The 57233-nt window shown below is 66.1% G+C and carries 57 protein-coding genes (1 of these 57 cut by a window edge); 10 read left to right on the top strand and 47 right to left on the bottom strand.

From position 1 onward, the window contains the following. Positions 1-5, bottom strand: partial view of a hypothetical protein gene (locus tag CZ674_RS05520; RefSeq protein WP_086991528.1) — the beginning only. The gene continues 478 nt to the left of window position 1, outside the view; only the first 5 of its 483 coding nucleotides appear in the window; it begins with the start codon at positions 3-5; its stop codon lies beyond the left edge, outside the window. A 25-nt stretch (positions 6-30) separates the two neighbouring features. On the opposite strand from CZ674_RS05520, the gene CZ674_RS05515 reads away from it, so the two are divergent. Beyond that, positions 31-573, top strand: coding sequence for a hypothetical protein (locus CZ674_RS05515; protein WP_086991527.1), 543 nt, complete (start codon positions 31-33; stop codon positions 571-573). Here CZ674_RS05515 and CZ674_RS05510 read toward each other — a convergent pair. From CZ674_RS05510 to CZ674_RS05450, 13 genes are all read right to left on the bottom strand, one after another. After that, positions 570-1349, bottom strand: a complete 780-nt coding sequence (locus CZ674_RS05510) for an EI24 domain-containing protein (protein ID WP_086991526.1) — start codon at positions 1347-1349, stop codon at positions 570-572. The two genes, CZ674_RS05515 and CZ674_RS05510, sit on opposite strands and share 4 nt — an antisense overlap. Continuing rightward, positions 1342-2136, bottom strand: a complete 795-nt coding sequence (locus CZ674_RS05505; RefSeq protein WP_234988450.1) for a sulfite exporter TauE/SafE family protein — start codon at positions 2134-2136, stop codon at positions 1342-1344. Before CZ674_RS05505 ends, CZ674_RS05510 begins: the two co-directional genes overlap by 8 nt. Beyond that, positions 2133-2825 carry a transcriptional regulator FtsR gene (gene ftsR, locus CZ674_RS05500; RefSeq protein ID WP_086991525.1) on the bottom strand — a complete coding sequence of 231 codons (693 nt, stop codon included), beginning with the start codon at positions 2823-2825 and terminating at the stop codon, positions 2133-2135. The genes CZ674_RS05505 and ftsR overlap by 4 nt, the downstream gene beginning before the upstream one ends. Continuing rightward, complete coding sequence (locus tag CZ674_RS05495; protein ID WP_086991524.1) at positions 2822-3265, bottom strand: FHA domain-containing protein; 444 nt, start codon at positions 3263-3265, stop codon at positions 2822-2824. Before CZ674_RS05495 ends, ftsR begins: the two co-directional genes overlap by 4 nt. Before the next feature lie 78 nt (positions 3266-3343). Next, on the bottom strand, positions 3344-3658 hold the full coding sequence (locus CZ674_RS05490) for an AzlD domain-containing protein (protein ID WP_086991523.1): 315 nt from the start codon (positions 3656-3658) through the stop codon (positions 3344-3346). Continuing rightward, positions 3655-4353 carry an AzlC family ABC transporter permease gene (locus tag CZ674_RS05485; RefSeq protein WP_086991522.1) on the bottom strand — a complete coding sequence of 233 codons (699 nt, stop codon included), beginning with the start codon at positions 4351-4353 and terminating at the stop codon, positions 3655-3657. Before CZ674_RS05485 ends, CZ674_RS05490 begins: the two co-directional genes overlap by 4 nt. Positions 4354-4379: 26 nt before the next feature. Next, positions 4380-5558, bottom strand: a complete 1179-nt coding sequence (locus CZ674_RS05480) for an acetyl-CoA C-acyltransferase (protein ID WP_086991521.1) — start codon at positions 5556-5558, stop codon at positions 4380-4382. Positions 5559-5588: 30 nt separating this feature from the next. Continuing rightward, complete coding sequence (locus CZ674_RS05475; protein ID WP_234988449.1) at positions 5589-6374, bottom strand: DUF3097 family protein; 786 nt, start codon at positions 6372-6374, stop codon at positions 5589-5591. A gap of 52 nt (positions 6375-6426) precedes the next feature. Further along, entirely contained in the window at positions 6427-6705 is a 279-nt protein-coding gene (locus tag CZ674_RS05470) for a GlsB/YeaQ/YmgE family stress response membrane protein (RefSeq protein ID WP_086991519.1), read from the bottom strand. 111 nt (positions 6706-6816) lie between these two features. After that, complete coding sequence (gatB, locus tag CZ674_RS05465; protein ID WP_200810045.1) at positions 6817-8328, bottom strand: Asp-tRNA(Asn)/Glu-tRNA(Gln) amidotransferase subunit GatB; 1512 nt, start codon at positions 8326-8328, stop codon at positions 6817-6819. Continuing rightward, positions 8325-9848 (bottom strand): Asp-tRNA(Asn)/Glu-tRNA(Gln) amidotransferase subunit GatA, encoded by a 1524-nt coding sequence (gatA, locus tag CZ674_RS05460; RefSeq protein WP_086991518.1) that lies wholly within the window; start codon positions 9846-9848, stop codon positions 8325-8327. The genes gatB and gatA overlap by 4 nt, the downstream gene beginning before the upstream one ends. Next, on the bottom strand, positions 9848-10147 hold the full coding sequence (gene gatC, locus CZ674_RS05455) for an Asp-tRNA(Asn)/Glu-tRNA(Gln) amidotransferase subunit GatC (RefSeq protein ID WP_086991517.1): 300 nt from the start codon (positions 10145-10147) through the stop codon (positions 9848-9850). Before gatC ends, gatA begins: the two co-directional genes overlap by 1 nt. A 5-nt stretch (positions 10148-10152) precedes the next feature. Continuing rightward, the gene (locus CZ674_RS05450; RefSeq protein ID WP_086991516.1) at positions 10153-11208 is read right to left on the bottom strand and encodes a YdcF family protein; all 1056 of its coding nucleotides are present in this window, start codon (positions 11206-11208) and stop codon (positions 10153-10155) included. A gap of 59 nt (positions 11209-11267) precedes the next feature. On the opposite strand from CZ674_RS05450, the gene CZ674_RS05445 reads away from it, so the two are divergent. Next, entirely contained in the window at positions 11268-12254 is a 987-nt protein-coding gene (locus CZ674_RS05445; RefSeq protein WP_086991515.1) for an LLM class flavin-dependent oxidoreductase, read from the top strand. Between the two features lie 13 nt (positions 12255-12267). Here the strand turns inward: CZ674_RS05445 and CZ674_RS05440 are convergent, their stop codons facing one another. Genes CZ674_RS05440 through CZ674_RS05425 form a run of 4 tightly spaced genes read right to left on the bottom strand, consistent with a single transcriptional unit; the run spans position 12268 to position 17951 of the window. Then, complete coding sequence (locus tag CZ674_RS05440) at positions 12268-13362, bottom strand: AAA family ATPase (RefSeq protein WP_086991514.1); 1095 nt, start codon at positions 13360-13362, stop codon at positions 12268-12270. After that, a complete protein-coding gene (gene ligA / locus CZ674_RS05435; protein WP_086991513.1) occupies positions 13359-15674 on the bottom strand; it encodes an NAD-dependent DNA ligase LigA in 2316 nt (771 codons plus the stop codon). Before ligA ends, CZ674_RS05440 begins: the two co-directional genes overlap by 4 nt. Positions 15675-15686: 12 nt before the next feature. Next, positions 15687-16796, bottom strand: a complete 1110-nt coding sequence (gene mnmA / locus CZ674_RS05430) for a tRNA 2-thiouridine(34) synthase MnmA (RefSeq protein ID WP_086991512.1) — start codon at positions 16794-16796, stop codon at positions 15687-15689. A 27-nt stretch (positions 16797-16823) separates the two neighbouring features. Next, positions 16824-17951: a cysteine desulfurase family protein gene (locus CZ674_RS05425; protein ID WP_086991511.1), complete on the bottom strand. Its 1128-nt coding sequence runs from the start codon at positions 17949-17951 to the stop codon at positions 16824-16826. 19 nt (positions 17952-17970) lie between these two features. Between CZ674_RS05425 and CZ674_RS05420 the strand changes: the two genes are divergently transcribed. After that, positions 17971-20088: a glycogen debranching protein gene (locus CZ674_RS05420; RefSeq protein ID WP_234988447.1), complete on the top strand. Its 2118-nt coding sequence runs from the start codon at positions 17971-17973 to the stop codon at positions 20086-20088. On the opposite strand, the gene glgP is transcribed toward CZ674_RS05420, so the two are convergent. Continuing rightward, the gene (glgP, locus tag CZ674_RS05415) at positions 20089-22629 is read right to left on the bottom strand and encodes an alpha-glucan family phosphorylase (RefSeq protein ID WP_086991510.1); all 2541 of its coding nucleotides are present in this window, start codon (positions 22627-22629) and stop codon (positions 20089-20091) included. It abuts the gene before it with no gap. 58 nt (positions 22630-22687) lie between these two features. Between glgP and CZ674_RS05410 the strand changes: the two genes are divergently transcribed. Together CZ674_RS05410 and glgB are read left to right on the top strand one after the other, a co-directional pair. Beyond that, the gene (locus CZ674_RS05410; RefSeq protein WP_234988446.1) at positions 22688-24682 is read left to right on the top strand and encodes an alpha-1,4-glucan--maltose-1-phosphate maltosyltransferase; all 1995 of its coding nucleotides are present in this window, start codon (positions 22688-22690) and stop codon (positions 24680-24682) included. Then, complete coding sequence (glgB, locus tag CZ674_RS05405; RefSeq protein WP_086991509.1) at positions 24669-26813, top strand: 1,4-alpha-glucan branching protein GlgB; 2145 nt, start codon at positions 24669-24671, stop codon at positions 26811-26813. The genes CZ674_RS05410 and glgB overlap by 14 nt, the downstream gene beginning before the upstream one ends. Here glgB and CZ674_RS05400 read toward each other — a convergent pair. Genes CZ674_RS05400 through CZ674_RS05390 form a run of 3 tightly spaced genes read right to left on the bottom strand, consistent with a single transcriptional unit; the run spans position 26807 to position 29617 of the window. Beyond that, positions 26807-27721 (bottom strand): tetratricopeptide repeat protein, encoded by a 915-nt coding sequence (locus CZ674_RS05400; RefSeq protein WP_086991508.1) that lies wholly within the window; start codon positions 27719-27721, stop codon positions 26807-26809. The two genes, glgB and CZ674_RS05400, sit on opposite strands and share 7 nt — an antisense overlap. Beyond that, entirely contained in the window at positions 27721-28809 is a 1089-nt protein-coding gene (locus tag CZ674_RS05395; protein WP_086991507.1) for a hypothetical protein, read from the bottom strand. The genes CZ674_RS05400 and CZ674_RS05395 overlap by 1 nt, the downstream gene beginning before the upstream one ends. Continuing rightward, positions 28802-29617, bottom strand: coding sequence for a hypothetical protein (locus CZ674_RS05390; protein WP_143244655.1), 816 nt, complete (start codon positions 29615-29617; stop codon positions 28802-28804). Before CZ674_RS05390 ends, CZ674_RS05395 begins: the two co-directional genes overlap by 8 nt. A gap of 169 nt (positions 29618-29786) precedes the next feature. Between CZ674_RS05390 and CZ674_RS05385 the strand changes: the two genes are divergently transcribed. Then, positions 29787-30854: an AI-2E family transporter gene (locus CZ674_RS05385; RefSeq protein ID WP_086991505.1), complete on the top strand. Its 1068-nt coding sequence runs from the start codon at positions 29787-29789 to the stop codon at positions 30852-30854. A gap of 320 nt (positions 30855-31174) precedes the next feature. Here the strand turns inward: CZ674_RS05385 and CZ674_RS05375 are convergent, their stop codons facing one another. From CZ674_RS05375 to rpsB, 7 genes are all read right to left on the bottom strand, one after another. Next, entirely contained in the window at positions 31175-31804 is a 630-nt protein-coding gene (locus CZ674_RS05375; RefSeq protein ID WP_086991503.1) for an aggregation-promoting factor C-terminal-like domain-containing protein, read from the bottom strand. Positions 31805-31860: 56 nt separating this feature from the next. Continuing rightward, on the bottom strand, positions 31861-32412 hold the full coding sequence (locus tag CZ674_RS05370) for a DivIVA domain-containing protein (protein ID WP_159456911.1): 552 nt from the start codon (positions 32410-32412) through the stop codon (positions 31861-31863). A gap of 43 nt (positions 32413-32455) precedes the next feature. Next, the gene (locus CZ674_RS05365; RefSeq protein WP_234988444.1) at positions 32456-33376 is read right to left on the bottom strand and encodes a phosphatidate cytidylyltransferase; all 921 of its coding nucleotides are present in this window, start codon (positions 33374-33376) and stop codon (positions 32456-32458) included. Positions 33377-33395: 19 nt separating this feature from the next. Further along, positions 33396-33950, bottom strand: coding sequence for a ribosome recycling factor (frr, locus tag CZ674_RS05360; RefSeq protein WP_086991501.1), 555 nt, complete (start codon positions 33948-33950; stop codon positions 33396-33398). Between the two features lie 25 nt (positions 33951-33975). Then, positions 33976-34704, bottom strand: coding sequence for a UMP kinase (gene pyrH / locus CZ674_RS05355; RefSeq protein ID WP_086991500.1), 729 nt, complete (start codon positions 34702-34704; stop codon positions 33976-33978). Positions 34705-34798: 94 nt separating this feature from the next. Next, on the bottom strand, positions 34799-35626 hold the full coding sequence (tsf, locus tag CZ674_RS05350) for a translation elongation factor Ts (protein WP_086991499.1): 828 nt from the start codon (positions 35624-35626) through the stop codon (positions 34799-34801). 48 nt (positions 35627-35674) lie between these two features. Beyond that, positions 35675-36577, bottom strand: coding sequence for a 30S ribosomal protein S2 (gene rpsB / locus CZ674_RS05345; protein WP_086991498.1), 903 nt, complete (start codon positions 36575-36577; stop codon positions 35675-35677). Between the two features lie 295 nt (positions 36578-36872). On the opposite strand from rpsB, the gene CZ674_RS14150 reads away from it, so the two are divergent. After that, on the top strand, positions 36873-37514 hold the full coding sequence (locus CZ674_RS14150) for a murein hydrolase activator EnvC family protein (protein ID WP_159456910.1): 642 nt from the start codon (positions 36873-36875) through the stop codon (positions 37512-37514). On the opposite strand, the gene CZ674_RS05335 is transcribed toward CZ674_RS14150, so the two are convergent. The 8 genes from CZ674_RS05335 to CZ674_RS05300 all read right to left on the bottom strand — a co-directional run bounded on the left by CZ674_RS05335 (position 37399) and on the right by CZ674_RS05300 (position 46902). After that, positions 37399-38289 (bottom strand): tyrosine recombinase XerC, encoded by an 891-nt coding sequence (locus CZ674_RS05335; protein ID WP_086991497.1) that lies wholly within the window; start codon positions 38287-38289, stop codon positions 37399-37401. The two genes, CZ674_RS14150 and CZ674_RS05335, sit on opposite strands and share 116 nt — an antisense overlap. Continuing rightward, complete coding sequence (locus tag CZ674_RS05330) at positions 38286-39194, bottom strand: metallophosphoesterase family protein (protein ID WP_086991496.1); 909 nt, start codon at positions 39192-39194, stop codon at positions 38286-38288. The genes CZ674_RS05335 and CZ674_RS05330 overlap by 4 nt, the downstream gene beginning before the upstream one ends. 25 nt (positions 39195-39219) lie before the next feature. Continuing rightward, on the bottom strand, positions 39220-40458 hold the full coding sequence (gene dprA, locus CZ674_RS05325) for a DNA-processing protein DprA (protein ID WP_086991495.1): 1239 nt from the start codon (positions 40456-40458) through the stop codon (positions 39220-39222). Further along, complete coding sequence (locus CZ674_RS05320) at positions 40455-41975, bottom strand: YifB family Mg chelatase-like AAA ATPase (protein WP_086991494.1); 1521 nt, start codon at positions 41973-41975, stop codon at positions 40455-40457. The genes dprA and CZ674_RS05320 overlap by 4 nt, the downstream gene beginning before the upstream one ends. After that, the gene (locus tag CZ674_RS05315; protein ID WP_086991493.1) at positions 41972-42325 is read right to left on the bottom strand and encodes a YraN family protein; all 354 of its coding nucleotides are present in this window, start codon (positions 42323-42325) and stop codon (positions 41972-41974) included. The genes CZ674_RS05320 and CZ674_RS05315 overlap by 4 nt, the downstream gene beginning before the upstream one ends. A gap of 86 nt (positions 42326-42411) precedes the next feature. Beyond that, positions 42412-42735, bottom strand: a complete 324-nt coding sequence (locus CZ674_RS05310) for a DUF2469 domain-containing protein (protein WP_086991492.1) — start codon at positions 42733-42735, stop codon at positions 42412-42414. Positions 42736-42792: 57 nt separating this feature from the next. Continuing rightward, positions 42793-43380, bottom strand: a complete 588-nt coding sequence (locus CZ674_RS05305; protein WP_086991491.1) for a hypothetical protein — start codon at positions 43378-43380, stop codon at positions 42793-42795. 90 nt (positions 43381-43470) lie between these two features. After that, positions 43471-46902, bottom strand: coding sequence for a BTAD domain-containing putative transcriptional regulator (locus CZ674_RS05300; RefSeq protein WP_143244654.1), 3432 nt, complete (start codon positions 46900-46902; stop codon positions 43471-43473). 202 nt (positions 46903-47104) lie between these two features. Here CZ674_RS05300 and CZ674_RS05295 point away from each other — a divergent pair, with 202 nt between their 5' ends. Continuing rightward, a complete protein-coding gene (locus CZ674_RS05295) occupies positions 47105-47635 on the top strand; it encodes a hypothetical protein (RefSeq protein WP_086991489.1) in 531 nt (176 codons plus the stop codon). Between the two features lie 12 nt (positions 47636-47647). On the opposite strand, the gene CZ674_RS05290 is transcribed toward CZ674_RS05295, so the two are convergent. The 8 genes from CZ674_RS05290 to rpsP all read right to left on the bottom strand — a co-directional run bounded on the left by CZ674_RS05290 (position 47648) and on the right by rpsP (position 52142). Next, positions 47648-48271, bottom strand: coding sequence for a ribonuclease HII (locus tag CZ674_RS05290; protein ID WP_234988442.1), 624 nt, complete (start codon positions 48269-48271; stop codon positions 47648-47650). After that, positions 48268-49005 (bottom strand): signal peptidase I, encoded by a 738-nt coding sequence (lepB, locus tag CZ674_RS05285; RefSeq protein WP_234988440.1) that lies wholly within the window; start codon positions 49003-49005, stop codon positions 48268-48270. Before lepB ends, CZ674_RS05290 begins: the two co-directional genes overlap by 4 nt. A gap of 87 nt (positions 49006-49092) precedes the next feature. After that, on the bottom strand, positions 49093-49440 hold the full coding sequence (gene rplS, locus CZ674_RS05280) for a 50S ribosomal protein L19 (RefSeq protein WP_086991776.1): 348 nt from the start codon (positions 49438-49440) through the stop codon (positions 49093-49095). A 113-nt stretch (positions 49441-49553) separates the two neighbouring features. Then, positions 49554-50147 (bottom strand): hypothetical protein, encoded by a 594-nt coding sequence (locus tag CZ674_RS05275; protein ID WP_086991487.1) that lies wholly within the window; start codon positions 50145-50147, stop codon positions 49554-49556. A gap of 10 nt (positions 50148-50157) precedes the next feature. After that, entirely contained in the window at positions 50158-50883 is a 726-nt protein-coding gene (trmD, locus tag CZ674_RS05270) for a tRNA (guanosine(37)-N1)-methyltransferase TrmD (protein ID WP_086991486.1), read from the bottom strand. A 5-nt stretch (positions 50884-50888) separates the two neighbouring features. Next, entirely contained in the window at positions 50889-51419 is a 531-nt protein-coding gene (gene rimM, locus CZ674_RS05265; RefSeq protein ID WP_327078615.1) for a ribosome maturation factor RimM, read from the bottom strand. 22 nt (positions 51420-51441) lie between these two features. After that, the gene (locus tag CZ674_RS05260; protein ID WP_086991484.1) at positions 51442-51678 is read right to left on the bottom strand and encodes an RNA-binding protein; all 237 of its coding nucleotides are present in this window, start codon (positions 51676-51678) and stop codon (positions 51442-51444) included. Positions 51679-51680: 2 nt separating this feature from the next. Continuing rightward, positions 51681-52142 (bottom strand): 30S ribosomal protein S16, encoded by a 462-nt coding sequence (gene rpsP, locus CZ674_RS05255; protein WP_086991483.1) that lies wholly within the window; start codon positions 52140-52142, stop codon positions 51681-51683. A 208-nt stretch (positions 52143-52350) separates the two neighbouring features. Here rpsP and CZ674_RS05250 point away from each other — a divergent pair, with 208 nt between their 5' ends. Beyond that, positions 52351-53442: a carboxylate-amine ligase gene (locus tag CZ674_RS05250; RefSeq protein ID WP_159456909.1), complete on the top strand. Its 1092-nt coding sequence runs from the start codon at positions 52351-52353 to the stop codon at positions 53440-53442. Between the two features lies 1 nt (position 53443). Here CZ674_RS05250 and ffh read toward each other — a convergent pair whose 3' ends face one another. Further along, entirely contained in the window at positions 53444-55027 is a 1584-nt protein-coding gene (ffh, locus tag CZ674_RS05245) for a signal recognition particle protein (RefSeq protein WP_086991481.1), read from the bottom strand. A 66-nt stretch (positions 55028-55093) separates the two neighbouring features. On the opposite strand from ffh, the gene CZ674_RS05240 reads away from it, so the two are divergent. Continuing rightward, the gene (locus CZ674_RS05240) at positions 55094-56251 is read left to right on the top strand and encodes a class I adenylate-forming enzyme family protein (RefSeq protein ID WP_143244653.1); all 1158 of its coding nucleotides are present in this window, start codon (positions 55094-55096) and stop codon (positions 56249-56251) included. A 22-nt stretch (positions 56252-56273) separates the two neighbouring features. Here the strand turns inward: CZ674_RS05240 and ftsY are convergent, their stop codons facing one another. Further along, on the bottom strand, positions 56274-57143 hold the full coding sequence (ftsY, locus tag CZ674_RS05235; protein ID WP_086991479.1) for a signal recognition particle-docking protein FtsY: 870 nt from the start codon (positions 57141-57143) through the stop codon (positions 56274-56276). Between the last annotated feature and the right edge of the window lie 90 nt (positions 57144-57233).

Below are 57233 nucleotides of genomic sequence, written 5' to 3'. Positions count from 1 at the left end.
GCCATACCCGTCAGCCTATAGGCTTCCAGTGTGGATTCTCCTCTTCTGGTCAAGGCCGTCGACACAGCCGCTCGAGCCTTCGACGGATGCACAGACAGACAGGGTGCGCCGTACATCGCCCACGCCATCAGGGTCATGCACGATGTGACCGGCGATGATGCAAAGGCAGTGGCCCTGCTCCACGACGCGCTCGAGTGGGGCAATCTCACCTGGGACGAGCTGGTGAACAAGGGGTTTCCGCGCCGAGTGCTCGGCGCGATCGACGCCCTCACCGACCGGGACGACGAGACGCTCAGCGAGCATGTCGCGCGCATCCGTGCCAATCCACTGGCGCTGCAGATCAAACTCGCCGACATCCGCGACAATTCGCTGAACTGGCGCATGGCACAGCTCGATACAACGACCCGTTCTGATCTGATGGGCAAATACCGCGACACAGCCGAGCTGCTCGGCACGACGCTCGCTGCCATACGCAAGCGCGCCCCCGAACTCGACAGGCTCGCACGCCGACGAGAGCCTCACACGGTGCCGGGCTCGATCACCGACACCGGCCCCATGCGCAAGCAGCTTTAGCCGATCGGCTCGCCTCGCAGTTCACGGGTCAGCAGAGTCGCTCCCGCTGAGGCCGCTGGCATCGCGATCACCGCGACCAGGGGAATCAGGAAGAGCAGGTACGCAGCGACTCCGAAGCCCATCGTCTTGGCGCGTGAGCCGGCCAACAGCCTGCGGCGCGTGCCGACTGTCTCGTCGCGGGCGTCCATCGGTGTGGCTGTGAGTTCGAGCGCCAGCGCTCTGCCGCCAGCGAGGGCGCCGAACACCGCTCCGAGCACTCCCCCGACGAACGGGATCAGCGAGATGAGAAACACCGCCAGCGATATCGGCAGCGCGATCAGCAGCAGTCTGACCGCGTCGGCGATCGCCTTGCCGAATGATGCCAAGGCAGACCGCTCGACGGCGGGCTCTGCAACGCCCAGCTCTTTGTCGACCGCAGCGGAGATGGCGTCGTAGACGGGTGCGCCGATGGCGAGGGAGAGCGCCGAGAAGCTGAGTACGAACAGCACCGTTGCACCGGCAACAAGCATTGCGGCCACCAGCACGCGGAACGCCGTGATGAGCCAGTCGTCCCAGCCGCTGACGAACGGCGTCATCCATTCGACCAGGGCATTCAGGTTGAACAGCAGCGCGATCATCAGGCCGAGGAACACCGCGCCGACGACCAGCGGCGGCACGGCGCCGAGCGCGGTGAGCCCCGGATGCCGCACGAGCCAGCGCAGGCCGCGCCACATGAAGCTCACGCCGCGAAAGAACTCTCCAGCGGCTGATCTGCTCTTGCCGACGATCTCACTCACCGATGTCCTTTCGACGGATGCGCTGCACTTCGGAGCCCACGAGCTGCAGCAGGATCACGCCCAGGAATGCAGCCAGCAGCCAGTTCGCGACCTGGGGGTCGAGGGCCTGGGCGATCCATGTTCCGAGCACGGTGGTGAAGCATGCCGTGATGCCGAGCAGCATGCCCGCCCTCATGTCGACATTGCCGCGGCGGAGATTGCCGATGGTTCCCGAGACCGCTGTCGGAATCATCATCGCGAGCGACGTGCCCTTGGCCACCAGGTCGGTGAAGCCGAACAGCAGCATCAGCACCGAGACGACGATGACGCCCCCGCCGATGCCGAGCAGCCCCGACAGCACCCCCGTCACGAGGCCGACGCCGGCGAATGCGAACGCAGCGCCGACTGTGAGGGTGAACGACTGCTCGCGTGAGGGAATGCTCGTAACCAGCTCGAACACCACCAGCAGCAGGAAGGCGATAAAGAGCCACCGCACGATCGGTGTGGGCAGGCGCTCGAGCAGCCACGTGCCGAGCTGGGCGCCGACCACTGCCCCGACCGCGAGCAGCGCGGCTGCGGCGAGGTCGACGTTGCCCTGTGATCCGTATGAGACGACGCCGACGATCGCCATGGGCGCTATCGCCGCAAGCGACGTGCCTGAGATGCGCTTTCGCGACATGGTCGTGAGCATGGCGAGGGCGGGAACCATGATGACCCCGCCGCCGACGCCGAAGAGGCCCGAGAAGACTCCGGTGGCGATGCCTGTGAGAATGAGCGGCAGCGCACGAGCGCGTGCTGCCTCAGTCACTGCGAGAGGGTGCCGAGGGCGTTCTGCGTGAGGACGTCGCGAATCGACTGGATGTGACCAGCCAGCTCAGCGGCCGCAGTCTGTGCGTTGCTCTTGGCGTTGGCGGAGCGCTTGCCCGCGATCGGCTTGACGGCCTGCTCGATGAGCGCTGCCTCGCGCGCGGCTGCAGAGTGCATGCCGCGGAGGTGACGGGGCTCGATGCCGAATCCGGCCAGCTCTACGAGTGCCTTCACGATCGCGACCGTGCGATCGGTGTAGGGCTCGCCGCTGGTGATGATCTGCGCCTGCTGCGCATCGAGCACGAGGCGCCTCGAAGCGCCCGTCTCTTCGAGCAGCTCGGCTCGTGTGAGCCTGCGCTCGGTCGAGAGGATGCTGGGGCCTGACAGCTCGACGTTGCCGCCGGGAAGCTGCGGCTGACGACCCTCGTCGACGTCGTCGAGGTACGTGCGGATGACCTTGAGTGGCAGATAGTGGTCGCGCTGCAGCGTCAGAATCGTGCGGATGCGCTCGACGTGCTCGCTCGAGAACTTGCGGTAGCCGCTCTGCGTGCGCTCTGGCGTCACGAGCCCCTGGTCTTCGAGAAATCGCACCTTCGATGGAGAGAGGTCGACGAATTCGGACGAGAGCCGCTGCAGGACCTGTCCGATCGAGAGCAGGCCCGAAGTCTGCCGTGCGGGCTTTGCGCTCATGCCGACGACACCGCATCCGCGCGCGATGCGTAGAACGTGAGGCGGTACTTGCCGACCTGCACCTCGGCACCGTCGACGAGGCTTTCGCGCTCGATGCGCTCGCCGTCGAAGTAGGTGCCGTTGAGCGACCCGAGGTCACGGACCTCGAACGATGTGCCGGTGCGCAGGAACTCTGCGTGCTTGCGGCTCACCGTGACGTCGTCGAGGAAGATGTCTGCATCGGGGTGACGGCCCGCAACGGTCGTCTCGCGGTCGAGCAGGAAGCGGGCGCCGGCGTTGGGGCCGCGGCGCACGATCAGCAGAGCCGAGCCACTGGGAAGCGCCGACACTGCCTCGACTTCGTCGGGGCGAGCACCGTCGATCATCGCCGAAAGCTGCGCGCGGTAGTCGTCTTTGAACGACTGCGTGCTCTCTGGGTTCTGGCGAGGTTCTTCTGGCATTGCATCTCCTGCTCACGGGCATACAGCTGAAGGGTAAGCCTAAGCGATAGTAGCCGGATTTGGCCACATCACGACAGCCTACCCCGCCAACCCGAGTGCACGCAGTGCCGCAGCTGTGAGCGCGGCAGCGATGATCACGACGATGAACGGCACCTTCGCCCAGAACATGAGCATGGCCACAGCCATCGCCGGAACACGCGCGTCGACCACGATCAACTCGCCCTGTCCGAGCGTCTGCACGGCTGCCAGCGCCGCAAGCAGGCTGATCGTCGTCAGCTCGAGCACCCTTGATCGCCGCTCCCCGGCGAACCACGCAGCGGGCACCGAATAGCCCGCGAGCTTGAGCGCGAGCACGATGATGCTCGCCAGCAGCACGGTGTGCCAGAGGGTCATGCTGCCTCCTTGACGGGCGTCTTCTTAGATTTCGTGCCGAGCCAGTTCGTGGTGCCGACGACGAGTGCGACCACGACGGAGAGCAGGATGGGCACACCGGCAGGCAGCACCGGCACCAGTGCCGTGGCGAGCACCGCAGATGCCACGCCCACTGCCACTGCCTGGCGGTTTTTCAGGCGGGGCCACAGGAGCCCGATGAACGCCGCGGCAGCTGCCGCATCGAGCCCGTACGTGCGGACGTCACCGAGCAGGTCGCCGACGAGGGCGCCGATCAGTGTTGTGGCATTCCACCCGACGAAGACTCCGACGCCCGTGACCCAGAAACCCAGCCTGCGCATCCGTGCGTCTGCAGACGACAGTGCGACCGCGGTCGACTCGTCGATCGTCAGGTGCGCCATGACCGGCATGACGGCCCTGCGCGGCCGAAGCTCGGTGTTCAGCGAGATCCCGTACAGGGTGTTGCGCACACCGAGCACTGCCGAGGTCGCAACGGCAGCGGCCGCGCCGCCTCCTGCTGCGATGACGCCGAGCAGGGCGAACTGCGAGCCGCCCGAGAACATCAGCAGCGACAGCACCATCGTCTGCATGAGGTCGAGTCCCGATGCGATTGCGAGCGCGCCGAACGAGACCCCGTACAGGGCTGTTGCGCCTGCCACCGAGAGGCTTTTGCGCCAGACGGCAGAAGACGTGTTCACACAGTGATACTACGGGAGGAGACCCGTCAGACGGCCTCGATCACCAAGCCGGTTCCCTGGCCTCCGCCGCCGCAGATCCCGGTTGCGCCGAGGGTGCCCGAGCCGAGCTCGGTGACGCGGCGCGCAAGGTGGCCGATGATGCGTGCGCCCGAGGCTCCCAGGGGGTGGCCGAGCGCGATTGCGCCGCCGTTGGCGTTGACGATCTCGGGGTCGATGCCCAGCTGCTTCGTCGACACGATGCCCACTGCCGCGAAGGCCTCATTGATCTCAACGGCCTTCAGCTCGCTGACCTCGCGGCCGGCACGCGTGAGCGCGGCCTCGATTGCGTCTGCGGGCTGCGTGTGCAGCGAGACGTCTGCTCCGGCGACCAGCGACGTCGAGAGGATGCGAGCAAGGGGCTGCAGCCCGTGCTCAGCGACGAACGCATCGGATGCGATCACAATGGCTGCTGCGCCGTCGCTGATCTGTGACGCGTTGCCCGCTGTGATCGTGCCGCCGGTGCTGAACGCGGGGCGCAGCTGCCCGAGTGCCTCGGCAGTCACGCCTTCGCGGCCGCCGTCATCGGCAGAGACTGTCTTGGCGCGCTTGCCGCGACCCACTTCGATGGGCGCGATCTCGTCCTCGAAGACTCCGCTGGCCTGTGCCTTCTCGTGGCGCTGGAAGCTGTTCGCAGCGAACTCGTCCTGCTCTTCGCGGGTGAGGCTGTAGCGCTCGTTGTAGCCCTCGGTGCTGGCTCCCATCGGGGTCTTCTCGAACGCGTCGGTGAGACCATCGAACTGCATCGTGTCGACCAGCGCGGCGTCGCCGAACTTGGCGCCTGCGCGAACAGAGGCGGCGTGGGGTGCAAGCGTCATCGACTCCTGGCCGACCACGAGCACGACGTCAGCCTCGCCCAGCTGCACGAGCCTGTGTGCGGCGGCCACTGCCTCGCTGCCCGAAAGGCACACTCCGTTGACTCCAAGCGAGGGTGTCGTCATGGGCACGCCCGCAGCGACTGCGGTCTGGCGGGCGGGGTTCTGTCCGGCGCCGCCCGTCAGCACCTGACCGACCAGCACCTGCTGCACCTGCTCGGGCGCGACTCCCGACTTCTCGAGCGCTGCTCGTCCGGCGTGGCCTCCGAGCTGAGTCGCGGGCACTGAGCCGAGCTGGCCCAGGAACTTGGCGAACGGTGTGCGTGCGTAGCCGACGATGAGGCTCTCGGTCATGGTGCTCCCTTGCTTGTGACTGCCTCGACTCTACCGCTCGCCGTGCACCGTCACGAAGTCGATGAGCTCTTCGACGCGACCCAGCAGCGCGGGCTCGAGATCGTTCCAGGAGCGCACGCGAGCGAGCATCGCCTGCCACGCCTTCGCAACGTCCTCCTGCGTGCCATGCGGCAGGCCGAGGCGCTTGAGCGTGCCATGCTTGAAGTCCTCGCCCCTGGGCACATCCGGCCACGCCCTGATGCCGAGCGACTGCGGCTTGATGGCCTGCCAGATGTCGATGTACGGATGCCCGACCACGTGCACGAAGCGTCCTGCGGGAGTGCGCGCCACCTGGTCGGCGATGCGCGACTCCTTCGAGCCGGGCACCAGGTGGTCGACGAGCACCCCGAGTCGGCGCTCTGCCGTCGGTGCGAAGTCGGCGACGATGTCTGTCAGGTCGTCGATGCCGCCCAGATACTCGACCACCACGCCCTCGACGCGGAGGTCGTGGCCCCAGACCTTCTCGACGAGTTCGGCGTCATGGCGGCCCTCGACGAAGATGCGCGACGGCAGCGCTGTGCGCGCTCGAGCATCGGCTGCGGCACGGGACCCGGATGCGCTGCGGCTGCGGTCGTCGCGCGCTGCGGTCGCGGGTCGCGACTGGGACGCCTTGACCAGCTCGATCTCGACGCCCTCGAAGTACAGCCCACGCCCATACGGGAATCTGCGCACCTTGCCGCGTCGGTCTTCGAGGCCGACGGAGTCGGATGCGACATCGACGATCTCGCCGACGTAGCCGTCACCGTGCTCGAGCACCAGCCCCCGGACAGCAGACACGCGCTCCGGCTTTCGCGGAGCGCGTGCTGCTGGGGAATCCCACTCGATCAAGTCAGTCCCGTGAACCGGACTTCTTGCGGCCGAAGATCAGGCCCCAGATGAGCAGGACGATGATCGCGCCACCGACTGCGAGGACCCAGGTCCAGATGCTGAAGACGCCGTCGCCAGAAACACCGATCATAGAGCCGATCCAGCCGCCGAGCAGTGCGCCAACCACACCGAGCAGCAGAGTGACGAAGAATCCGCCTCCCTGTTTACCCGGAAGAATCAGCTTTGCAAGTGCTCCTGCAGCTAGGCCAATGACAATCCATCCAATAAAGCTGAGGTCCATGCTGTTCCCTCCTTATATTGTCCGGGACGGGTTGCGTTCCGGAGAGCTTGATCGCTCATAGGAATAGAATGCCACGGATCCTGCAACCTGAACCAATTCGCAGGAAGCCTTTCAATTGGAAGCCCGAGCAAGTACAATCTCACGAACTCTGCCCGCGTCAGCCTGCCCGCGCATCGCCTTCATGACAGCGCCGATGACAGCGCCGGCGGCCTGGACCTTGCCGTCTCGGATCTTCTGCAGCACATCCGGCTGTGCCGCAAGCGCCTCGTCGACCGCTGCGATCAGCGCGCCGTCGTCGCTCACGACCGCAAGCTCGCGCTTGTCGACCACTTCACTGGGTGACCCCTCGCCCTCGATGACGCCTGCGAGCGCCTCACGTGCCAGGCGGTCGTTCAGCGTGCCCTCGTCGATCAGCTTCGTCAACTCGGCGACGTGCTCTGCGCTCACGAGTGTCGATGCATCGACACCGCGCTCGTTGGCGACTCGGCTCAGCTCGCCCGTCCACCACTTGCGTGCGGATGCCGGCGTTGCCCCGGCCGCGATCGTCTGCTCGACAGTGTCGACGAGGCCGCCGTTCGCGATGTCCTGGAACTCGAGGTCAGTGAAGCCCCACTCCTCCTTGAGGCGCCTGCGACGTGCCACGGGCTGCTCTGGCAGCTGTGCGCGAAGCTCCTCGACGAGCTCGCGTGCCGGCGTGAGCGGCAGCATGTCGGGCTCGGGGAAGTAGCGGTAGTCGTCAGCGTCTGACTTGGGGCGACCGGCGCTCGTGCGCCCAGTGTCTTCGTGCCAGTGCCGGGTCTCCTGCTTGATCGTGCCGCCGTCTGCGAGGATCTGCGCCTGGCGCTGGATCTCGTAGCGGATGGCACGCTCGGCGCTGCGAAGAGAGTTGACGTTCTTCGTCTCGGTTCGGGTGCCGAAGGTGGTCGACCCCTTCGGCATGAGCGAGATGTTCGCGTCGCACCGCAGGTTGCCGCGCTCCATCTTCGCCTCCGAGATGCCGAGGCCGCGGACGATGTCGCGAATCGTGGCGACATATGCCTTCGCATACTCCGGGGCGTCGACGCCCGCGCCGACGATCGTGCGGGTGACGATCTCGACCAGCGGCACACCCGCACGGTTGTAGTCGACCATGGAGTACTCGGCACCCTGGATGCGACCGGTCGAGCCGCCGACGTGCGTCAGCTTTCCGGCGTCTTCCTCGATGTGCGCCCGCTCGATGGGGATGTCGATCAGACGACCGTCGCTGAGCTCGATCTGCACGCTGCCGTCGAAGGCGATCGGCTCGTCGAACTGCGAGATCTGGTAGTTCTTGGGCAGATCCGGGTAGTAGTAGTTCTTTCGCGCGAACCTCGATGATTCTGCGATCTCGCATCCGAGTGCGAGACCCAGCGAGATTGCGGATCGGACTGCGGCGCGGTTGGGCACCGGCATCGATCCCGGCAGGCCGAGATCGAGCGGCGTGATCAGCGTGTTCGGTGCGGCGTCCTCGAACTCGGGGTTGGCCGGGTTCGGGCTCGCCGAGAACATCTTCGTGCGCGTGTTGAGCTCGACGTGCACCTCGAAGCCGAGCACAGGGTCGAACAGCTCGAGGGCCTTGTCGAAGTCCATCAGCTTGTCTTTCATCGGGCACCTCCATCGCTCAGTGCTTCGAGTCGGCTGTTCTGCAGGGCAAGCGGCCCCGCCCATCCGCCGTTCAGTCGTGATTCGATCGCCGCACCGAAGCGGTACAGGCGCTCGTCTTCGAACATGGGCGCCATCAGCTGCAGACCTGTCGGGAGACCGTCTGCGCCGAGGCCCATGGGAATCGACATGCCGGGTGTTCCGGCAAGGTTCGCGGGGATTGTCGTGATGTCGTTGACGTACATCGCCAGCGGATCGTCGATCTTCTCGCCGAGCTTGAACGCCGTCGTCGGCGCTGCCGGACTGATGAGCACGTCGACTTTCTGGAATGCCTCTTCGAGGTCGCGCTGGATGAGCGTGCGGACCTTCTGCGCGCTGCCGTAGTAAGCGTCGTAGTAGCCGGCCGACAGAGCATACGTGCCGAGGATGATGCGGCGCTTGACCTCTGGGCCGAATCCGGCTTCGCGAGATGCTGCCATGACCTGTTCGACCGTCTGGCCGGGCTCTTCGACCCGGAGTCCGTAGCGGACGGAGTCGAAGCGAGCCAGGTTGCTCGACGCCTCAGCCGGGAGGATCAGGTAGTAGGCGGCGACGGCGTACTTGAAGCTGGGCGCCGAGATCTCGGTGACCTCGCCGCCGGCCGCCTCGATGACCGCGACTGCGTCTTTGAACCGCGCCTGCACATCCGCCGAGATGCCGTCGGCGTCGAGCTCCTTGACGACGCCGAAGCGCACGCCGGTGAGGTCTGCGCCATCGGCGCCCTCGCGGGCCGCGGCTGCGAAGGACGGCCACTCTCGCTCGAGGCTCGTCGCATCGTGCGGGTCGTGGCCGCCGATGACATCGTGCACGAGCGCTGCATCGAGCACCGTGCGCGAGACGGGGCCGACCTGATCGAGGCTCGAGGCCAGCGCGATCGCGCCGTATCGACTGACACCGCCATAGGTCGGCTTGACGCCGACTGTTCCGGTGACCGCTGCGGGCTGCCGGATCGAGCCGCCGGTGTCACTGCCGAGGGCGATCGGTGCTTCGAGGGCCGCGACGGCAGCTGCAGAGCCGCCTCCGGAGCCGCCCGGAATCCGATTGAGATCCCAGGGGTTCTTCGTCGGGCCGAATGCCGAGTGCTCGGTTGACGAGCCCATGGCGAATTCGTCCATGTTCGTCTTGCCGAGCGCGATGAGGCCAGCCTGCTTCAGACGCGCGACGACGGTTGCGTCGTACGGCGGGACCCAGCCCTCGAGCATGCGCGAGCCGCTCGTCGACGGCATGCCCTTGGTCGTGAGCACGTCTTTGATGGCGATGGGAACACCCGCGAGCTCATGCAGCTGCTCGCCGGCAGCGCGACGCTCGTCGATCTGCTTGGCAGCGGCAAGCGCCTCGTCGTTGACGTGCAGGAAGGCGTTGATGCTTCCTTCGACCGCTTCGATGCGCTCGAGGTGCGCCTTCGTGGCCTCTTCGCTCGAGACTTCGCGCGAAGCGAGCTTCTCTGAGAGCTCGGCGGCGCTCAGGCTGATGATCGATGTCACTACTGCTCCTCCCCCAGAATCGCGCTGACGCGGAACCTCTCGCCGTCGTGCGCGGGTGCACCGCGGAAGACGTCTTCGAGCGAGAGCGTCTCGCCCGGCACGTCGTCGCGCATGACGTCGCTCAGCGGCACCGGGTGCGACGTGGCGGGCACGTCGTCGCCGGCGACCTCGCTCACGGTCGCGATCGCGTCGACGATCTGCGACAGCTCGCCAGTCAGCTGCGTGACTTCTTCTTCTGTGAGGGCAATTCTGGCCAGCATCGCAAGATGCTCGACCGACTCGCGGGTGATGTCAGACATGATTCCTATCCTACGAGGCTGAGGAGGGCGGTGAGAGCAGGCATGAGCGTCACGAGCAGCGTCGTGATCGACAGGAACGGGCGGGCGGTCAGCACCGCTGCGACTTCGCGGATGCGCGCTGACTGCCGGTAGGCGGGATGCCCTGCAGCAGAGACCGCAATGCCCCGCAGGCCCGTGTGGCGCATTGCGTCTGCGGCGCGAGGCACGTGGTAGTCGCTGGTGACGATCGCGACGCCGTGGTTCTTCGAGCGGTCTGATGAGAGCACGTCTCGGTCGGTCAGCAGCTTGCGCGCATTGACGAGGTTCTCTTCTGTCGAGGTCGAGTGCTCTTCGAGCAGAATGCGATCGCGGTCGAAGCCCTGCCGCTCGGCATAGTCGGCCATGGAGCTGGCCTCTGTGACCGGCTCGTCGGCGCCCTGGCCGCCGCACATCACCACTGGCGTCTCGGGCGGGAGTTCAGCCGCAGTCTCGAGCGCCGTGTCGATGCGCCGCGCGAGGAGTCTGGTCGGGGTGCCGTCCTCTTTGATGCCGGCGCCGAGCACCAGAACTGCGCGCAGCTCGTGCTCCTCGCGTCGCTTCGGGGTGCGGTAGAGGCGTCGCTGCACGGTCTCCCACCACCACAGGGTGATCAGCGTCATGGCCGGAACGAGCAGGGGCGCCATCACGCACAGCATGATCGTGCCGAGCACCGGAACGACGCCGTAGAACACGACGTGCAGCCAGACGATGGCCGCGGCAAGGACCAGGCCCAGGCATCCGGCGAGGAACTTGAAGAGATGGCGCGTGCGAGCGCCGGGGATGCTGGTGAAGACTGCCACAAGGCCGAGTGCGAGCAGCGCGAGTGCGACCGACCCTGCCTCGACCATCGCGGTCAGGAACCAGGCGTCGGGATCAGGCTGCGGCGCAATGAGCTGCAGCACCCCCATCAGGAGGCTCGCCAGCAGCAGCAGAGCTCCCCAGGTGATCAGGTGCGGCGCACCGATCCGCCGGGTGTCCTGCTGGATCAGCCAGATGCCGCCGAACACGAGCATGAGGGCGAGCACAATCAGCGGCAGAATCACTGCAGCATTCTCTCACGGGCAGCGGGAAGAGAATCGCCATCGCTGCGGTTGGCTTCGGTATGAAGCTTTCGATACTCGACCTTGCGCCCGTTGATCCTGATGTCTCGTATGCGGAGGCCTTCGCAGACTCCGTGACGCTGGCGCAGCAGGCCGAGCTTCACCCGTTCGAGCGCATCTGGTACGCCGAGCACCACAACATGCGCTCCATCGCATCGAGCGCGACGAGCGTGCTGATCGCCCACATCGCGGCCAACACCAAGAGGATCCGCCTCGGCGCCGGCGGCGTCATGCTGCCGAACCACGCCCCGATCGTCATCGCCGAGCAGTTCGGCACGCTCGCCTCCATCCACCCCGATCGCATCGACCTCGGGCTCGGCCGTGCACCCGGCACCGACCAGCGCACGCTGCTTGCACTGCGCCGCGACGCCAGCTCGAGCGAGCGCTTTCCGTCAGACGTCGTCGAGCTGCGCCGCCTGCTCGCTGGCGAACAGCCGATGATGGGCGTCGAAGCGGTGCCGCACGCACCCACGCCTCCCCCGCTGTACATCCTCGGATCCTCGCTGTTCGGTGCCAGCCTGGCAGCCCAACTCGGACTGCCCTACGCATTCGCCTCGCACTTCGCACCCGACGCGATGCAACAGGCGCTTGCCGCCTACCGCAGCCAGTTCGAGCCGTCCGATGCCCTGCAGGAGCCCTACGCGATCGTCGGATCGAACGTCGTGGCCGCTGAGTCGAACGACGTCGCCGGCGAGATGCAGCGGTCGGTCATGCGCGGTCGCGTCAAGTCATTCCTCCTCCGCGGACAGCCGATCCAGTCGTCGATCACCGAAGACGAGCTGGATGCGCTGGTCGACTCCCCGCAGGGTCGCGGCATCACCAACATGATGCGAGTGAGCGCTGTCGGCGACGGCGATGCTGTGCGCTCCAGCCTCGAGCGCCTGCAGGCCGAGACCGATGCAGACGAGATCATGCTCGCCTTCCACGGCCGCAACGCAGCCGAGCGGCTTGCCGGCATGCAGCTGACGGCCGGAGCCATGTTCTCCTAGCGGCTGCATGGCCTCAGCGTTTGGGCCACGCCCACACTGGCTGGTCGAGGCGTCCTTCGCGCCCGGCGACCGTGGTCCGCGCAGCCGACTTCCTCAGCTCGACCGAAGCACCGCCCAGAAGCCTGGTGAGGTCGGCGTGGTGTGTCACCACAATCGTCTGAGTGCGCTCGCTGGTCTGGGTGATCAGGCGTGCGAGAGCAGGCATCAGACTCGAGTGCAGGCTGCGCTCGGGCTCGTTGAGCACCAGCAGCCCTGGGCTCTCGACCGAGGTGAGCGCAGCCACCAGCAGCAGAAACTGGAGGGTGCCGTCAGAGAGCTCGCCCGCGGTCATCACACGGGCCAAGCCCGATTGGCGAAGGCCCGCGACCAGGCCGGATGCATCACCCTGGATCTCGAGCGTCGATCCCTTGAACGCATGGTGCACCGCTGCCAGCGCGATCTCGGCCTCGCCGCCGTTCTCGATCGTCGTCTGCAGCACCGCAGCCAGGTTGGCCCCGTCGTCGTCAAGCCTGAACGACCTCGTGGCCACCTGAGGCCTGCGGGCCGGGGCGTTCGCGTCGGTTCTGAAGGCATCGTGGAACCGCCACGACCGCAGCTCCCTGCGAACCGCTCCGGCCTCGGGCACGGACTCGTTGCCTGCCTGCTCGTCGAGCACCGACTGCCACGCGGGCATGTTCTGCTGCAGCCGCACCCCATCGGCCTTGACCAGGCCTCGACGACGCTCCAGCAGGGTCGTGGCAGGGCGGAGCACATCGCCGGCGAAGATGTGCTCCTGCTTGATCTCGGGGTCATGCCGAAACATCGAGTCCCCGACCTGCGGCAGACCGATGTCGATCGCGTACCCGATGCTGTCGCTGGCGAAGCCAAGACGAAGCGAGACCGGCGACGGCTGGGGCCCTTCTCCGGCGAACCGCACCGAGCCGAGGCCGCCCGACCGTGCCAGGCTGCTGATCATCCTGCCCTGGCCGCAGTCCGCAAGCAGCTGCAGCGACCGATACAGGTTCGACTTGCCCGTGCCGTTGGCTCCGGTCACCACAGTGAGACGCTCGAGCCCGAGCACGAGCGAGCTGATCGACCGGTATCCCTCGACGGCCAGCGTCTGCATCATGCGAGCGCGTCCGGCCCTTCGGTGACGAGCACGGCGAACTGGGCCGCATCGAGCACTCGGACCCCGAGCTCCTCCGCTTTGGCAAGCTTCGATCCTGCCCCCGGGCCGGCTGCGACGAAGTCGGTCTTCTTCGAGACGCTGGAGGCTGCCTTGCCGCCGGCCGCGATGATCGCCTCCTTGGCGCCATCGCGGGTGAACCCGTCGAGTGTTCCTGTGGCAACGACCGTCAAGCCCGTCAGCACGCCTTCGGCCTGCACGACAGCCCCGGGACCCGGGTGATCCGGCGTCGCGAACCGCACACCCGCATCCCGCCACGCCTGCACGATCTCTCGATGCCAGTCGACGGCCAGCCAGTCGACGACCGCTTCGGCGATGATGGGTCCGACGCCCTCGACCTGAGCAAGCGCCTCGGTCTCGGCGCTCTCGATGGCCTCGAGTGATCCGAACCAGTCGGCGAGCGCGCGTGCGGCGACCGGGCCGACGTGACGGATGTTGAGCGCAACGATCTGACGCCACAGCTCCTTCGTCTTGGCGCGCTCGAGCTCTGCCAGCAGCATCTCGGCCTGCGACGACGGCAGCACCTCGCGATGGTCCTTCTTGATGCCTGCCTTGCGTCGTTCTGTGGCCGACATGCCTTCTGCGCCCGGCGGATACACGAGCCGCACCTTCTGGAACGGGCGGCGAAGAACCGGCTGCCCCTCGTCGTCGACGCGCTGCTCACCGGTCTCGGCGTCGCGCACGTAGACCTCGATCGGCACGAGCTCGTCGATCGTCAGGCTGAAGAGCCGTGCCTCAGTCACGAGGGGCGGATGCTCGGGCACGGTGGGCTGCGTCAGTGCGGCGGCCGTCACCTCGCCGAGGGCCTCGATGTCGAGACCGCCCCGCGAGCCGATGTGCTCGACGCGGCCGCGCACCTGTGCGGGGCATGACTCGGCGTTGGGGCAGCGCAGGTCGATGTCGCCCTCTTTCATCGCTCGCAGCGTCGCACCGCACTCGGGGCACTCGGCGGGCATGACGAACTCGCGCTCGCTGCCGTCACGCAGGTCGGCGACCGGACCCAGCACCTCGGGAATCACGTCGCCGGCCTTGCGCAGCACGACGGTGTCGCCGATCAGCACGCCCTTCAGCTTCACGACGTCCTGGTTGTGCAGCGTCGCCTGGCGCACGATCGAGCCTGCGACATGCACGGGCTCCATGATCGCGTAGGGCGTCGCACGACCGGTTCTGCCCACGCCCACGGCGATGTCGAGGAGCTTGGTGTGCACCTCCTCGGGCGGGTACTTGTACGCGATCGCCCAGCGCGGCGCGCGGGATGTGGTGCCGAGCTCGCTCTGCGAGGCGAAGTCGTTGACCTTCACGACCACACCGTCGATGTCGTAGGCGACATCGCGCTTGTCGGTCGCATAGGCCTTGATGAACTCCTCGACCTGCTCGACCGAGCTGACCACGCGCGAGCGATCGCTCGTCGGCAGGCCCCATGACGCCAGGAGGTCGTAGACGTCGCTCTGCGTCGTCACGCTCGGCTCCCATGCCCCGATGCCGTGCACGAGCAGCTGCAGGCTCGTCAGGCGGGCGAGCCCTGCCTCGTGGTCGAGACCCGTCTTCTGGTCGAGCTGCTGCCGCAGCCCTCCCGCCGCCGCATTGCGCGGGTTGGCGAGCGACGGAAAGCGCCGGGTTGCCGCCTCAGTCGCTCGCTCGCCGCCGCCTCGCTCTTCGATGTATCGTTCTCGAAGCGACAGCTGCAGGGTGTTGAGCGCGTCGAACCCCGCCCGCGGCAGGTGGATCTCGCCGCGCACTTCGACGACGGCCGGAAGGTCGTCGCCCTCGAGGCGCTGCGGGATCGCGGGGATGCGGCGAACATTGACGGTGACGTCTTCGCCGATGCGTCCGTCGCCGCGGGTCGCGGCCGAGACGAGCTCGCCGTCTTCGTAGTGCAGGGAGATCGCGAGACCGTCGATCTTCAGCTCGCACAGCCAGTCGACCCCCCCGGCCGCGGCATCGGTCTTCTGCAGCCAGGCATTCATCTCGTCGATGCTGAAGACGTTGTCGAGCGAGAGCATGCGCTCGGCGTGCTCGAGCGGAGCGAAGCCGCGCGAGACCTGCCCTCCGACGGTCTGAGTCGGCGAATCCTGTGTTGCGAGCTCGGGGTGCTCGCGTTCGATCTCGCCGAGCTCGTTCAGGAGGGCGTCGAACTCGCCGTCGCTCACCTCTGGCGCGTCGAGCTCGTGGTACCGCTCCCTGTGGTGCTCGATCTGCTCAGCAAGCTCTGCGGCACGGGCGCGGGCGGCTTCGAAATCGCTCATGCGACCCATTATCGCCGAGGATCAGACTGCGACGGCCTCGGGCTCGAGACGCTCGGTGCGATCCATCGTGACCTGTCCGAGCACGCGCGTGCCCGCATAGACGACGGCGGACTGCCCGGTGGCAACGCCGACCAGCGGATGCTCGGGTCGGATGACGAGCTCGCCGTCGACCAGCTGCGCGAACGCGTCGACTGGCTCAGCGTGCGCACGGATCTGCACCTGCACATCCATGCCCTCGTCGATCTGCGCCGGCTTGCGGCCCGCCCACGACATGCGAGTGCCGGCGACGAGGGTCACCTGCAGCGACTCCTTGGGGCCGACGACGACCTCGCGCACCTTGGGCCTGATCTCGAGCACGAACCGTGGCTTGCCGTCAGGGGCGGGCGTACCGATGTGCAGACCACGGCGCTGGCCGACGGTGTAGCCGTGTGCGCCTTCGTGCGAGCCGATCGATTCGCCGGACTGGTCGACGATGTCGCCGGGGGCCTCGCCCAGCTTGTCGTTGAGGTAGCCGCGGGTGTCGCCGTCGGGAATGAAGCAGATGTCGTGGCTGTCTGGCTTGCGGGCCAGCGCGAAGCCGCGCTGCTCGGCCTCCTGGCGCACGAGCTCTTTCGATGGCGTGTCTGCGAGCGGAAACCAGCAGTGCTCGAGCTGCTGCTCGTTGAGCACGCCCAGCACATACGACTGGTCCTTCGCCTCGTCGGATGCGCGGTGCAGCTCGATGCCGTCGGCCCCGTTCTCGACACGGGCATAGTGCCCGGTCACAACCTTGTCGAAGCCGAGGTCCATGGCGCGGTCGAGCAGCGCCTCGAACTTGATCTTCTCGTTGCAGCGCAGGCACGGGTTGGGGGTGCGGCCCTCGGCGTACTCAGACAGGAAGTCGTCGATGACGTCTGCCTGGAATCGCTCGGAGAAGTCCCACACGTAATACGGGATGTCGAGTGCGGTCGAGACACGGCGGGCGTCCATCGAGTCTTCGATCGTGCAGCAGCCTCGTGCGCCGGTTCGCAGGGTTCCGGGCATGCGCGAGAGTGCAAGATGCACACCGACCACTTCGTGACCTGCGTCGACCGCGCGCGCGGCTGCCACCGCGGAGTCGACTCCACCGCTCATCGCTGCAAGAACACGCATGTGACAAGCGTAACAACCGCGTGCAACCTAGCGGCTTCGCCGTGCCCGGGCGATGGTCTCGGGAAGCACCGCGATGAGGCGCTCGACGTCGTCGTCCGTCGTGGTCCAGCCCATCGAGAGCCGCAGCGGCGCACCATTGGCACCCATCGCCGTCACGACGTGCGACTCCTGCACGACGCCTGCCGTGCAGGCCGAGCCGTTCGAGGTCGCCAGGTCTCGCTCGTCGAGCAGGAAGGTGAGCGCCTCGGCACTTGCCCCCTCGACCGTGAAGTGCACGACGTTCGGCATGCTGATCTCAGCCGACCCGGTGACCCTCACGCCGTCGAGGCCCGCAAGCGTGCCGCGAAGCCGATCCGACCATCCGCGCAGCTGCGACGACGCAGCGTCGAGTTCGGCCACCGCCTCTTCGAGTGCCGCAGCGAACCCGACGGCGGCGGCGACATCGCCGGTTCCTGAGCGCAGCCCTCGCTGCTGGCCTCCGCCGTGGGCAAGCGGAGTGACGGATGCGCTGCGGGCGACCAGCAGGGCCCCGACGCCGACCGGCCCGCCGACCTTGTGTGCGGCAATCGACAGAAACGAGGCGCCGATGGCAGCGAAATCGACCGGCACATGGCCGAGCGCCGCCACCGCATCGACGTGCAGCGTGGCGCCCGCCTCACGGGCGGCATTGCTGATGGCTTCGATCGGCTGCAGCACGCCCGTCTCGTTGTTGGCCAGCGAGACGGTTGCGGCAGTGTTGTCGCCCGCGCTGATCGCCGCGCGAAACGCGTCGGCATCGGTGACCGACGACGCGTCACAGGGCACGAAGCCGACGGCTGCTCCGCGCTTCTCGAGCCACTCGAGCGCGTCGAGGGTGGCGTGGTGCTCGATCGCCGCAGCGACGAACCTCGTCGCCGGAGTCTGCATCCACTGGCCCTTCAGCGCCAGGTTGATCGATTCGGTGCCGCCGGACGTGAAGACGACCTCGGTCGGATGCGCGCCTGTGCAGTGCGCGATGCGCTCGCGGGCGTCTTCGAGCAGCGCCGAAGCGCGCTGCCCGGCCCGGTGCGTCGAGGCGGGGTTGGCGAGCGGCCCGAGCGAGAGCATCGCCTCGCGCGCAGAGGCACGCAGCGGAGATGTGGCTGCGTGATCGAAGTACCCGGCAAACGACTGCATCGCATCTACGATAGTTGCCGTGAGAGAACTCGGCATGCACCCGTCTGATGGCGGAAGGACTCTGTCGGTCTGGAGCGGCAGCGCCACCGGCATGGAGCTTCGGCTCTTCGACCCGAGCGACCCCGACTGGCTCATCGACCGGGTGCCGATGGAGCGCGACGACGACGGCGTCTGGACCGTGGAGTCTGATCGCCTCGACATCGGCGTGCCCTACGCGCTGGGCGTCTCAGGCCCCGAGGGGCCGCAGCATCGCTTCGAGCCGGAGCGCAACGCTCTCGCGCCCTATGCGAAGGGCATCGTGCGCACGCGCCGCGGCGAGTACCGGGCGACCGTCATCGACCGCTCGTTCGACTGGGCTGGTGTCTCGCGCCCCGAGATCGCACTGGATCGAGAAGTCGTCTACGAAGTGCATGCCAAGGGCTTCTCGAAGCTGAACCACGCGATTCCGGCACATCTGCGCGGCACCTACGCCGGCCTCGCCCACCCCGAGTCGATCGCGTATCTGCAGAGCCTCGGCGTGACGACGGTGCAGCTGCTGCCCGTGCACCAGTTCGTCTCGGAGCAGCGACTGCTGCGCCAGGGACGCGTCAACTACTGGGGCTACAACACACTCGGCTTCTTCACGCCGCACAACCTCTACGCTTCCCGCGATGCGCAGTTCGACACGACCGGCGGCGTGCTGCGCGAGTTCAAGGGCATGGTGCGCCTGCTGCACGAAGCGGGCATCAAGGTCTATCTCGATGTCGTCTACAACCACACCAGCGAAGAGGGCATCGGCGGGCACGCCACGAGCCTGAGGCTGATCGACAACGCGAACTACTACCGGCAGACCGATGACGGACAGTACATCGACACCACCGGCGTCGGCAACACCGTCAACACCGCGACTCCTGCCGCTGAGCAGCTGGTGATCGACTCGTTGCGCTACTGGGCGAATGAGGTGCAGATCGACGGCTTCCGGTTCGACCTCGCCGCCTCGCTCGGCCGTGATGCCGCCCACGAGTTCACCCCTGAGCACCCACTGCTGCAGCGAATCGCCGACGACGACCAGCTCTCTGGCATCCGCATGATCGCCGAGCCATGGGACGTCGGGATGGGCGGCTGGCAGACCGGCAGCTTCCCCGAGGGCTTCTCTGAGTGGAACGACCGATATCGCGACACGCTTCGCGACTTCTGGCTCACCGACTCGCGAGAGCTAGACCACGGCCGCACCGCGAACACCAGCACCGGAGCATTCGCCCACGCTGTCTCGGGCAGCGCCGGAGTCTTCTCGGCAGACCGCGGGCCCCTCGCCCAGGTCAGCTTCGTGACGGCCCATGACGGATTCACGCTCGCAGACCTCGCATCCTTCGACGCGAAGCACAACGAGGGCAACGGCGAGCAGAACGCCGACGGCAGCGACAACAACCGCTCGTACAATCACGGCGCCGAGGGGCAGACCGACGACGAGCACATACGCTTCCGGCGACGCAAGGCGATGCGCAACCTCATGGCTTCGATGCTGACGTCTGCCGGCATCCCGATGCTGACCGCCGGCGATGAGTGGGGCCGCACGCAGCGAGGCAACAACAACGCCTACAACCAGGACTCAGCGCTCACGTGGCTGCTGTGGGATCGCAAGGAGTGGCAGCAGCAGATGCTCGAGAGCACGAAGCGGCTGCTCGCCATCCGTCGCGCATCCGCCGCCCTGCGACCGATCGAGTTCGGCGAAGAGGGCAAGCAGCTGGCGCATTCCAGCCAGATCATCTGGTGCGATGCCTCCGGCGAGCACATGTCGCAGGAGCGCTGGGAGGATCACGGCGACCGAACCGTGCAGTACCTCGTGTCGAGCACGCCGATCGACGAGCCCTTCGCTCGCACACTCGTGATCACGCACGCGGATGCGCACGATCGCGATGTCACGCTGCCTTCCGGAGACGGGATGACCGAGTTCGCGCTGGTCTTCGACTCTGCGCTCGACGTGCATGAAGACGCGGTCCGGCTGCCCGGCGAGACCGTGCAGATGACCGAGATGAGCGTGCACATCTATGAGGTCCGGCACGCACCCGATGTCACGCGAAAGGCCGACGCGGTCAATGACCGCACCGACTCGCCTCCGTCGCCGCCCGCGCCGACTCCGTTCGGCACCGTCGGCTGACTACGCCTCGGCGTAGGCGACCAGGCCGAGCTCGGCTGCGCTGGCCAGACCCTCGTGCGAGGGAACAGCCCGAACCGTGTACCCGTATGTTCCGGCTTCGCGCAGGTCGACACTCGCCGAGAACACCGTCTCGCCTCCAGCGTCGTCTGCATCCGGGCGCAGCTCGACCACGCGAGCCACGCTGATGTCGCCTTCCTCGCTCACCGGCCCGGCGATCAGCTCGAGTCGCAGGTCGCTCGACCGCAGCGACCCGAGCTGCACTCTGACTCGAACGCCGATCGCATCGCCGACAGCCGGAACCCGGTCGACTCCCCCGGCCTCGATGCGCCCGATCGAGAGCGAGCTCCAGTCGCGCATGACGCGCTGGCGCCAGTCTGTGAGCTGGCGAGCGAGCTTCGCGCTATCGGCAGACGCCGCACGCACGGCCTTCGCGGCCGGAACGTAGAGCTGCTCGACGTACTCGGCCAGCATCCGCTCTGCCGAGAGCTCGCCGCTCATCGAGCTCAGCGTGTGCCGCACGCGGTCGAGCCAGGCACGAGGAATGCCCGCGCCGTCACGCTCGTAGAACAGCGGCGCGACCTCGTGCTCGAGCAGCTCGTACAAGGCCGCTGCCTCGAGATCGTCGCGCTCCTGCGGGTTCAGGTGCGCACTTGCCGACGGAATTGCCCATCCGTTCTGCCCGTCGAAGTACTCGTCCCACCAGCCGTCGAGGATCGAGAGGTTCAGCACGCCGTTGAGCGCCGCCTTCATGCCGCTCGTGCCGCACGCCTCCATCGGCCGCAGGGGGTTGTTGAGCCACACGTCGCAGCCGGGATACAGCGTCTTCGCCATCGCGATGTCGTAGTTCTCGAGAAAGACGATGCGACCGCGCACCTCGGGGTCGTCCGCAAATTGCACCACGCGCTGGATGAGCGCCTTGCCCTCGTCGTCGGCCGGGTGAGACTTGCCCGCGATCACGATCTGCATCGGCCGCTCGGGGTCAGTCAGCAGCCGCTTCAGCCGCTCTGGATCGTGCAGCATCAGCGTCAGCCGCTTGTAGGTCGCCCCGCGCCTTGCGAATCCGATCGTGAGCGCATCCGGGTCGAGCACCGAACCTGCCCACGCTGGAGCCACGCCGTCATTGCGCTCGTGCCGGCGAACCGTGCGCATGCGCGCCTCTTCGACCAGGTGCCGGCGCATGGTGCCGCGCACAGCCCACAGCGTGTCATCAGAGAGGGACTCGGATGCCCAGTCGGCCTGCGAGGCGTCTTCGGCTCCCAGCACCTCGGCGGCCAGCTGCTTCATCGGCACGGCAGTCCAGGTCGGAGCGTGCACGCCGTTGGTGACAGAGGCAATGGGCACCTCGTCGGCGTCGAAGCCGCTCCAGAGGTCTGCGAACATGCCGCGCGCGACACTGCCGTGCAGCTTCGAGACGCCGTTGGCGCGCTGCGCAAGCGAGAAGCCCAGGTGCGCCATGTTGAACATCGACTCGTCGGACTCAGCGCCGAGTGTGAGCACCTGGTCTGCGCTGACCCCCGGGGTGAGATCTGCCGAGAAGTGCTCGCGCACCATGTCGACGGCGAATCTGTCGATTCCGGCAGGCACCGGCGTGTGCACCGTGAACACCGTGCCAGCCCTGACCAGCGTCACGGCTTCGTCGAAGGTCATGCCCTGCGCGATCAGCCTCGAGACGCGCTCGACGCCCAGGAACCCGGCGTGCCCCTCATTCGAGTGGAACACCTCGGGCATCGTCGACCCGGTGATGTCGGCGTGCTTCTGCAGGGCCCGCACGCCGCCGATGCCCAGCAGCAGCTCTTGGCGAAGCCTGTGCTCGCCGGCGCCTCCGTAGAGGCGGTCGGTCACATGCCGCAGATCTGCGTCATTCTCGCGGATGTTCGAGTCGAGCAGCAGCAGCGGCACCCGTCCGACAGTCGCTTGCCAGATGCGTGCGCGCAGAGATCTGCCGTCGGGCATGGCCAGCACGATCTGCGCCATGCGGCCGTCGTGCTCGCGCAGGATCGTCAGCGGCAGGGCGTCGGGGTCGTGCACCGGATACTGCTCGTTCTGCCAGCCGTCACGCGAGATCCGCTGCTGGAAGTAGCCGTTCTGATAGAACAGGCCGACGCCGACCACAGGAATCCCCATGTCGCTCGCGGTCTTCAGGTGATCGCCGGCGAGGATGCCGAGGCCGCCCGAGTACTGCGGCAGTGCGCTGGTGATGCCGAACTCGGGCGAGAAGTAGCCGATTCCCGTCGGAGGCCGATCGAGCGACTGATACCACCTGGCCTGGGCGAGATAGTCGTCGAGGTCGCGCGACAGCGCATCAACGCGTGCGACGAACTCGGGGTCGTCGGCGAGCTCTTCGAGTCGCTCGGTGCCGATCCAGCCCAGCAGCTGCACCGGGTCGTGACCGGTCTCGCGCCAGCCTTCGACCGAGAGGTCGCGGAACAGCTCGCGCGTGGGCTGGTGCCACGACCATCGGAGGTTCGTGGCAAGCGTCTCGAGAGACGCCAGTCGTTCGGGAAGCGTGGTGCGGACGGTGAGTTTGCGGATCGCCTTCACGGTGCAAGCCTAGGCGAAACACGTGCTCATCGGCATCCGTCCCGGTAGCGTTGAGTCCGTGGACGCTTCACTGCATGCTCATACCGGCCGGATCCCCATCGACGACCTGACGCCGAGCGTGCCTGGGGGCCGCTTTCCGGCCAAGGCCGTCGTCTCAGAAGTCGTGCCGTTCGAGGCCACGGTCTTCAGAGAAGGGCACGACGCACTCGGCGTCGAGCTGTCGCTGACCTCGCCTTCTGGTGCGGTCAGCAAGCACCGCATGACGCTGGTGGCGCCGGGAACAGACAGATTCCGCGTCGACGTCCAGGTGCGCGAGACGGGCCTCTGGACCTGGAGGGTCATCGCCTTCAGCGACGAGTGGGCCACCTGGATGCACAATGCCGAGATCAAGATCGGTGCCGGCATCGACGTCGAGCTCATGTTCGAGACCGGGGCGCGGCTGCTCGAGCGAGCCCGTGCCGATGCTGCATCGATCGCCGCGCTGCGAGACCAGACCGCCTCCCCCGCCGACCGCTGGGCACTCGTGAGCAGCGACCGCGTGCAGGAGCAGGCAGCTGCGAACCCGCCGATCGATCTCGAGACCGAATCCGAGACGCAGCGGCTCCTGGTGGAGCGCACCCGCGCCGGGGTCGGCGCCTGGTACGAGTTCTTCCCGAGGTCAGAAGGCGCTGTCAAGACCAATGCGGGCTGGCAGTCAGGCACGTTCGCCACTGCGGCGGAGCGCCTTCCTGCCGTCAAGGCCATGGGCTTCGACGTCGTGTATCTGCCGCCGATTCATCCCATCGGACGCACGAATCGCAAGGGGCCGAACAACACCCTGCACGCCGCATCCGGAGACCCGGGCAGCCCATGGGCGATCGGTGCTGCAGAGGGCGGCCACGACGCCGTGCACCCCGACCTCGGCACAGAAGACGACTTCGCGCGCTTCGTGCAAGCGGCAGAGGCGCTGGGCCTCGAGATCGCACTCGACCTCGCGTTGCAGGCATCGCCTGACCACCCGTGGGTCAGACAGCACCCGGAATGGTTCACGACACTGCCAGACGGCACGATCGCGTACGCCGAGAATCCGCCGAAGAAGTACCAGGACATCTATCCGATCAACTTCGACAACGCTCCCGAGTCGCTTGCCGCTGAGGTGCTGCGCATCGTCGAGAAGTGGATCGCGCTGGGTGTGCAGATCTTCAGGGTCGACAATCCGCACACCAAGCCGGTCTGGTTCTGGGAGTGGCTCATTCGCGAAGTGACGGCCAAGCACCCCCACGTGGTCTTCCTGGCCGAGGCATTCACGCGCCCGGCGATGATGCAGACACTCGGCAAGGTCGGGTTCCAGCAGTCGTACACCTACTTCACGTGGCGCAACACGAAGGAGGAGCTCGAGCAGTACCTCCAGGAGGTCTCGGGTCGCCAGGCCGACTGGTTCCGGCCGAACTTCTGGGTGAACACGCCCGACATCCTCACGGAGTACCTGCAGTTCGGCGGCCGCGCCGCGTACAAGATCCGTGCGGCAGTCGCCGCGACTGCGTCGCCCTCATGGGGCATGTATGCGGGCTACGAGCTCATGGAGAATGTCGCGAGGCCGGGCTCTGAAGAGAACATCGACAACGAGAAGTACGAGTACAAGCAGCGCGACTGGGCGGGGGTCGAGGGCACAGACGCAACACTTGCCCCCTACATCACCAGGCTCGGACGCATCCGTGCCGCGCATCCGTCGATCGCACAGCTGCGCTCCACTGTCGTGCACGACTCCGACGATGACGCGATCCTCGTCTACTCGAAGCACATCGAGGGGCGCTTCACCGAGAGCGGGCTCGACGACACGATCATCGTGGTCGCCAACGTCGACCCACACTCGGGGCGCCAGACGACCATTCACCTCGACATGCACGCGCTCGGAATGGCCGATGCAGACCGATTCATCGCCCACGATCTCATCACGGGCGAGCGCTGGGAGTGGGGCCGCGACAACTTCGTGCTGCTCGACGCCTACAGAGAGCCTGTGCACATCGTGCACGTTCTTCCGATCACGACTGGAGCACCCGATGCACGCAGCTGACCTCGAGCGCCTGGCAGCCGGTGCCGACCCGGAGCCGCACGCGTTCCTCGGCGCCCATGAGCTCGGACGCGAGACTGCTGTTCGCGCTGTGCGGCATCTGGCCGAATCCGTCAGCGTTCTCGACGAGGCCGGAGACAGCCATGTCGCCGAGCACCTCGGTCACGGGGTCTGGCAGGCGCTGCTGCCGGCTCGCCCGAAGAGCTACCGCGTGCTCACGGTCTACTCCGACGGAAGCACCTGGGAGGCCGACGACCCGTATCGGTTCACGCCGGCTGTCGGCGAGCTCGCACTGCACCTCTGGCGCGAGGGGCGTCTTGAGGAGGCGTGGAACGAGCTGGGAGCACGCGTGCTCGAGCACGAGGGCGTGGCCGGCACGCGGTTCACCGTGTGGGCGCCCAACGCCCATGCTGTTCGCGTCAAGGGTTCGTTCAACGACTGGAACGGCGTGCTGCATCCGATGCGCACGATGGGTTCGAGCGGCGTCTGGGAGCTCTTCGTGCCCGCTGTTGCCGCAGGCACGCTCTACAAGTTCGAGCTGCTCACTGACGAGGGCTGGACAGATCGGGCCGACCCCTTCGCCAGGCGAACCGAGGTGCCGCCCTCGACAGCGTCGGTCGTCGACGAATCGGCACACGAATGGGGCGACGACGAGTGGATGCGCGGCCGCGCAGCGACAAACCCGCACGAGTCTGCGATGTCGGTGTACGAGGTGCACCTCGGCTCGTGGCGCGAGGGACTCGGCTACGCGACGATCGCCGACGAGCTGATCGCGCATCTCGACGAGACCGGCTTCACGCACGTCGAGTTCATGCCGCTTGCCGAGCACCCGTACGGGCCGTCGTGGGGCTACCAGGTGACCGGCTACTACGCGCCGACGGCCAGATGGGGCTCGCCCGACGAGCTGAAGGAGCTGATCGACCGGCTGCACCGGGCTGGCTACGGCGTGCTGCTCGACTGGGTCCCCGCGCATTTTCCGAAGGATGCTTGGGCACTTGCACGCTTCGACGGCACGCACCTGTTCGAGCACCCGGATCCGAACCGCGGCGAGCACCCCGACTGGGGAACCCTGATCTTCGACTACGGCCGGCGCGAAGTCCGCAACTTCCTCGTCGCCAACGCCCTGTACTGGCTCGAGGAGTTTCACATCGACGGCCTGCGCGTCGACGCCGTCGCATCCATGCTGTACCTCGACTACTCACGCGAAGACGGCCAGTGGACCCCGAACCAGCACGGCGGCCGCGAGAACCTCGAGGCCATCGACTTCCTCAAGGAGGCCACTGCGACGGCCTACCGTCGCAACCCCGGCTCCATCATGATCGCGGAGGAGTCGACGTCGTTCCCCGGCGTCACCCATCCCACCTCAGGCGGCGGGCTCGGGTTCGGCGCAAAGTGGAACATGGGATGGATGCACGACTCGCTGCAGTACATGGAGCGCGACCCCATGCACAGGTCGCACCACCACGGTGAGATCACGTTCTCGTTCCTCTACGCGTTCAGCGAGAACTACATGCTGCCGATCAGCCACGACGAGGTCGTGCACGGCAAGGGGTCGCTGGTCTCGAAGATGCCCGGCGACCACTGGCAGAAGCTCGCGAACACCCGCGGCTACCTGACATTCATGTGGGCGCACCCCGGCAAGCAGCTGCTCTTCATGGGCCAGGAGTTCGGGCAGATGAGCGAATGGAGCGAGGCACGCGGACTGGACTGGTGGATGCTCGATCAGCCTTCGCACGCAGGGCTGCAGAGACTCGTCGCCTCGCTGAACCGCATCTACCGCGACACTCCGGCGCTCTGGGCACGCGACAACGATCCAGGCGGGTTCTCTTGGATCGACGGCGGCAACGTCAGCGACAGCCTGATCGCGTTCATCCGTCACGACCACGACGGAGGGTCTGTCGCCTGCGTGCACAACTTCTCAGGCGTGCCCATCGAGGGCTACCGGCTGCGCCTGCCGCATGCGGGCACTTGGCTCGAGCTGCTCAACTCGGACGCCGAGGAGTTCGGCGGATCCGGCGTCGGCAATCTCGGCCGCGTCGAAGCGATCGAAGGCGACCACGGCGCCGTTGCGACCATCCGCGTCCCGCCCTTCGGCGGGCTGATGCTCAAGCCGGCTGCACCGGCCGATCAGTAGAGCAGCAGCGTCAGGCGACGGCGGGCGGCGTTGACGCGAGCGTCGTCGTTGCCGACGATCTCGAACAGCTCGAGGAGGCGTGAGCGAACTGCGTCCTTCTGGTCGCCGGCGCCCGGGAAGAGGTCGAGCAGCCTGCCGAATGCATCGTCGACATGGCCGCCTGACAGATCGAGGTCTGCCACCAGCATCTGCTTCTCGAGGTCGTCAGGAGCGGCAGCGCCTTCCGCGCGGATGTCGTCGAGGGACTTGCCCTGCAGCCGCTGCAGCAGCCTCACCTGAGCTCGGCCCGCTGATGCGTCGGAGTCGCCCGGGTTCTCCTGCAGCGCCTTGTCATAGGCCTGGCCGGCGGCATCGAAGTCTCCTGCCTGCAGCGCGTCGTAGGCCTTCTGGTGCAGCGGAGGAAGCGGCTTCTCCGTCTCTTCCTCGCTCTGCTCGACGTGGGCGTCATCAGTCGGAAGGCGACCGGTGATGCCCTCCTGAGCGGCGATCTGCAGCACCTGGTCGAACACGGCCTTGATCTGCTCCTTGGGCTGATCGCCGGCGAAGAGCGGAGCCGGACGGCCACCGATCAGCGCAACGACGGTCGGAACGCTCTGCGCCTGAAACGCCTGCTGCAGCTGCGGGTTGCTGTCGGCGTCGACCTTGGCCAGCACGAGCTGACCGGCGTACGACTCGACGAGCTCTTCGAGCACCGGAGAGAGCTGCTGCGACTGCACCGCACGAGCAGACCAGAGGTCGACGATCACCGGAACGCGCGTCGACAGCTCGACCACCTGCTGGAAGTCAGCCTCGGTGGCGTCGATCACCAGCTTCGAGCGTGTGCCCGATGCGCCCTGCTCAGGCTTTGGCTTGCCAAGGCCCGAGAGGTCGACTGCTCCTGCGATTCCCGAAGGAAGCTGTTCACTCATCAACCGATCTCCTCTGCTTTCACGATTGCCGCGTTGTATCCGAGCATCTCGATCTGACCAGGCTCCTCGCCATCGCGAGGCGCCGGCGGAACATAGACGAGCACCTGGTACTCGTCGACGCGCCTGATGTCGGATTCGATCTTCTCCTCGCCTCCGAGCAGCGCTCGCATGCCGCTGCGCGAATCCGAGAGGGTCACCGAGACGCCGTCTTCTGTGAGCTCGAACTCCGTGCTCTCAGTGAACGAGCCGGCCACAAGTGCGCCGCCGTCCTTCGTGCTGAAGGAGATCACAGGAGAGCTGCCCCTGTCATTCGAGAATTCGAAGTCGATCAGCTCGAAGTCCTTGTTGTCGACGTAGTTCTTCTGCTTGTGCTCGTAGCCCAGGCCTTCGCGAAGCTCATCGGGCTCAGCAGCGAAGGCGCCGTAATGATCCGCCTTCTCCCCCGTCGTCATGATGTCTGCATATGCGCCCGGAACCTGACTCGGAGGCAGCATCGTCAGGCTGGAGTCACCCGCGATCACGGGTGCTCCGACCTGGCTGGCGGCAAGCTCCGGCAGCTGGATGCCCACCTGGAGATACACCTGGTAGACCAGCTTGAAGTCACTGCGAGCGCTCACCTGCTCGAAGATCAGCGCCTGAGGCACCTGGCTCTCGTCCTGCCATCCGACAACCGCGAGCACGTGACGCGGCCATGACTCGTTCTGCTGCGGCAGCACGAGCTGCACTTCGCCGTCGGGGATGCCGCTGGCCGGCTCGACGCTGTCGTCTTCAGCGAGCGCCTCGTAATTGGCGCCGCGCGTCTCGAGCACGCTGCCGCCGACACGAGCCTCGAGCACAGAGGTGTCGCGCTCCTCATCGGCCTGCGCGATGGTGGCACGCGTCTCTTCGAGGACACGCTCGAACTGGCTCACGGTGATCGACGGCTTGGGAAGCGTCTCTTCGAGTGTCGAAGGAGACGGTGATGCTCCGGGGCTCGCCGAAGGCTCTTCCTCGCTGCTCGGCCAGTACTCGGGGCCGCACGCGACGAGCGAGACTGAGAGCAGCACCGCAGAGGTCGCGACGACCAGGGAACGGAATCGCTTACGCATTCTCATCGTCCTCCTTGTTCTTGCTGTCGTCTGTTGTCTCGGAGCTCTGTGCGTCTTCAGGGGCGGAAGGTTCGGCTTCGGGTGCGGGGGGTTCGTCAGCGGATGCGGACTCCGGCGAAGGCTCGGGCTCAGCACCGCGGATGGCGAGCGGAGCCTTGCCCTTCGCAATGGCTCGGCGATCGGAGCGTGTGAGCTCCTTGGCCGTGGCTCGCTGCGGGCCTCGCTTGCGGCGGTGGTTGGCCAGGCCGAGAGCCAGGAACAGCACGGCGAAGAACAGCAGCACGAAGCCTGCCGTGATGAATGGGCCGAACAGCGGGTACTTGGCCGCGTTGGGCCAGATGACCTGGACGTCGCTCGGTGCGGCGGAGACGCCGTCGCCGATGACGAGGACCGATGTTCCGTTCGGCAGATCCATCGGGATCTCGAGCGAGCCCTCGCCCTCGTGGAAGTCCTGCCAGAGGTCGTTCTCGAACGATTCGGGGAGCTCAGCCGAACCCTCCTCCACGACTTCGGTGCTGACCTCAGCACCCGACTGCGCGGTGGCAACCGTGTAGGGGGTCTCGCCGAGCCAGCCGACGAGATCGTGCGTCCGGCCGACGATCACAGTGATCGGGCCGTCGCTCTCGACCTGCAGCGTCTCGGCGCCCTCGTGGTATGTCAGCACAGAGGTGTCGACCAGCAGCGCAGGCGTGGTCACCTGCTCTTCAACCTGCTGCACGAGGGTGTCAGGCGGCGACCAGATGGTGCGCTGCGCAATGCCCAGTGCGAAGAACGCAATTGCCAGCACAAGGCTGATTGCAGAAAGCACGTATCGCAAAAGTCTCCATATCCCTTCAACGGTGGCAAGCCGGGCGCGGAAACCCCGAGCCGCGGCACGCCACGCGTCCAGCTTGCAGTGTTCCAGGGTACCGTAGGGTGTCAATCCGCGACCACCTGCGGCCGCGACTCATCGTCAGTTCACAATGTTGGGAACCCGCGTGAAGATCAAGAATGCGTTCCAGATCGGCTTGCTCGGCGGCCTCGGTGTGCTGCTGGCGATTGTCATCGGCACCGCAGTTCTGCAGATCCAGACGATTCTCCTGTACGCGTTCGCAGCGATCTTCATCGCGCTCGGCCTCGAGCCGGCAGTGCAGTTCCTCATGCGAAGGGGCTTTCCGCGCTGGGCCGCCCTCCTCACCCTCATGGTTGTGGTGATCGGAGCCCTCACCGGCGCGATGCTGATCATCATCCCGGTGATCGTCGGCCAGTTCACCGAACTCGTGAAGGGCATCGTCGCAAACATTCAGCACGGTGCCCTCGACGACGCCAAGACCTGGGTGCAGGACGTGTTTCCGGCCCTCGACGTCGACGGGATGATCGAGACGGTCGTCGTGACATTTGGCGCACCAGAGACCTGGACCGAGCTGCCGCCGTGGCTCGCGGGCATCGTCCAGGGTGTGTTCGGCACCGTCGAGCAGGTCGTGATCGCAGCGGGCGGCATCTTCATCGTCATGGTGCTGATGCTCTTCTTCGTCGTCTCGCTCCCGGCCATGAAAGCCGGCATGTACAAGCTCGTGCCGATCTCGAGCCGCACCAAGTTCATCTCGATCTCCGAGCAGATCATGGCGTCCGTCGGTCGATTCGTGATGGGCCAGTTCTTCCTGGGCCTCACGAACGGCGTCCTGACGTTCGTGCTGCTGTCGATCCTGCGCAACGAGCTCGCCGCGGTCTACGCGTTCCTGGCATTCTTCGCCTCCATGATTCCGCTCGTGGGCACCCTGTCGGCCTCCGTCGTCATCACGGGACTCGTCGCACTGCTCGATGATCCCCAGAAGGCGCTGTGGGTCGCCGGCTACTACCTGATCTACATGCAGGTCGAGGCGTACGGCATCAGCCCCCAGGTGATGAAGCGCGCTGTCAAGGTGCCGCCCGTGGCGGTCGTGCTCGCAGCGCTCATCGGCGGCACGCTGCTCGGCATACTCGGTGCCCTCGTCGCAGTGCCTCTGGCAGCGGCGATTCAGCTGATCGTCCGCGAGGTGGTCATCCCACGCCAAGAGGCCCGCTGAGGCGGGTGCTCCTGACGGAGGGATCAAGAGGCCTGCCAGCACCTGGTGTGCCAGTGGCGACGCTCTGAGATGGCGGCCTCGTCGCCCAAGATCGAGTCGGCACGCCACGCGACGAGATGCGCTGTGCCTTCGACGACCTCGCCCGAACAGCCAGGGCACTTGTACGCCTTCAGTGCGCGTGACGGAGAGACCGGCTGAACCGACCACGAAATGCCCCTGCGCACCTCGGTGCGAGGAATGCCGAATGAGACCCTGTCTACGTCAAGCGGAGTATGCGGCTGCTGACGTCGCTGTGATCGACGTCTGCGAGCCATGAGCCTCTAGTACCAGCCCACTGCTTCGGAGTGACCCCATGCGCCACAAGGCGTGCCGTAGCGGCCCTCGATGTAGCCGATGCCCCACTTGATCTGCGTGGCGGCGTTGGTCTGCCAGTCGCCGCCAGCCGAAGCCATCTTGCTGCCGGGGAGCGACTGGGGAATGCCGTAGGCACCGCTCGAGGGGTTCTGTGCATACACGTTCCAGTTGGACTCGCGCATCCAGAGGTTGTAGAGGCACGAGTACTGGTCATCGCCCCAGCCCTTGGCTGCGAGCATCTCACGCGCGATCGCCTGGGCCGAGCCGGGGTCGGGTGCGTCAGCCTGCGGGACGCTGACGGATGAGTCGCCGTCGTCATCAGAGCCGGACGATTCAGAAGCCGTCTCTGACGGGGTCGGCGTGGGCGACTCGACAGTGAACTCGTCCTGCTCGAACGAGACGCCGTTGCCTTCGACCGCTGTCATGGCCTGCGCCGGCAGGTCGAGGCTCGGAAGCGTCTGCGGCTCAGCGAATGACGCTGAGGCGGGGTTCAGCATCGTGGCCAGAACGAATCCGCTGGCTGCAAGGAGCGCGCCGATGGATACGGCTTTTCGCGTCGTCGAACGGCTGTCTGCGGAGGCTGGTTTGCTGAACATCCTGAGCAGAATATCACGGAACGGTAACGTCCGGAAGAACTGCGTCTGCCGCGTGTCTAGCGCACGGAGCGCATCAGGCCGACGATGACATCAAGGGTCTGATCGACCTGATCCTCGTCGTATCCCCCGCGCTGTGCGTCAAAGCGCTTGGTGAGCACTTCGCTGGGCGTCATCTCGGGCCCGTCATTCAGGTAGCTGGCGAGACGAGCAGCGTACTCGTCGACCTGCGCGATGCGGTAGCCCTTCGTGAAGGCACCGACCTTCGGAAACTTCTCGCCATCGGCGGCAGAGAGCTGCTCGAGGGCCTTCATCGCCTCTTCCTGCACGCCGCGGTAGAACTGCTCTTCGCCCTGCTCAGCGATGGCCCGTTCGCGCTCGCGCTTGGCAAATGCATCCTCGAGACGATCCAGAGCCGAGTCGACATCCTCCGGCGAGTATCCGCCCTTGACCAGGTCAAAGCTGACCTGGCGGATGTATCGGGAGTCGATGCCGGTGACCTTGGTGACTTCAGCCGCATAGGCCCTGCGGGCATCCTCGAGGAAGTCCTCGACCTGCTCGGTGCTGTAACCGGTCTGCGATCGCTTTACCTTGGGGAACGTCGAACTCACGCTACTCATTCAAGCACCATCAGGCCCCGCATGCGCAATCGGTCTAGTAGATCCACTGGTACAGGCCCAGTGCGACCACCGCAGAAGGCAGGACTGAGTCGAGGCGATCGAGAAAGCCGCCGTGCCCCGGAAGAATCGTCGAGATGTCCTTGATCTTCAGGTCTCGCTTGATCAGCGACTCCATGAGATCGCCGACCGAGGAGGCGATCGCGATGAGGCCGCCGAAGATGAGTCCGAACCACCACGGCTGCGAGATCATGAACAGCGCGAGGAGCACACCGGCGACGAGCGCGAGGATGAAGGCTCCGATGAAGCCCTCCCAGGTCTTGCCAGGACTGATCCGGGGCGCCAGCTTGTGTCGACCCAGCAGCACTCCCGACACCAGGGCGCCGGTGTCGACCACGACCGTCACAATGAGGAACGCCAGCAGCCACCACTGGCCATTGGGCATGCTCAGCAGCAGAACGGCGAATGATCCCAGGACGACCACGTAGGCAAGGCAGAATACTCCCGCTGCAATGTCGGCGACGAATGCACGAAAGCCGGTGCGAGTCTGCGGTCGCACGGCCAGCTCGACAGCACGCCAGAGTGCGACCACGACGGCCGTCGCACAGACGCCGAGCCACAGCCCCTGGCCGCCGAAGAAGTAGGCGATCGGCACCACGGCAGTGCCGCCGACCAGCAGCGGCAGCCGCGGCACGTCGCGGCCGGCGAATCGAAGCGCGCTCGAGAGCTCATACAGCGCGAAGCCGACCAGGCCGACGCCGACGAGGATGAACAGCTCTTTGACGAAGATCACGCTTACCAGAACGACCAGCCCAAGGACCAGAGCCACCGCAATCGCCATGGGCAGATTGCGTCCTGCCTTCTTGTTCACGCGGTCGTTGACCGCTTCGACCTGCTCGCGAGCCAGTCGAATCTGCTCGGTGATGCCCTGATCCTCAGACCTTGGACGGCGTTTCACTTCGTGCCTTCGGTGAGCGCTAAACCTTGAGGAGCTCTTGCTCTTTGTTCTTCAGCGCCTCTTCGACACCGTCGATCGCCTGCTTGGTAATCTGCTCGAGGTCTTTTCCTCCGCGCGAGATCTCGTCGTCTGAGACGTCGCCCTTGAGAGCCTCGAGGTCAGACATGGCGGTGCGTCGCACGTTGCGAATGGCGACACGTGCCTGCTCTGCCTTGTCTTTCACGACCTTGACGTAGTCCTTGCGGCGCTCCTCGGTGAGCTCAGGCATGACGACGCGAACGATGGAGCCGTCGTTCGACGGGCTGACTCCGAGGTGCGGAGCTGCGACGATGGCGCGCTCGATGTCTTTCAGCGCCGACTTGTCGAACGGCGTGATGACGAGCTGGCGTGCCTCGGGCTGCTGGAATGACGCGAGCTGCTGCAGCGGTGTGGGCGTGCCGTAGTACTCGACCATGACCTTCTCGAAGAGCGCGGGGTTCGCACGCCCGGCGCTCACGTTCTGGAAGTCGTCTTTGGCAACCTCGACCGACTGCTGCATCTTCTCTTTGGCCGTGGCCAGAACCTCTTTGATCACTGCGTACCCTTTCGTCGTAGTCAGTCTAGTTGTCGGCCGGCGCGTCTGCGGTGACGAGCGTGCCGATCGGCTCACCAATAATCGCCCGGGTCAGCGATGACTCGCCCTCCATGCCAAACACGCGCATCGGCATGCCGTTGTCCATGCAGAGGCTGAACGACGTCGAGTCGACGACCTTGAGTCCCTGAACAAGCGCTTCCTGGTACGTGACTCGCTCAAGCTTTCTGGCGGTCGGGTCGTGGCGGGGGTCGGCCGTGTAGACGCCGTCGACGCCGTTCTTGGCCACGAGGACTTCGGATGCGCCGATCTCCAGTGCGCGCTGTGCGGCTACCGTGTCGGTCGAGAAGTAGGGCAGGCCTGCTCCGGCACCGAAGATGACGATGCGCCCCTTCTCGAGGTGACGCGACGCACGGCGCGGAATGTAGGACTCGGCAACCTGTGTCATCTGGATTGCAGACTGCACTCGGGTCTCGGCGCCTGCCTGCTCGAGGAAGTCCTGCAGGGCGAGGGCGTTCATCACGGTGCCCAGCATGCCCATGTAGTCGGCGCGGCCGCGCTCCATGCCGCGCTGGCTGAGCTCTGCGCCTCTGAAGAAGTTGCCGCCGCCGACGACGATCGCGATCTCGACCTCATCGGATGCCGCCGCAATCTGGCGCGCGATGGAAGAGACCACATCGGGGTTGACGCCCAGCGATCCGGCGCCAAAGGCCTCGCCTGACAGCTTGAGCAGGACACGACGCTTGGAGTTGGTCATTCTGGCCTTTCGTAGTGTGGTTCGATGCTACCCCGACGGGGTGCGCGCGTGAAAAGACGGACTGGGAAAGATCCCAGTCCGTCTTCACATCGAATTACGCGCCGATCTTGAAGCGCGAGAATCCGGAGACCGTGAGGCCTGCGGACTCAAGCACCTGACCGACCGACTGCTTGTTGTCGCGGGCGAATGCCTGGTCGAGCAGAACCGTCTGCTTGAAGAAGCCCGTGAGGCGTCCTTCGACGATCTTCGGAAGCGCAGCCTCAGGCTTGCCCTCGGAGGTCGCGATCTCTGCAGCGAGCGAGCGCTCCTTCTCGACGACGTCGGCAGGGACCTCGTCGCGAGTGATGTGCTCGGGTGCGAACATCGCAATGTGCTGAGCGACTGCACGAGCCGTGTCAGCGTCGTCGCCCGTGTATGCGACCGTCACACCGACCTGCGGCGGGAGGTCCTTGGACGTGCGGTGCAGGTAGACAGCGAACTTGTCGCCCTTGAGCGTCGAGACCTGAGCAAGCTCGATCTTCTCGCCGATGACGGCGGCCTGCTCTTCGACCAGCTGGCGGACGGTCTTGCCGTCGACAGCCACTTCGAGTGCCTCGTCGACGGAAGCCGCGCCGGCTCCGGCCACTGCATCTGCGATCTGGTCGGCGAGGCCGATGAACTTCTCGTTCTTCGCGACGAAGTCGGTCTCGCAGGCGAGCACGATCATCGACACCGAGTCGCCGGACTCACGAGCAGCCACGAGGCCCTCGGACGTCGAGCGGTCAGCGCGCTTGGCGTTGCCCTTTGCGCCCTTGAGACGCAGGAGCTCGGTCGCCCGTGCGACGTCGCCCTCTGCCTCGACAAGTGCATTCTTGGTGTCGGTCATGCCGGTTCCGAGCTGCTCGCGCAGCGCCTTGAGGTCTTCAATGCTGAAGTTGGCCATGATGGCCCTCCCTATGTGTTGAGTCGAACTGTGTGTTGAGTCGAACGATCAGTTGGATTCAGCGGCTGCGTCTGCAGCGGGCGCCTCTTCTGCGGGAGCCTCTGCAGGTGCAGCGGCCTCCTCAGCGGGTGCTTCTTCAGCGGCAGGTGTCTCGGCAGCCGGAGCCTCTTCAGCAGCAGGCGCTTCTTCCTTCGACGTGGTCTCAGCGTCGAGCAGCTCGCGCTCCCACTCAGCCATGGGCTCGACCTCGTCGCTGCCCGAGTGACGCTGCTGCAGACCCTCGGCTGCCGCGTCAGCGATCAGCTTGGTCAGCAGAGCCACCGAGCGGATTGCGTCGTCGTTGCCGGGGATGGGGTACTGCGAGTCGTCGGGGTCGCAGTTGGTGTCGAGGATGGAGATGACGGGGATGCCGAGCTTCTTGGCCTCGTCGATCGCCAGGTGCTCCTTGTTCATGTCGACGATCCAGACGGCGCTGGGCGTCTTCGTGAGGTTGCGGATGCCGCCGAGCGACTTGTGGAGCTTGGTGAGCTCGCGGTGCTTGATCAGCATCTCCTTCTTCGTGAAACCGCTGGTGGCGATGTTCTCGAAGTCGAGCTCCTCGAGCTCCTTCATGCGAGCGAGGCGCTTCGACACGGTCTGGAAGTTGGTCAGCAGACCACCGAGCCAGCGCTGGTTGACGTACGGCTGGCCGACGCGGGTTGCCTGCTCAGCGATGGCCTCCTGAGCCTGCTTCTTGGTGCCGACGAACAGGACGCTGCCGCCGTGCGCGACGGTCTCGCGGACGAAGTCGTAGGCGCTGTCGATGTAGGCGAGCGACTTCTGCAGGTCGATGATGTAGATGCCCGAGCGCTCGGTGAAGATGAAGCGCTTCATTTTCGGGTTCCAGCGGCGAGTCTGGTGTCCGAAGTGGACACCTGCGTCGAGCAGCTGGCGCGTGGTTACTACGGCCATGATGGTTCTCTTTTCTCTGGGTTTGATCGGGAGGGCGTTCTGCTCTCCCCCTGGCGTCCGGGAGTCAGCCTCGCCGATCACTGTCAGAGACAGCATTCGGAACCGTGAGACCGCCACCTGTTCGGGCGCGCGAAGTCACCTCATTCGAGGTGCTGGATACGATTCTACACGAGGCCGAGCTTCTGCTGCTGCAATCCGCGCCGGGCGTGCGCGATCGACGCTCTCCACCGCATCCGTTGTCCACATTGAACCAGAAGTCACGGTGCCGGCGGGTGCGCTGTGCTGTTGTGGTCGCATGCATCGAATCGTCACCGCGCTGATCACAGCAGCTCTGCTTGCCGGCATCACAGGTGCCTCTCAACTGGGTGCCTCGCAACAGGTCGTCGCAGACGAGCAGTGGCCGTGGCCGGTCGACTCGCGCGCGGTGGCTCGTGCCTTCGAGAAGCCGCCGCAGCCGTGGTCTGCAGGCCACAGGGGTGCAGACATCCGCGCGGCTCAGGGAGCCGTGGTCACCGCTGTCGCCGACGGGGTCGTGCATCATGCCGGCCAGATCGTCAGTCGCGGCGTCGTCTCGGTCGCACATGCAGACGGCACGACCATCACGAGCTACGAGCCGGTGCACCCGCTCGTCGCAGAAGGCGATGCAGTGTCTGCCGGCCAGCCGATTGCCGTGATCGAAGGGGTGCATGCGGGCTGCGGGTCATGCCTGCACTTCGGCGTCAGGGTCGACGACGAATATCAGGATCCGATGATGTGGCTTCGATTGGAGCGCCCCGTGCTCCTGCCGCTGGGTGACCCGGGCCGCTCTGATCGCGCTTGGTTCACGCGCGCGGATGCGCGGACTTGTACGACGAAGCGAGCCTCTCGAAAGAGACATGCGTGTAGATCTGCGTCGTTCCGAGACTGGCATGGCCCAGCATCTCCTGAACAGCCCTGAGGTCAGCACCCCCATCGAGCAGATGCGTCGCAGCGGTATGTCGAAGGGTGTGTGGCCCGGTGGGCCCTGACCCGGGGACCTCCTGCAGCAGCCCGGCAACAAGCTCGCGCACCTGTCGTGTGCCAAGACGGCCTCCTCGAGCTCCGAGAAAGAGTGCCGGGCCGCTCTTCTGCGTCGCGAGCTCGGGTCTTGCGGCCAGCCAGCCCGCGAGGGCGTCGAAGGCGGGTCGGCCGAACGGCACGACGCGATCCCGATCGCCCTTTCCTGTGACGCGGATCGTGAGCCTGTTCAGATCGACGTCGTCGATGTCGAGGCCTGTGAGCTCGCTGACGCGCACCGCGCTCGCATAGAGCAGCTCGAACACCGCCAGGTTGCGGACGTCGGATGGGCGGCCCTCGTCTGCCAGGCCCTCGAGCGTCGTGAGCAGCTGGCCGATGCCCTCGTGGCTGACCACCCGGGGAAGCCTGCCGCCGCGCTTCGGCGTCTTGAGCCGCGCCGCCTCTGAGCCTTCGAGATCGAGCCACGCTGAGAACTGCCGCACCGAAGCAGATCTGCGCGCCAGCGTCGTGGAAGCGAGCCCTGCCTCGCTCGATTCGTACAGCCAGTCTCGGAGGGCGTCGATAGGCAGGGGCGGAACCTCGTGCAAGCCGAGTCCGTCGAGATGGTCTGCAAGTGACCGCAGGTCGCTGCGATAGCCGCGAACCGTGTTCTCGGAGAGTCCGCGCTGGCGCAGCAGCTCGTCTGCGAACGCATCGATCGCCGCATCGATTCTCATGCAGGAGACTTTCGACTGAATGCCTCGCGTCGCTCGTCATCAGGCATGGAAGCGAGCTTCGCGAGCAGCGATGAAGGCAGCGGGCTCGTGCCCTCGTAGGCTCTCGACTGCACGCTCCAGTGGGTGATCGTCTCGGCATAGACCTCGACAAGCGAGAATGCCTGGGCATCGTCGATGCCGCGCATCGACTCCGGGCTCACCGTGAGGTCGTCGACATAGCTGATCGCACCGGCCACCGAGACCGGCACTCCCCCGCATGTTCCGCCGCCGACGACATGCAGATGCCCCGCCAGGATGAGCCGCACGTCGGTGTCGCGCACGATGTCGGCGAGCTCGTCATCGTCGACGAATTCGAGCAGCCGCATGACATCGGTCCTGTACGGAACAGGCGGATGGTGCATCACGATGACCGTGCCGAGGGGCGCAGGCATGCGCAGCTGCTCGCGGAGCCACTCTGCCTGCCCCTGATCGAAGCCGCCATGGTGGTAGCCGGGCAGGGTGGAGTCGAGCGATATGACGCGGAGCCCGCCGAGATCGTGCACTGCATCGAGGGGCGCCTCAGAAGCCTCGAGGCCGAGCAGGTGCTCTGCCATCGGCGGCCGCTCGTCGTGGTTGCCGGGCGTCACGATGAGCTGCGCACCGAGCTCATCGGCGGCTGTGTCGAGCAACTGCAGCGCGCGGGCGTACGCTTCGGGTTCGGCCAGGTCAGTGATGTCGCCCGAGACGATCAGTGCGGCAAGCGGGGCTTCCTGCCCCCGCACCGTCTCGCGAAGCCGGTCGAGCGATTCGACGAGCCGCGCATCCGTGTCGATGGAGCGGCCGAGCAGACCGCCCCCTGCCAGCAGATGCGTGTCGGTGAAATGGGCGAGCGTCGTCAGTGGCGCCGGATGCTTCCCAAAGCTCATGCTCCGATGCTACCGGCGGCCTCCGTCATGCACTCGTGCCACGCGTCTTGACGAATCCGTCGGGCCTTGACCGCACGCTCCCTGCCAGCTCGAGCAGCCCGAGGCCGCCGAGCACCTGATCGTGCGACAGGCCTGCCAGCTGCGCAACCTCGGATGACGAACGCGCCTGGCGAATGCTGAGCGCATCCAGAATCCTGACCTCTTCAGCACCGACCACGTCGAGCACCGCATCTTCGGCCTGCTCCCCGTGCACGAGGCGCACGAGATCATCACCGCCTTCGATCACCTCTGCCGAGTACTCGCGAAGCAGACGGTGGCAGCCGGTGCTCGTTCCGCTCGTGACCGGCCCCGGGACGGCACCGAGCTGGCGGCCGAGCGCAGCCGCATGGCCCGCCGTGTTGATGGCGCCAGACCTGCGGCCTGCCTCCACCACGATCGTCGCTGGGACGAGCGCGGCGATGACCCTGTTACGAGCCAAGAAGCGCCAACGAGCTGGTGGCACCCCGCTCGGAACCTCGGCCACGACCGCACCCTTGTCTTCGATTCTCTCGATCAGCTGCTGGTGTGCCGACGGGTAGAAGCGGTCGAGCCCACCCGCCAGGACGCACACGGTCTCGCCTCCCGCAGCGAGGACGACGCGATGCGCAGCGGCGTCGATTCCGAAGGCGCCGCCCGACACGACAGCGATTCCGGCGCCGGATGCGCGCTCGGCCAGTTCGGCTGTGACCTCTGTTCCGTAGGCCGTGGCGGCTCGAGAACCGACCAGCGCCACTGACGACGCCAGGCTGCCGACCTTGGCGGGATCTCCCCTGACCCACAGCGCGGCCGGCGTATTCATGCCGAGATCGTCAAGCTGCGACGGCCAGTGCTCGTCATCAGGCAGAATCAGACGCTGCTGCCAGCGAGCTCCCTGCTGCATCACCCGCCGGAACGCGGCCGGCTGCACCCTCGGCGTCCACCTGCTCAGCGCATCCTGCAGCCCCTCGACGACCTGCTGGTCTTCGGAGCCGAGCCGCTGCAGCCATTCGGCCCGGTCTGCGCCGCGCACCAGCAGCTCGAGCGATTCGACGGCGCCCAGCACGTCACGCACGACGCCTCCGAATGCATCGCCGGGCTCGACGACGGATGTCCAGCACGCCCTGGCTGCCACCTCCTGCGCACGATGCGGATCGAGCCGCGCGTGGGGGCCCGAGAGCGGGCTCGCAAGGTCTACGGCCTCGCTGTCGGAGAAGATTCCGCGGACGCCAGAGCTGCGTGCAGTCATTGCAGTGCCTTTCTGAATGCAAGGGAGCGAGCCAGGTGCGCGCTCGTCGGAGCAGGTGCCGAGTCAAGATCGGCTGTGGTCCAGGCCATGCGAAGGATCCGGTCGTATCCACGCATGGTGATGAGCCCTCGTTCGAGCGCCGTGTCGATGGCCTTCGTCTCGCCCTGGGCCAGCGGATGGGTCTTCCGCAGCCACGTGCCGGACACCTCGCCCATTGCGCGCCAGGGGGTGTCGCACAGGCGATGACTCGCTCTGGCTCGGGCTTCGAGCACGCGCGCCCGAATCTCGTTGCTCGTTGCCGAGGGCTGCGCCGCCGATCGGCTGACGCTGCTCAGCCTCGAGACGCGCACCTGCAGGTCGATGCGGTCCATGAGCGGGCCAGAGAGTCGCGAGAAGTACGACATTCGCTCTCGGGAGCTGCAGGTGCAGTCTCCGTTGCCGAGCTTGCCGCACGGACACGGGTTGGCCGCCATGACGAGCTGGAAGCTCGCCGGAAAGCGAGCGACTCCCCGTGCGCGATGGATCACGACTTCGCCCGACTCGATCGGCTGGCGCAGCATGTCGAGCACCGACCTCGGAAACTCGGGTGCCTCATCGAGGAACAGCACACCGTGACCTGCTCGCACGGCAGCACCAGGACGAATCTGCCCGGCGCTTCCGCCTCCGATCAGCGACGCAGCTGTCGAGGAGTGGTGCGGGCTCTCGAACGGAGGAGACAGGTCGAGCCGGTCGCTCGGCCTCTCGCTTGTCAGCGAACGCACGGACGCCGCTTCGAGGGCCTGTTCGGTCGTCAGCTCCGGAAGGATCGTCGGCAGACGTGCCGCGAGCATGGTCTTGCCTGCCCCTGGCGGGCCGACCATGATCATGTGATGCCTGCCGGCGGCAGCGAGCTCGAGTGCTGCGATCGCGGCCTCATTGCCCAGGACGTCGACCATGTCGAGCCTCTGCGACTCAGCCTCCTCGACCTCGTCGAAGCGGATCGCCTCGACCGGGTACGGAGCGATGTCAGCCCCGAGCGCGCTCGCCGCATGTGCGAGGGACGCAGCGCCGATGACGCTCACGTCGTCGACGAGCTCTGCTTCGGGCACGTTGGCCGAGGGCACCACAACCCGGGCGATGCCGCATCGCTGCGCAGCGAGCACCATCGGCAGCACTCCCCTCGACGGACGAAGCCTGCCGTCGAGTCCCAGCTCGCCGATGCACACGGTCGACTCAGACTCCTCCTCGGGCACGACTCTGCTTGCTCGAAGCAGCGCAATGGCGATGGCGAGGTCGAAGTGCGAGCCTGCTTTGGGCAGAGACGCGGGTGTCAGGTTGATGACCACCTTCGTCTCAGGCGGCGTGAAGCCCGAGTGCCGCATCGCGCTCCAGGTGCGATGCTGCGACTGCCGCACTGACGCATCCGGCATTCCCACCATGTGCACTTTCGGGAGGCCCTGCAGCACATCGGCCTCGACGGGAACCAGGGTGCCTTCGAGCCCGTGCAGGGCGATGCTGGTGGCGCGGCCGATCGTCACGACATCGCCTCGACGTGCTGGATTCGCGCCCGGCCCTCGGGCTTCAGCTCGATGCCGATGGCGTCGAGACGGATGCGTCCCCGGCGATCGTGCGCCCGCATCCACTCGACTGCCAGCAGGCGCAGCCGAGCCAGCTTCTCTTCGGTGATCGCCTCCAGCGGGGGCCCGAAGCGGGCGCTCCGCCGTGTCTTGACCTCGACCGCGACGGTGAGGCCTCCTGCGAACGCGACGATGTCGAGCTCGCCCAGCGAACAGCGCCAGTTGCGATCGATGATCTGATAGCCCTGTCGCTCAAGGTGCTCTGCGGCCAGGTCTTCGCCGATTCTGCCTGTCTGTGCTCGATCCTTCACAAGCACAGCATCGGCGAGCGAACACCGGAGTCACCAGCTCCGGCTGCTGGCTGTGCAGAGTCGGCACCTGTGGAGAGCGTGCGGGGCTACTCCTCGAGCGAGAGGTCTTGCGGCAGCTCGATCTCTCTGGACTGCAGCTCTTCGACGTTGACGTCTTTGAACGTGAGCACTCGCACGGACTTCACGAACCTGTCAGCCCGATAGATGTCCCAGACCCAGACGTCAGTCAGCTCGATCTCGAAGTAGAAGTCGGTTCCGGCGTCGTGACGCGTCAGATTGACCGAGTTCGCCAGATAGAACCGTCGCTCTGTCTCGATGACGTAGCGGAACATCCCTGCCACATCGCGATACTCGCGAAACAGCTGCAACTCGACCTCACGGTCGTAGTCGTCGATGTCCTCTGGTTCCACGCTTCAATCCTAGCCATGCCCCTGCAGCCGGGTGAGCACGAGGCGAGCAGGGGCCGGTCACTGTTCGCGAAGCGTGTAGTGCACGCTCGCGGCAGCTGCATCGGTTCGGCTCGGACCGATCACGACCACAAGCTCGTAGCCGGGCTTCTGAGCGTGCGTGATGGCATTGTCGCCTTCTACCGTGCGCTCGGTGACGATCCAGTCAGATGCGTCGAACTGGTTCACGATCTCCATCTCGACGATGATCATCTCGTGATCCGTGTCGTACTCGCCGACGAAGAGCGGATCTGATCCCGGCATCGCCGTCATCTCCTTGACACAGGGATAGAACGGCACCGAGAGCTCGGCAAGCAGGGCAGGCGGGCTGGTGACGTAGCCGGAGTCTTCGTCGGAGCATGCCTGGCCGACGCTCTCAACCTGGCTCTCGGGCTCGGATGCACTCTCGTCCCCGTCGTCGGCCGCAGTCGGCGTCGCTGGGCCCTCCGATGACGCGGCAGGACTCTCAGCAGCAGTCTCAGCCGCTTCTGCAGCCTCGGGAGGTGATGCCGTGGTGTCGCCTTCCGCCAGCACACCGGAAGTGCAGGCCGACGTACATGCCAGAGCAAGCACCAGCAGGGTCAGACCGACCCTTCTCATTGATCGCATTGCGAGGCTCCTCTTGATCTCTGCCGAACCGATGGAGCTTCGAGAGAAGCAGAGCGCGCTCACATTCCGTTCACGTGGCTGTTGCTGAGGTCACTTGGCCTTTGCGAGCAGTGCCAGCCTGTCGTTGATCATTTCGAGCCAGACCGGCGCATTGATGCGACGGCACATTGTCGCTGCAGCCCGCAGGTGCTGTTCGGCCAGACTGTGCTGACGCTGCAGCCGTGCCAGCACCCCGAGGTGCAGATCCACCGGCCCTGCGGTGATGGTGCCATTGGAGGCGACCATGCCGCTGTACGGCAGCAGCAGCCGATAGAGCGCAGGGGCAAGGTCATGTCGACCAAGCTCTTCGCTCGTCAAAGTCAGGTAGTGCACGCCGTGCAGCCACAGCATGTCGCGAGGCACTTGCGAGAACGAGTCGGCTGCGAACTCATCGAGAATGGACTCGGCCTCCGCGAGGTGCCCTGTTCTGGCGAATGTCAGAGCCAGAGCAGCACGCCACGATGGAATGCCGTGGGCGACCGTCGCAACCTGCTCACGCACCTGGTCAACAATCTCAGAGAGGCGTCCCTGCACCATTCGCAGTGTGAACAGCTGCCCCGCGAACCAGGTGAACGCATCCGCCTGACCCGTCTTGGCTCCGAGGCTGTAGCAGTCGAGCATCAGCTGTTCGGCGAGAGCAGTCTTGCCGAGCACGAGCGTGCGCATCGCCTGCCAGCCCTGCACCAGCCACAGTCGTGCAGGATCGTCGAGCGATGCCGACAGGCGAGCCGCTTCCGACATGTACCGGTCGGCGATGGCGAACTCTCCGAACCGCATGCTCGACTGTGCAAGCCCGAGGGCCGCTGACAGCCGCATCCGAGCGCTTCCGGAACGGCTGGCCAGCGTCAGCAGGCGTCGATTGATTCGCACGCACTCAGCGGGGTCTTCGAACAGCGCGTGCATGGTCGCGTACCGCTGGGTCAGCACGGCCGGAATACAGTGATCGTCGCCGCTCTGCTCGGCGAGAGCGAGCGACTGCTGACTGGCAGCAAGGACCTCGCCGCGCATCCTGGGCTCGCGCACATTCTCGATCGCCCATGCCGCGAGCAGCTGCGCTCGAACCGACTGATCTGCGTCCGGGCATCGTGCCAACGCCGTCTCAAGATGCACGATGCGTTCCTGATCGAGGCTGGCGGTGCCCGACCACCACCCTCGCGTGTTCGCGAGCACCGCACGAGTCAGACGCGGTGCGTCGTCAAGATCGACCGCAGTTCGAGAGGCCTCCAGCAGCGTGTCGCGATAGCGAGGACGAGCCAGCCGAAGCTGCGCCATCCCCAGAGTCGTGAGCGCATCGCAGCGCAAAGCCGCATCCGATTCCCTCGACAACAGCGGCAGCACCTGTTCGAGCAGTCCCTCAGCGTCGGCCAGCGCTCCACGAGCGTACGACTCCTGCCCGGCCATCAGCAGGTGCTGCGCCGCACGATGCTCGGCACCCGCGGTGTCTGCCCGCAGCAGATGATGGGCGAGCAGTTGGTGACGCTGCAGGTCATCCAGCATGGCCTCCGCCTCGTTGAGTGCCGCGACGCGCTCATGCAAACGGGCCCGCAGGAGCGCGGGAAGGGAGTCGTAGAGTGCCATGCGCACGATGTCGTGGCTGAACCTGAACTGCCGAAGACTGTCACCGTCTGGCTCGATGAGGTGATGCTGCAGCGCGGGACGCAGCACGGTCTCTGCTTCTGCTTCACTCATGCCGCTGACGCTTGCCGCGTAGCCCAGCTCGAACCGATGTCCGATGACTGCGGCATGCTGCAGCACGCTCTTCGCATCAGCGGGCATGGCATCAACCCTGCTCCACACGACGGAAGAGACCCCGGGAGGGAGCGATCGGATGTCGTGCGCGCCAACGGCTTCTGTCATGAGCAGGTGTCTCGTCAGCTCGACCACGAACAGGGGGTTGCCGCCCGAGGCATCACGCACGTACTCGTCAAACCACTGCGGCACCGATGCCGAGGTGGCCAGCCTCACGCGCTCGGCGGAGACGAGTCGTGCCACGTCGGAATCCGTGAAGCGCGCGAGGTGGACATGCGTGACCCGATCCGACTGGCGCAGCAGCTCGGCCAGGGGTGAGCTCTCGTCGACCTCGTCATGCTGATCGCGCATGGTGACGACGATGAGGGCCTTCACGTTGCGAGGACTGTGCAGCAGGCGCCGCAGGGTCAACAGGGTCTGTTCATCCGCCCATTGCACGTCTTCGATGAACAGCACCACCGGGTGCCGCCGTGACACCTCGGCCAACCACGCAGCAACCGCGTCCATGGTCGCGTGGGCATCAACCCCGATCGCATCAGAGACTGCGGTCTGGGCATCACCCAGCTCAGGCAGAATCGTGGCGAGCTGAGGAGCCCGCTTCTGCAGCTCGCTCTCGTCGACGAGATCAGGAAACTCCGTCAGGAAATGATGCACGACGTCAGCGAACGGCTGGTACGCGGTGGCCGTCCACGGCGCGCATCGTCCCTGAAGCACCACCGCATCTGCACCAGCTGCTGCACGCAGAAAGTGCTCACCGAGATGGCTCTTGCCGATGCCCGGCTCACCCGTGATCGTGACGACCTGGATTCCCGCACGGCTGCGACTCCACGCCTGGTCAAGCAGCGCCAGCTCTCTGGCGCGCCCAATGATGCCCGCGGTCTGACCCGTGGTGCCATGACGATGACGGTCTGCTGACGGAACAGGCGCACGGTCCTCGGCCGGCCGACCTTCAAGCATCATCTGATGCAGCTCTCGGAGCTTCGACCCCGGCTCTGCCCCGAGCGCCTCGACGAATGCCTCGCGCGCTTGGCCGTATGCGGTCAGCGCAGCCGACTCCTGACCTTCAGACCACAGGGCGCGTATGAGCTGATGCCACGATCGCTCCCGCAACGGGTCAATGGCCACGGCTGCCCGCAGTTCGCCGATGACCTCGTGGCCCCGAGCACAGCCCAGCAGAGCCTCCACGCGGTCAGCATCAGCTTGCCGGCGCATCTCGTCCAACCGCAATGCGAACGGACGCAGACCCAGGACATCGTCGATGTCAGACAGCGCCGGACCGCGCCAGAGGCCCAGTGCACCTTCGAGTTCCGTCGCCGCCAGCTCGGCTTCACCCGCAGCCAGCAGCGCTCTGCCACGCTCGCTCGACTGCGTGAACCGCCGTGCATCCACCGAGATCCGGTCGTCAGCAAGCCGGTAGCCGTCGTTGATGAACTCGATGTCGAGCTGCAGCGTCTGCCGCAGCCTGTGCATGTGCGCCTGCAGCGCATGCACAGCGTCCTTGGGCCGCTTCTCTGGCCAGAGGTCGTCAATCAGAGCAGACACCGGCGCGGGGCGCCCTTCGGCCAGTGCCAGCCGGGCAAGGGTGATTCGCTGACGACGCCCACGCAACGGCTCACTGCTCACGGCGCTGGTGACCGCGACGGTGCCGAGCAGCAGGACTTCGATGGAGTCAGACTGGGCAGCCATGTCAGAACCCACCGAGTCCTGCACTCCACCCATGGCACTGACGGTCACTCATTACTCGACTGTATCGATGGCTTCACACGCCTGCCGAGATCGACCCGAATCGTTACTTGCCGGTTACTGAGCGCAGCGCAGCTGTGTGAGCGACATGTGAGGGCACACGGGCATGCTGACACCGTCACAGACTGCACTCCGCACCACCTGGGTTCCCAGGCCTTTCAATACAGAGAAGGAGGCCGGTGCGCCGGTCGATATGCACAATCACACCAGTTTCACCAGACTCGCCGCAGTCGTCGGGACGACGCTGTTCGCCTTCACCGTCAGCGGATGCTCCACGGACTCGTCAGACGCCGGCGACAACCAAGTGCAGAGCGAAGAGACCGCCGTGTCTGCAGAGCAGGACACCGCAGCGGACGCGGAGCAGCAGTCTGATCAGGACGCGGCAGCCGAGCCAGACGCGGATGCCGGCGCATCGCTGCCTGACGACTTTCCGGCGGACGTGCCGCTGGTCGAAGCTGACATGAACACGGCCACAGTCAACGACTTGCCGCAGGGACGCACCTGGATGGTGTTCTTCGACTCGGATTCGCCCTACGACACCGTGAAGGAGGCCCGGGATCTGCTCACGGCGGCAGGATTCACCGAAACCGCGTGGCAGGAGCTCAGCAACCTGACGTTGGGAGTGTTCGAGAACGGCACCTATCAGGTCAGCCTCAGTGCCAGTGACGACGAAGAGGTCGCAGGCATGAGCTACGCAGTGGTCGAGATCGCCGGCGGCAGCTGACCTGCTCTGTCGTCAGTGCAGCCACGTCTGGCGATGGTGCCCCGTGGGGCCGTGCTCCGCGATCGCCGCCATGTGCGCCGCGGTGCCGTACCCCCGGTTGCGTTCCCACGCGTAGTGGGGGTGCAGCCGAGCCAGGTCGGCCATGTAGTCGTCTCGTGCCACCTTTGCGAAGCACGCGGCGGCGGCAACGGAGACGCAGTCGCGGTCGGCCTTCGCTCTGACCGTCATCTGGGGTGCGTGCTCGAGGTGCTCGCTGAGCCAGTCGTGTGTTCCGTCCAACAGGATGTGCGCATCCTGCACCTGCACTCCCTTGCGTGCGAGGTCATCGACGGCACGGACTGCCGCGTGCGCCAATGCGGTCACGATGCCGATTCGGTCAATCGTGTCAGCGTCGATCCAGCCGAGCCCGATGTCGACAGTGTCGGCAAGCTCTGCCGCAACCTGCTCTCTCCGCTTCACACTGAGGGTCTTGGAGTCGCGCAGCCACTCGGGCCACGTCACCGTCTCGTGTGTCCAGGCGGCTGCCCCGACAACGAGCGGGCCTGCGACTGCGCCGCGGCCGACCTCGTCGATGCCGATCACGATCGGAGCTCTGGCAAGCAGCTCAGACTCGAGATCGCTGGTGGGCCAGATCACGGAGCTGCGTGCTCTGGCACGTTCGCAAAGACGTCGGCGTGGTTGTCGAGCCATCGCCACCTGTCCATGGGCCAGGTTGTCAGAATCGCTCTGCCCACGACGTTGTCGATCGGCACGAATCCGCTGTGCGGGCCTGCAGTGTGTGCCCGCGAATCGGCCGAGTGATAGCGGTTGTCGCCCAAGACCCAGAGGGAGTCTTCGGGAACCGTGACTTCGAATTCGGTGCCTGAAGCAGGCAGCGATGCGTCTTCGAGATGCAGATACGGCTCGTTGATGGGTGTGCCGTTGACCGTGACCTGGCCGAAGTCGTTGCAGCATGCGACGACGTCGCCCGGCAGCCCTATGACGCGCTTGACGAGGTAGCCGTGCGATTCGTCGGGTGCCAGGCCGATGAAGACCAGAAAGTCGTGCATGTAGCCGGCGGCGCCGCTGCGCTCCTCTGCAGGAGCATGCTGCAGCCAGCCGCCCGGGTCTTCGAAGACGACGATGTCGCCGCGCTCGATGTCGATCAGCTCGGGCTGCAGGAGGCTCACCGCAATGCGGTCGTTGACCTGCAGCGTCTCAGCCATCGACTCCGACGGGATGTAGAACGGACGCATCAGGAAGGTCTTGACGAGGAAGGAGATCAGGATCGCGATCAGGAAGATGACCACGAGGTCCCGAAGCATCAGCAGTGCGCTTCTGCCCAGCGACTGGGGATTGTCTTCTGCGCTCCGCGCATCGACTTCGGCCATTGACACCCTCTTTCCAACCTGCCAATCATAACTGCGCCAACGATGAAGGGCGGGCCGACTGGCCCGCCCTTCAAGAGTTCAGTTGACTCAGTTCTCGCGCTTCTCGCGGATGCGCGCAGCCTTGCCCTTGCGGCCGCGGATGTAGTACAGCTTCGCGCGACGGACGTCACCGCGGCTGACGAGCTCGATCTTCTCGATGCTCGGCGAGTGCACGGGGAATGTGCGCTCGACACCGACCTGGAAGGAGATCTTGCGAACGGTGAAGGTCTCGCCGACGCCACGGCCCTGACGGCCGAGGACGAAGCCCTGGAACACCTGGACACGCGAACGGCTGCCCTCAACGATGTTCACGTGAACCTTGACGGTGTCACCGGTGCGGAAGTCGGGGATGTCGCTCTTCAGACTCTGCTTGTCGAGGTCCTGGAGAATGTGCATAGCGGTATCGCTCTCTGCAACCGCCGCGGGTCGGCTGCTGTTGTCATGATGGTCTGTGACGAAGTGCACTCGCTTTGCTCCCCTACGGCAGAGACTGCACGAGGCACAGCTACCTATCTTGCCACAGAATCGTCGTCGTTGTCGAGAATGATCCGCTGACCGGACTGCGGCGCGTCGGGGCGCTCGAATTTGGCGTCCATCTGCTTCGGAGGCCGGGGAGCACCAGACTCCTCCTGCACCCGCTCTGCGAAGTTCTTGAGGCGGTTCTGCGTCTCGCGGGCGACGGCACGCATCTGCTTCCAGAACACGACGACGCCGGAGATCGGAATGGCGTACGCGAGGATGACTGCGATGACGCTCGAGGCGCCGACTGCGCCCTCACCGGCAACTGCGCTGAACGCGCTCGCGGAACCGGATGGCCCCTCGACCACGACGAAGAAGCCGAAGAGCAGAATGAGCAGCAGCCACGGCCCGACCCAGGCGACGTCGCGCCACATCACGGCACGAGGCTTGCGCACCTCATTGCGAAGGATAGTGATGCCGACCACAGCGGCGATGCCCAGCGCAAACAGTGGGGCAAGCAGTGCAAAGAGCAGGAGTCCGCTGCCGAGGGGCGCGCCGAACAGCGCACGGCCGAACATGATCCAGCCAGGCAGCACGATGATGCTCGCAATGAACACCCAGAAGAGAGCGCGTCGGAGAGCCATGCCGTCGATCCTACCGATCTGCCTTGGGAGGCTCGGGGGCATCTTCTGCTTCTGTCGCGAGGAGATCCGGACGAACCGCTGCAGTCCGGGCGATCTGTTGGTCGCGTCGCCAGCCGCTGATTCGAGCGTGGTTGCCGCTGAGCAGCACTTCAGGAACCTCGCGGTCACGCCACAGCGCCGGCTTGGTGAAATTCGGGTACTCGAGGAGGCCGCCTTCGTGACTCTCTTCTGCAAGGGAGTCGGGGTTGCCGACCATGCCGGGGATGAGTCTGGCGACGGCCTCGATCATGGCCATCGACGCCACTTCTCCCCCGTTGAGCACGTAGTCGCCGAGCGACAACTCGCGCACGCTGGCGATCGAGGCCGCGTACTCGGGAACTCGGGCGTCGATGCCCTCGTACCGACCGCACGCGAACACGAGGTGGGTGTGCTCTGAGAGCTCGCGCGCAGAGCGCTGCGTGAATACGGTGCCGGATGGCGTCGGAAACACCACGGTGCTGGTGCCGTCAGCGCGCACGATGCTGTCGAGCGCCAGCGCCCAGGGCTCGGCCTTCATGACCATGCCCGCGCCTCCGCCGTACGGAGTGTCGTCGACCGTGCGGTGTCGGTCAGTTGTGAACTCACGAAGGTCGTGCACGCCGACGTCGATGAGGCCGCTCTGCCGAGCCTTGCCCATCAGGGAGACGTCAAGAACACCGAAGTACTCCGGAAAGATGGTGATGATGTCGATGCGCACGGGCGCTACTCTGCCTCGTCGGGAAGCTCTTCGAAGAGTCCGCCGGGGGGCGTGATCGTCACGGTGCCCTCCTGCAGATCGACCGACGGCACGAATGCCTTGATGAAGGGCATCATGACCTCTGCGCCGTCGACGTCGATGACCAGGATGTCCTGCGCCGGGAACGCGTCGACTCTCGAGACGATGCCGATGGCGACTCCGTCGCGAACGACTTTCAGCCCGGAGAGCTGGTGCACGTACCATGCGTCTGGCTCGGCGGGGAGCTCGAGCGGATCCTGGTCGACCCACAGGATCGCCTTGACGAGCGTCTCGGCTTCGGAGCGGTCGTCGACGCCCTTGAAGAAGCCGACGGGGTGCCCGTTGTAGACACGGAAGTCAGTCATCTCGAGTGACTTGCGGTGCCATTTGCTCGCTGCAGGAACCTGCAGCGTGAATGTCGCGCCCTTGGTGAAGCGGCGCTGCGGCTCATCGGTGTAGAGCTCGATCTTGAGACCGCCCTTGAGGCCGTGAGCCTTGGTGAGCCTGCCGACACGCAACTGAGTGCGTGCGGCTGCCTCGCTAGCGATCGGTGTCCGCCACGTCCACGCGGACGCGACGCCCATCGGCAAGCGACGTGATGACGGTTCGGAGCGACTTCGCGGTGCGTCCCGACCGTCCGATGACGCGACCGAGGTCCTCGGGGTGCACACGCACCTCGAGGACCTCGCCGCGATCGGTTGAGCGGGAGGCAACGCTGACGTCTTCGGGTCGCAGAGCGATACCCGAGACGAGGTGCGTGAGAGCCTCCTGCAGCATGATTACTCCGACTGCTCGGTCTCGGCAGCTGCCTCTTCGGCAGGAGCCTCGTCGGCAGCGGGAGCTGCTTCTTCAGCGGGAGCCTCGGCTGCAGCCGGCTCTTCGGCCTTGGGCTCAGCCTTGGGCTTGAGCACGGTCTTCTTCGCGGCGTCAACCGTGAACTCGCGCTTGCCTTCGGGGGCCTGGACCTTGGACTCGGTGTCACCCTCGCCCTTGAACTTGGCCCAGTCGCCGGTCAGCTTCAGGAGTGCTGCGACCTGCTCGCTCGGCTGTGCGCCGACGCTGAGCCAGTACTGCGCACGCTCTGAGTCGACCTCGATGAACGAGGGCTGCTCGGTCGGGTGGTACTTGCCGATCTCTTCGATCACGCGACCGTCACGCTTGGTGCGTGAGTCGGCGACGACGATGCGGTAATGGGGGCTGCGGATCTTACCGAAGCGCTTGAGGCGAATCTTGACTGCCACGTTTCTCCAACTTGTCTTGCGAACGGTGCACCCGCCGACTTCGTGGGGCCGAAATCAACGGGGAGGCTAGGAAGAGTCGCCGCGCCACGAGAGAGGGCAGGCACGTCGAACTCCAAGCATCTATTCTTACACAGTTTCGGCGCACGTGTCCCATCGCGTTCGGTGCGTCTCCTGGCAGAAGTCGCGTGCGTGGCTTTACGCTCATAACGTGGACTTCGCTACTTCTGCATCCGGCACCATCGGAATCGAATGGGAGCTGCAGCTCGTCGACCCCTCCAGCCGTGCACTCGTCGGATGCGCGCAGCAGTTCGTGAGCACGCTCGGCGACCAGCGGGTCAAGAGCGAGTTCTTCACGAACACGATCGAGCTCGTCACCGGAGTCCACGTCGGCGTCGACGCCGCTGTGGCTGAGCTCGAGGGGCTGCGCGACTCCGTGCTGGCCCATGCCGAGGCAAGCGGCCTCGCGCTCGTCGGCATGGGCATCCACCCCGCAGCCCACTGGCGCGACCAGCGCGTCTCCGACGACGACATGTACCGTCGCCTCCTCGCCAAAGCCAGCAGCTGGGGCGCGCGCCAGATCATCCTCGGAGTGCACACGCACATCGGCGTCGACGATCGCGAGACGGCCATCGCCCTGCAGCGATCCCTCGTCGGCAGCCTTCCGCTGGTGCTGGCCCTCAGCGCCTCCAGCCCGTTCTGGCACGGCACCGACACCGGCTTCGACTCGCAGCGCACCATGATCTTCCAGCAGCTGCCGAACGCAGGCCTTCCGCCTGTCTTTGCCAGCTGGGCCGATTACGAGGCGGCCGCAGCCGATCTCATCGACTGCGGAGCGGTCGATTCGGTCAACGAGCTCCGCTGGGACGTGCGGCCCGCCGCCGCCTTCGGCACGGTCGAGTCGCGCATCGCCGACGGCGCGACGTCGATCGCAGAGGTCGCCGCCGTGAGCGCACTGACCGCAGCCCTTGCTGAGGAGGCGCGTCGCGCATCCGTCTCGCAGTCAGCGACGCAGCAGCTTCCAGAATGGCTGCTCCGCGAGAACCGCTGGAGGGCCGCCCGCTACGGGCTGGAGGCCGAGATCGTCATCGAAAAGGGGCGCACGGCTCCCGTGCGAACAGCGGCGGCCGAGGCAGTCGATCGCCTCATGCCGATTGCCGACGAGATCGGCGCCGCAGCCGCTCTGCAGCAGGTGCCGCGCATCCTGTCGACCGGCAACGCCGCCAGCCGTCAGCGCCGCGGGGCCGAAGCCGGCGGCATGCACAGTGTCGTCGACATGCTGATCGACGACCTGCGCGCCTGAATCACTGCTTGTTGCCAAGCATCTTCTGCAGCGTGGCCTGATCGTCGCCGGTGAGCGCGTTGTACTCATCAGCGTCGGCCGTCTGACCGCCGCCGAACGCGCCTCCGCCGAAGGACGAGCCCTGCTTGCCTTGACCGGCCTGAGCCGCAGCGGCCTCCTGCTGAGCCCGCTTGGCTGGGTTTCCGGAGCGCTTGGCCTTCACAGGAGCGCCCTTCTTGGCCTTCTTCGACGAGTGCATGCCGGGCATCGGAGCCATGCCGGGCATGTTCGGCATGCCGCCCTTGGCCATGGTGCGCATCTGCTTGGCGGCACCGTCGAACTGCTTCATGAACTGGTTGATCTCGGTCACCGTGACTCCGGCGCCCTTTGCGATCCTGAGGCGACGCGAGCCGTTGAGGATCTTCGACTGACGCCGCTCAACGGGGGTCATTGACTGGATGATGGCCTCGTAGCGCACCAGCTGAGCCTCGTCGAAGTTCTCGACAGCCTCTTTCATCTGCTTGCTCTGCCCGGGGAACATGCTGAGCAGGCTCTTCATGTTCGACGCCTTGCGCATCTGCTGCAGCTGCTTCAGGAAGTCCTCGAGCGAGTAGGTGTCGTTCATGAGCGCTTCTGCGCTCGCACGTGCCTCGTCCTCGTCGAACGCCTTCTGCGCCTGCTCGATCAGGGTGAGGATGTCACCGAGGTCGAGGATGCGACTCGCCATGCGGTCGGGGTGGAACGGCTCGAACTCGTCGAGCCCCTCGCCCGTCGACGCGAACATGATCGGCTTGCCGGTCACTCCCCTGATCGACAGCGCGGCACCACCGCGGGCGTCGCCGTCAAGCTTGGTCAGCACGACGCCCGTGAAGTCGACGCCTTCCTGGAAGGCCTTGGCCGTCGCGACGGCGTCCTGGCCGATCATCGAGTCGATGACGAACAGGACCTCGTCGGGGTTGACCGCCTTGCGGATGTTCGCGGCCTGCTTCATGAGTTCGGCGTCGACGCCGAGACGACCGGCGGTGTCGATGATCACGACGTCGTGCTGGCGCTGCTGGGCGAGCTTCACACCCGCCTTGGCCACCTTGACGGGGTCGCCGACGCCGTTGCCGGGCTCAGGCGCGTAGACCACGGCACCAGCGCGCTCGCCGACGACCTGCAGCTGGTTGACGGCGTTGGGGCGCTGGAGGTCGGCTGCGACCAGCAGCGGCGTGTGGCCCTCGCCGGCCAGCCACTTCGCGAGCTTGCCCGCAAGCGTCGTCTTTCCGGCACCCTGCAGACCGGCAAGCATGATGACCGTGGGAGGCTGCTTCGCGAATTCGATGCGGCGTTGGTCCTGGCCGAGGATGCGCACGAGTTCGTCGTTGACGATCTGCACGACCTGCTGGGCCGGGTTGAGGGCCTTCGAGACCTCTTCGCCGAGCGCTCGCTCGCGCACGTTTGCAGTGAAGTCCTTGACGACGTCGAGCGAGACGTCTGCCTCGAGCAGCGCACGGCGAATCTCGCGCACGGTGCCGTCGACGTCACTCGCAGAGAGTCGACCCTTCGTGCGCAGCTTCGCGAGCGTTTCCGTCAGGCGGGATGAGAGAGAACCGAAAGCAGCCATTGTGGAGTCGATGGTACCAAGCAACCGGCAGGCGGATGCGCGGCCGAGGTTGTATACGCTGTCAGTGTGTTGCAACTCACCCCGCAGAACACCAGACGCCTCGTGCGTGCCGCCCGTCGACACGGCATGTCGATCGCCACACTGGCTGAGGCGGCTGCGACGAGTTTCGGCGACAGCACGGCGCTCGTGACCGCCACGAAGCGCTACTCCTTCCGCGAGCTGTGGAACACCGCAGAGTCGCTGGCTGCCGGCCTGTACCTGCATGTGCTCGGCCGCCAGCCCCGCATGATCGTGGTCTCGAGCGAGGGCGAGGACATGATCCTGCCCCTGCTGGCCGCGCACCGGCTCGGGCTCGACGTCATGCCCATCAACGCCGCAACCCACGCAGAGGTCGTGCCCCACGTCGTGCCGCGCGACGCCCTGCTCATCCATGACGGCGAGAAGCCCGACTGGCACACCGGGCCGGCGATCTCGGCAAGCCGGGTCTCTGAGCTGGCGCAGTCCTCCGGAACCTCGCTCGGGCGCACCAGGCGCAGGTCTCGCATCATCCTGCTGTCGTCGGGCCGCACCGGGTCGCCTCGGGCGCACGTGACGCGTCCTGTCGGCTACGGCGGCGTTCGCCAACTGGCTTCGCTGCACAGGCGGATCGGCATCGAACGGGGCGACTCCGTGCTCGCTTGCTCGCCGCTGCACCACGGACACGGGCTTCAGCTGCTCGCCTCGTGCCTCTTCACGGGTGCGCAGCTGGTCTACGCGCCGCACGCGACCGCGCCTGAGCGACTCGACCTGATGCGCAACGAAGGCGTCACGCTCGCAAGCGGCATCCCCTCCCACTTCAGCGACATGGCCGACATCCTCGAGAGCAGCGGCGCTGAGCCGCCGTCGCTCCGACGAGTCGTGTGCAGTGCCGAGCCGCTCACAGAGGCACTCGTCAGCAGGCTCACCGACATCTGGGGTCCGGTGGTGCTCAATGCCTACGCCATGACCGAGACCGGCACCGTGACCGTGGCATCACCAGAACAGGTCGCAGCGAATCCTGGAACAGTCGGATTCCCGCTCTCAGGTGTCGAGATCGGCATAGTCGGCGAGCCGATCCATGCAGATGCCGAGGGCCAGATCTGGGTGCGCGGAGGCAACCGCACCGTCATCACGAACGACTACGGGCGCGTCATCGACCGCCAGCTCTATGTCGACTCGCCTGCGGTGAACCGAGAGCTCACCTGACGCACTGACCTGCCGCGGACCGTCAGCCGACGAGCTGCTGCACGAACACGTGGCCGGTGAAGCCCGTCAGGTCGTCGATGCCCTCGCCCTGGCCGATCAGCTTGATCGGCAGGCCGGTGCGCTCCTGCACCGCAAGCACGAAGCCGCCCTTGGCACTGCCGTCGAGCTTCGTGATCACGAGCCCGGTCACGCCGGCGTGCTCGATGAACGCCTCGGCCTGCGACACGCCGTTCTGCCCAGTCGTGGCGTCGAGCACCAGCAGCACCTCAGACACCGGCGCCTGCTTCTCGATGACGCGGCGCACCTTCGAGAGCTCGTCCATGAGCCCGCCCTTGGTCTGCAGGCGGCCAGCCGTGTCGATCAGGCACATCGAGATGCCCTGCTGCTGCGCCGCGGCGACGGTCTGGAATGCGACCGACGCTGGGTCCTGGCCCTCGCGCTCGGGCTTGATGATGCTCGCCCCGCCTCGCTCAGCCCAGGTCGCGAGCTGCTCGACGGCTGCGGCACGGAATGTGTCGGCGGCGCCCACGATGACGCTCTGGCCGCGAACGGTCAGGAACTTCGCGAACTTGCCGATCGTCGTCGTCTTGCCGACGCCGTTCACCCCGACCACGAGCACGACTGCCGGCCGCTCCTTCAGGTTCAGCGTGGGGTCGTACTGCGCGAACCGCTCCTCGAGGCGCTCACGCAGCATGCGCTGCAGATCGCGGGGGTCGTCGGTGCGAAAGCGGTCGACGTCTGCGCGGAGGCTGTCAATGACCTCTTCTGTGATGGTCGGCCCGAAATCGGCCGTGATGAGCGCCGTCTCGAGGTCGTCCCAGGTGTCTTCTGTGATCGTCTCTCGTGCGAACATTCCGCGAAGCGCTCCTGAGAGCGACCATTTCTGTGCCATGCCTCCATGCTAGGCGAGTCAAGTGGGCTACACTCGACAGCGCAACGGGAGTACCCCATCTCGCAGCATCCGTCATCACGTTGGGCAGTG

The organism is Agrococcus casei LMG 22410 (assembly GCF_900163565.1).
Classification (GTDB): Bacteria; Actinomycetota; Actinomycetes; order Actinomycetales; family Microbacteriaceae; genus Agrococcus; species Agrococcus casei.
This window is presented reverse-complemented; position numbering and strand designations above follow the sequence as displayed.

Bases quoted from the DNA above. Each gene is read 5' to 3' on its own strand.
- CZ674_RS05395 (WP_086991507.1), bottom strand. From the start codon at position 28,809: ATGCGTAAGCGATTCCGTTCCCTGGTCGTCGCGACCTCTGCGGTGCTG.
- lepB (WP_234988440.1), bottom strand. From the start codon at position 49,005: ATGGCCGAAGTCGATGCGCGGAGCGCAGAAGACAATCCCCAGTCGCTG.
- tsf (WP_086991499.1), bottom strand. From the start codon at position 35,626: ATGGCCAACTTCAGCATTGAAGACCTCAAGGCGCTGCGCGAGCAGCTC.
- ftsR (WP_086991525.1), bottom strand. From the start codon at position 2,825: ATGAGCGCAAAGCCCGCACGGCAGACTTCGGGCCTGCTCTCGATCGGA.
- CZ674_RS05305 (WP_086991491.1), bottom strand. From the start codon at position 43,380: ATGCGATCAATGAGAAGGGTCGGTCTGACCCTGCTGGTGCTTGCTCTG.
- pyrH (WP_086991500.1), bottom strand. From the start codon at position 34,704: ATGACCAACTCCAAGCGTCGTGTCCTGCTCAAGCTGTCAGGCGAGGCC.
- CZ674_RS05470 (WP_086991519.1), bottom strand. From the start codon at position 6,705: ATGGACCTCAGCTTTATTGGATGGATTGTCATTGGCCTAGCTGCAGGA.
- CZ674_RS05400 (WP_086991508.1), bottom strand. From the start codon at position 27,721: ATGAGTGAACAGCTTCCTTCGGGAATCGCAGGAGCAGTCGACCTCTCG.
- CZ674_RS05375 (WP_086991503.1), bottom strand. From the start codon at position 31,804: ATGTTCAGCAAACCAGCCTCCGCAGACAGCCGTTCGACGACGCGAAAA.
- CZ674_RS05330 (WP_086991496.1), bottom strand. From the start codon at position 39,194: ATGAGCTTTGGGAAGCATCCGGCGCCACTGACGACGCTCGCCCATTTC.
- dprA (WP_086991495.1), bottom strand. From the start codon at position 40,458: ATGACTGCACGCAGCTCTGGCGTCCGCGGAATCTTCTCCGACAGCGAG.
- CZ674_RS05490 (WP_086991523.1), bottom strand. From the start codon at position 3,658: ATGACCCTCTGGCACACCGTGCTGCTGGCGAGCATCATCGTGCTCGCG.
- CZ674_RS14150 (WP_159456910.1), top strand. From the start codon at position 36,873: ATGCATCGAATCGTCACCGCGCTGATCACAGCAGCTCTGCTTGCCGGC.
- CZ674_RS05335 (WP_086991497.1), bottom strand. From the start codon at position 38,289: ATGAGAATCGATGCGGCGATCGATGCGTTCGCAGACGAGCTGCTGCGC.
- CZ674_RS05445 (WP_086991515.1), top strand. From the start codon at position 11,268: ATGAAGCTTTCGATACTCGACCTTGCGCCCGTTGATCCTGATGTCTCG.
- CZ674_RS05480 (WP_086991521.1), bottom strand. From the start codon at position 5,558: ATGACCGAGAGCCTCATCGTCGGCTACGCACGCACACCGTTCGCCAAG.
- gatC (WP_086991517.1), bottom strand. From the start codon at position 10,147: ATGTCTGACATCACCCGCGAGTCGGTCGAGCATCTTGCGATGCTGGCC.
- CZ674_RS05440 (WP_086991514.1), bottom strand. From the start codon at position 13,362: ATGATGCAGACGCTGGCCGTCGAGGGATACCGGTCGATCAGCTCGCTC.
- gatB (WP_200810045.1), bottom strand. From the start codon at position 8,328: ATGAAAGACAAGCTGATGGACTTCGACAAGGCCCTCGAGCTGTTCGAC.
- CZ674_RS05295 (WP_086991489.1), top strand. From the start codon at position 47,105: ATGCACAATCACACCAGTTTCACCAGACTCGCCGCAGTCGTCGGGACG.
- CZ674_RS05275 (WP_086991487.1), bottom strand. From the start codon at position 50,147: ATGGCTCTCCGACGCGCTCTCTTCTGGGTGTTCATTGCGAGCATCATC.
- rplS (WP_086991776.1), bottom strand. From the start codon at position 49,440: ATGCACATTCTCCAGGACCTCGACAAGCAGAGTCTGAAGAGCGACATC.
- ftsY (WP_086991479.1), bottom strand. From the start codon at position 57,143: ATGGCACAGAAATGGTCGCTCTCAGGAGCGCTTCGCGGAATGTTCGCA.
- CZ674_RS05425 (WP_086991511.1), bottom strand. From the start codon at position 17,951: ATGCAGTCGTTTGCCGGGTACTTCGATCACGCAGCCACATCTCCGCTG.
- CZ674_RS05260 (WP_086991484.1), bottom strand. From the start codon at position 51,678: ATGCTGCAGGAGGCTCTCACGCACCTCGTCTCGGGTATCGCTCTGCGA.
- ffh (WP_086991481.1), bottom strand. From the start codon at position 55,027: ATGGCTGCTTTCGGTTCTCTCTCATCCCGCCTGACGGAAACGCTCGCG.
- CZ674_RS05495 (WP_086991524.1), bottom strand. From the start codon at position 3,265: ATGCCAGAAGAACCTCGCCAGAACCCAGAGAGCACGCAGTCGTTCAAA.
- mnmA (WP_086991512.1), bottom strand. From the start codon at position 16,796: ATGCGTGTTCTTGCAGCGATGAGCGGTGGAGTCGACTCCGCGGTGGCA.
- glgB (WP_086991509.1), top strand. From the start codon at position 24,669: ATGCACGCAGCTGACCTCGAGCGCCTGGCAGCCGGTGCCGACCCGGAG.
- rpsB (WP_086991498.1), bottom strand. From the start codon at position 36,577: ATGGCCGTAGTAACCACGCGCCAGCTGCTCGACGCAGGTGTCCACTTC.
- ligA (WP_086991513.1), bottom strand. From the start codon at position 15,674: ATGGGTCGCATGAGCGATTTCGAAGCCGCCCGCGCCCGTGCCGCAGAG.